The organism is Bradyrhizobium sp. HKCCYLRH3061 (assembly GCF_051168015.1).
Taxonomy (GTDB): domain Bacteria; phylum Pseudomonadota; class Alphaproteobacteria; order Rhizobiales; family Xanthobacteraceae; genus Bradyrhizobium.
Window position 1 is genome coordinate 1 of the sequence record NZ_JBNPUE010000013.1, and the last position, 55903, is coordinate 55903.

52 protein-coding genes (1 of these 52 cut by a window edge) are annotated in these 55903 nt (G+C 65.7%); 29 read left to right on the forward strand and 23 right to left on the reverse strand.

All coding sequences use genetic code 11. The annotated features are described in order from the left end of the window. Positions 1–153: 153 nt before the first annotated feature. From ACQR2C_RS20740 to pqqA, 7 genes are all read right to left on the reverse strand, one after another. On the reverse strand, positions 154–822 hold the full coding sequence (locus ACQR2C_RS20740) for a hypothetical protein (protein WP_434881997.1): 669 nt from the start codon (positions 820–822) through the stop codon (positions 154–156). Between the two features lie 151 nt (positions 823–973). Beyond that, the gene (gene pip / locus ACQR2C_RS20745; protein WP_315805803.1) at positions 974–1963 is read right to left on the reverse strand and encodes a prolyl aminopeptidase; all 990 of its coding nucleotides are present in this window, start codon (positions 1961–1963) and stop codon (positions 974–976) included. Next, on the reverse strand, positions 1956–3149 hold the full coding sequence (gene pqqE / locus ACQR2C_RS20750) for a pyrroloquinoline quinone biosynthesis protein PqqE (protein ID WP_434881998.1): 1194 nt from the start codon (positions 3147–3149) through the stop codon (positions 1956–1958). Before pqqE ends, pip begins: the two co-directional genes overlap by 8 nt. Next, positions 3146–3454: a pyrroloquinoline quinone biosynthesis peptide chaperone PqqD gene (pqqD, locus tag ACQR2C_RS20755; protein WP_434881999.1), complete on the reverse strand. Its 309-nt coding sequence runs from the start codon at positions 3452–3454 to the stop codon at positions 3146–3148. Before pqqD ends, pqqE begins: the two co-directional genes overlap by 4 nt. A gap of 208 nt (positions 3455–3662) precedes the next feature. After that, on the reverse strand, positions 3663–4418 hold the full coding sequence (pqqC, locus tag ACQR2C_RS20760; protein WP_434882077.1) for a pyrroloquinoline-quinone synthase PqqC: 756 nt from the start codon (positions 4416–4418) through the stop codon (positions 3663–3665). 20 nt (positions 4419–4438) lie between these two features. After that, a complete protein-coding gene (gene pqqB / locus ACQR2C_RS20765; protein WP_316217652.1) occupies positions 4439–5368 on the reverse strand; it encodes a pyrroloquinoline quinone biosynthesis protein PqqB in 930 nt (309 codons plus the stop codon). 215 nt (positions 5369–5583) lie between these two features. Further along, the gene (gene pqqA / locus ACQR2C_RS20770; RefSeq protein WP_012029362.1) at positions 5584–5664 is read right to left on the reverse strand and encodes a pyrroloquinoline quinone precursor peptide PqqA; all 81 of its coding nucleotides are present in this window, start codon (positions 5662–5664) and stop codon (positions 5584–5586) included. A gap of 305 nt (positions 5665–5969) precedes the next feature. Between pqqA and ACQR2C_RS20775 the strand changes: the two genes are divergently transcribed. Then, a complete protein-coding gene (locus tag ACQR2C_RS20775) occupies positions 5970–6227 on the forward strand; it encodes a DUF6894 family protein (RefSeq protein ID WP_172111173.1) in 258 nt (85 codons plus the stop codon). A 54-nt stretch (positions 6228–6281) separates the two neighbouring features. Here the strand turns inward: ACQR2C_RS20775 and ACQR2C_RS20780 are convergent, their stop codons facing one another. Then, the gene (locus tag ACQR2C_RS20780) at positions 6282–6716 is read right to left on the reverse strand and encodes a group III truncated hemoglobin (protein ID WP_316217651.1); all 435 of its coding nucleotides are present in this window, start codon (positions 6714–6716) and stop codon (positions 6282–6284) included. A 218-nt stretch (positions 6717–6934) separates the two neighbouring features. After that, the gene (locus ACQR2C_RS20785) at positions 6935–8038 is read right to left on the reverse strand and encodes a lactonase family protein (protein ID WP_434882000.1); all 1104 of its coding nucleotides are present in this window, start codon (positions 8036–8038) and stop codon (positions 6935–6937) included. A 263-nt stretch (positions 8039–8301) separates the two neighbouring features. Between ACQR2C_RS20785 and ACQR2C_RS20790 the strand changes: the two genes are divergently transcribed. The 6 genes from ACQR2C_RS20790 to ACQR2C_RS20815 all read left to right on the forward strand — a co-directional run bounded on the left by ACQR2C_RS20790 (position 8302) and on the right by ACQR2C_RS20815 (position 13515). Continuing rightward, complete coding sequence (locus ACQR2C_RS20790) at positions 8302–9696, forward strand: amidase family protein (protein ID WP_434845511.1); 1395 nt, start codon at positions 8302–8304, stop codon at positions 9694–9696. Beyond that, on the forward strand, positions 9696–10172 hold the full coding sequence (locus ACQR2C_RS20795) for a glutathione peroxidase (protein ID WP_316217648.1): 477 nt from the start codon (positions 9696–9698) through the stop codon (positions 10170–10172). Before ACQR2C_RS20790 ends, ACQR2C_RS20795 begins: the two co-directional genes overlap by 1 nt. Beyond that, positions 10169–10417, forward strand: coding sequence for a DUF3297 family protein (locus ACQR2C_RS20800; RefSeq protein ID WP_009029378.1), 249 nt, complete (start codon positions 10169–10171; stop codon positions 10415–10417). Before ACQR2C_RS20795 ends, ACQR2C_RS20800 begins: the two co-directional genes overlap by 4 nt. Positions 10418–10819: 402 nt before the next feature. After that, positions 10820–11872, forward strand: a complete 1053-nt coding sequence (locus tag ACQR2C_RS20805; protein WP_434882001.1) for a hypothetical protein — start codon at positions 10820–10822, stop codon at positions 11870–11872. A gap of 20 nt (positions 11873–11892) precedes the next feature. Beyond that, a complete protein-coding gene (locus ACQR2C_RS20810) occupies positions 11893–12660 on the forward strand; it encodes a hypothetical protein (protein ID WP_434882002.1) in 768 nt (255 codons plus the stop codon). Between the two features lie 444 nt (positions 12661–13104). Then, positions 13105–13515 carry an SRPBCC family protein gene (locus ACQR2C_RS20815; RefSeq protein WP_434882078.1) on the forward strand — a complete coding sequence of 137 codons (411 nt, stop codon included), beginning with the start codon at positions 13105–13107 and terminating at the stop codon, positions 13513–13515. A gap of 900 nt (positions 13516–14415) precedes the next feature. On the opposite strand, the gene ACQR2C_RS20820 is transcribed toward ACQR2C_RS20815, so the two are convergent. After that, entirely contained in the window at positions 14416–15765 is a 1350-nt protein-coding gene (locus ACQR2C_RS20820) for a malonyl-CoA decarboxylase (RefSeq protein ID WP_434845507.1), read from the reverse strand. A 126-nt stretch (positions 15766–15891) separates the two neighbouring features. Further along, entirely contained in the window at positions 15892–16698 is an 807-nt protein-coding gene (locus ACQR2C_RS20825) for an AraC family transcriptional regulator (protein WP_434882003.1), read from the reverse strand. 62 nt (positions 16699–16760) lie between these two features. Between ACQR2C_RS20825 and ACQR2C_RS20830 the strand changes: the two genes are divergently transcribed. From ACQR2C_RS20830 to ACQR2C_RS20845, 4 genes are all read left to right on the forward strand, one after another. Next, positions 16761–17954: an MFS transporter gene (locus ACQR2C_RS20830; RefSeq protein ID WP_434882004.1), complete on the forward strand. Its 1194-nt coding sequence runs from the start codon at positions 16761–16763 to the stop codon at positions 17952–17954. Positions 17955–18115: 161 nt separating this feature from the next. Beyond that, positions 18116–19021, forward strand: a complete 906-nt coding sequence (locus tag ACQR2C_RS20835; protein ID WP_434882005.1) for a hypothetical protein — start codon at positions 18116–18118, stop codon at positions 19019–19021. 164 nt (positions 19022–19185) lie between these two features. After that, positions 19186–19419: a hypothetical protein gene (locus ACQR2C_RS20840; protein ID WP_315805809.1), complete on the forward strand. Its 234-nt coding sequence runs from the start codon at positions 19186–19188 to the stop codon at positions 19417–19419. 165 nt (positions 19420–19584) lie between these two features. Further along, on the forward strand, positions 19585–20382 hold the full coding sequence (locus ACQR2C_RS20845; RefSeq protein ID WP_316177785.1) for a transporter substrate-binding domain-containing protein: 798 nt from the start codon (positions 19585–19587) through the stop codon (positions 20380–20382). Positions 20383–20456: 74 nt separating this feature from the next. Here ACQR2C_RS20845 and ACQR2C_RS20850 read toward each other — a convergent pair whose 3' ends face one another. From ACQR2C_RS20850 to ACQR2C_RS20860, 3 genes are all read right to left on the reverse strand, one after another. Then, positions 20457–21251 (reverse strand): substrate-binding domain-containing protein, encoded by a 795-nt coding sequence (locus ACQR2C_RS20850; protein WP_434882006.1) that lies wholly within the window; start codon positions 21249–21251, stop codon positions 20457–20459. A 157-nt stretch (positions 21252–21408) separates the two neighbouring features. After that, positions 21409–22896, reverse strand: coding sequence for a flavin-containing monooxygenase (locus ACQR2C_RS20855; protein ID WP_434882007.1), 1488 nt, complete (start codon positions 22894–22896; stop codon positions 21409–21411). 288 nt (positions 22897–23184) lie between these two features. After that, positions 23185–23634, reverse strand: a complete 450-nt coding sequence (locus ACQR2C_RS20860) for a cupin domain-containing protein (RefSeq protein ID WP_315805785.1) — start codon at positions 23632–23634, stop codon at positions 23185–23187. Between the two features lie 131 nt (positions 23635–23765). Here ACQR2C_RS20860 and ACQR2C_RS20865 point away from each other — a divergent pair, with 131 nt between their 5' ends. Next, entirely contained in the window at positions 23766–24809 is a 1044-nt protein-coding gene (locus ACQR2C_RS20865) for an AraC family transcriptional regulator (RefSeq protein WP_315805784.1), read from the forward strand. Here ACQR2C_RS20865 and ACQR2C_RS20870 read toward each other — a convergent pair. After that, entirely contained in the window at positions 24799–26019 is a 1221-nt protein-coding gene (locus ACQR2C_RS20870; RefSeq protein ID WP_316177794.1) for a polyhydroxyalkanoate depolymerase, read from the reverse strand. The genes ACQR2C_RS20865 and ACQR2C_RS20870 overlap by 11 nt on opposite strands. Positions 26020–26209: 190 nt before the next feature. Between ACQR2C_RS20870 and ACQR2C_RS20875 the strand changes: the two genes are divergently transcribed. The 3 genes from ACQR2C_RS20875 to ACQR2C_RS20885 all read left to right on the forward strand — a co-directional run bounded on the left by ACQR2C_RS20875 (position 26210) and on the right by ACQR2C_RS20885 (position 28425). Beyond that, the gene (locus ACQR2C_RS20875; RefSeq protein ID WP_315805782.1) at positions 26210–26863 is read left to right on the forward strand and encodes a glutathione S-transferase family protein; all 654 of its coding nucleotides are present in this window, start codon (positions 26210–26212) and stop codon (positions 26861–26863) included. Positions 26864–27213: 350 nt separating this feature from the next. Continuing rightward, positions 27214–27648, forward strand: a complete 435-nt coding sequence (locus ACQR2C_RS20880) for a cupin domain-containing protein (RefSeq protein WP_315718052.1) — start codon at positions 27214–27216, stop codon at positions 27646–27648. Between the two features lie 300 nt (positions 27649–27948). Next, positions 27949–28425, forward strand: a complete 477-nt coding sequence (locus ACQR2C_RS20885) for an HXXEE domain-containing protein (protein WP_315805781.1) — start codon at positions 27949–27951, stop codon at positions 28423–28425. Between the two features lie 23 nt (positions 28426–28448). Here the strand turns inward: ACQR2C_RS20885 and ACQR2C_RS20890 are convergent, their stop codons facing one another. Further along, a complete protein-coding gene (locus tag ACQR2C_RS20890) occupies positions 28449–28721 on the reverse strand; it encodes a hypothetical protein (protein ID WP_315805780.1) in 273 nt (90 codons plus the stop codon). 185 nt (positions 28722–28906) lie between these two features. On the opposite strand from ACQR2C_RS20890, the gene ACQR2C_RS20895 reads away from it, so the two are divergent. The 5 genes from ACQR2C_RS20895 to ACQR2C_RS20915 all read left to right on the forward strand — a co-directional run bounded on the left by ACQR2C_RS20895 (position 28907) and on the right by ACQR2C_RS20915 (position 33705). Further along, positions 28907–29233 (forward strand): hypothetical protein, encoded by a 327-nt coding sequence (locus ACQR2C_RS20895; protein WP_434882079.1) that lies wholly within the window; start codon positions 28907–28909, stop codon positions 29231–29233. Positions 29234–29282: 49 nt separating this feature from the next. Then, the gene (locus ACQR2C_RS20900) at positions 29283–30152 is read left to right on the forward strand and encodes a GyrI-like domain-containing protein (protein WP_434882008.1); all 870 of its coding nucleotides are present in this window, start codon (positions 29283–29285) and stop codon (positions 30150–30152) included. Between the two features lie 148 nt (positions 30153–30300). Next, positions 30301–31227, forward strand: coding sequence for an SMP-30/gluconolactonase/LRE family protein (locus ACQR2C_RS20905; protein ID WP_434882009.1), 927 nt, complete (start codon positions 30301–30303; stop codon positions 31225–31227). 186 nt (positions 31228–31413) lie between these two features. Then, the gene (locus tag ACQR2C_RS20910) at positions 31414–32007 is read left to right on the forward strand and encodes a GNAT family N-acetyltransferase (RefSeq protein WP_434882010.1); all 594 of its coding nucleotides are present in this window, start codon (positions 31414–31416) and stop codon (positions 32005–32007) included. A 63-nt stretch (positions 32008–32070) separates the two neighbouring features. Continuing rightward, positions 32071–33705, forward strand: coding sequence for a GMC family oxidoreductase (locus tag ACQR2C_RS20915; RefSeq protein WP_316239261.1), 1635 nt, complete (start codon positions 32071–32073; stop codon positions 33703–33705). 318 nt (positions 33706–34023) lie between these two features. Here the strand turns inward: ACQR2C_RS20915 and ACQR2C_RS20920 are convergent, their stop codons facing one another. After that, on the reverse strand, positions 34024–35169 hold the full coding sequence (locus tag ACQR2C_RS20920) for an ABC transporter substrate-binding protein (protein ID WP_434882011.1): 1146 nt from the start codon (positions 35167–35169) through the stop codon (positions 34024–34026). 179 nt (positions 35170–35348) lie between these two features. Here ACQR2C_RS20920 and ACQR2C_RS20925 point away from each other — a divergent pair, with 179 nt between their 5' ends. Together ACQR2C_RS20925 and ACQR2C_RS20930 are read left to right on the forward strand one after the other, a co-directional pair. After that, positions 35349–36140 carry a helix-turn-helix transcriptional regulator gene (locus ACQR2C_RS20925; protein ID WP_434882012.1) on the forward strand — a complete coding sequence of 264 codons (792 nt, stop codon included), beginning with the start codon at positions 35349–35351 and terminating at the stop codon, positions 36138–36140. A 90-nt stretch (positions 36141–36230) separates the two neighbouring features. Further along, entirely contained in the window at positions 36231–37409 is a 1179-nt protein-coding gene (locus ACQR2C_RS20930) for a cytochrome P450 (RefSeq protein ID WP_434882013.1), read from the forward strand. 45 nt (positions 37410–37454) lie between these two features. Here ACQR2C_RS20930 and ACQR2C_RS20935 read toward each other — a convergent pair whose 3' ends face one another. Next, on the reverse strand, positions 37455–39134 hold the full coding sequence (locus ACQR2C_RS20935) for a PAS domain-containing protein (protein ID WP_434882014.1): 1680 nt from the start codon (positions 39132–39134) through the stop codon (positions 37455–37457). Between the two features lie 303 nt (positions 39135–39437). Between ACQR2C_RS20935 and ACQR2C_RS20940 the strand changes: the two genes are divergently transcribed. Beyond that, a complete protein-coding gene (locus ACQR2C_RS20940) occupies positions 39438–40574 on the forward strand; it encodes a PAS domain S-box protein (RefSeq protein WP_434882015.1) in 1137 nt (378 codons plus the stop codon). An 816-nt stretch (positions 40575–41390) separates the two neighbouring features. Here the strand turns inward: ACQR2C_RS20940 and ACQR2C_RS20945 are convergent. Next, positions 41391–42983, reverse strand: coding sequence for an ATP-binding protein (locus tag ACQR2C_RS20945; protein WP_315804505.1), 1593 nt, complete (start codon positions 42981–42983; stop codon positions 41391–41393). A gap of 271 nt (positions 42984–43254) precedes the next feature. Between ACQR2C_RS20945 and ACQR2C_RS20950 the strand changes: the two genes are divergently transcribed. Beyond that, complete coding sequence (locus ACQR2C_RS20950; RefSeq protein WP_316177812.1) at positions 43255–45384, forward strand: phosphocholine-specific phospholipase C; 2130 nt, start codon at positions 43255–43257, stop codon at positions 45382–45384. A 44-nt stretch (positions 45385–45428) separates the two neighbouring features. Here ACQR2C_RS20950 and ACQR2C_RS20955 read toward each other — a convergent pair whose 3' ends face one another. Continuing rightward, positions 45429–46943: a helicase HerA domain-containing protein gene (locus ACQR2C_RS20955; RefSeq protein ID WP_434882016.1), complete on the reverse strand. Its 1515-nt coding sequence runs from the start codon at positions 46941–46943 to the stop codon at positions 45429–45431. Positions 46944–47171: 228 nt separating this feature from the next. Between ACQR2C_RS20955 and ACQR2C_RS20960 the strand changes: the two genes are divergently transcribed. Together ACQR2C_RS20960 and ACQR2C_RS20965 are read left to right on the forward strand one after the other, a co-directional pair. Then, a complete protein-coding gene (locus ACQR2C_RS20960) occupies positions 47172–50858 on the forward strand; it encodes a PAS domain-containing protein (RefSeq protein WP_434882017.1) in 3687 nt (1228 codons plus the stop codon). Further along, positions 50851–51234, forward strand: a complete 384-nt coding sequence (locus ACQR2C_RS20965) for a response regulator (protein ID WP_434882018.1) — start codon at positions 50851–50853, stop codon at positions 51232–51234. The genes ACQR2C_RS20960 and ACQR2C_RS20965 overlap by 8 nt, the downstream gene beginning before the upstream one ends. Positions 51235–51262: 28 nt before the next feature. Here ACQR2C_RS20965 and ACQR2C_RS20970 read toward each other — a convergent pair whose 3' ends face one another. Then, positions 51263–52105 carry an AAA family ATPase gene (locus tag ACQR2C_RS20970; RefSeq protein ID WP_315717852.1) on the reverse strand — a complete coding sequence of 281 codons (843 nt, stop codon included), beginning with the start codon at positions 52103–52105 and terminating at the stop codon, positions 51263–51265. Between the two features lie 97 nt (positions 52106–52202). Next, positions 52203–52448, reverse strand: a complete 246-nt coding sequence (locus tag ACQR2C_RS20975) for a GlsB/YeaQ/YmgE family stress response membrane protein (protein ID WP_315717851.1) — start codon at positions 52446–52448, stop codon at positions 52203–52205. Between the two features lie 115 nt (positions 52449–52563). On the opposite strand from ACQR2C_RS20975, the gene ACQR2C_RS20980 reads away from it, so the two are divergent. The 3 genes from ACQR2C_RS20980 to sseA all read left to right on the forward strand — a co-directional run bounded on the left by ACQR2C_RS20980 (position 52564) and on the right by sseA (position 55305). Then, complete coding sequence (locus ACQR2C_RS20980; RefSeq protein WP_434882080.1) at positions 52564–53739, forward strand: vWA domain-containing protein; 1176 nt, start codon at positions 52564–52566, stop codon at positions 53737–53739. Between the two features lie 183 nt (positions 53740–53922). Then, on the forward strand, positions 53923–54336 hold the full coding sequence (locus ACQR2C_RS20985) for a rhodanese-like domain-containing protein (protein ID WP_315804511.1): 414 nt from the start codon (positions 53923–53925) through the stop codon (positions 54334–54336). Between the two features lie 111 nt (positions 54337–54447). Beyond that, positions 54448–55305: a 3-mercaptopyruvate sulfurtransferase gene (gene sseA, locus ACQR2C_RS20990; protein WP_315804512.1), complete on the forward strand. Its 858-nt coding sequence runs from the start codon at positions 54448–54450 to the stop codon at positions 55303–55305. 13 nt (positions 55306–55318) lie between these two features. On the opposite strand, the gene ACQR2C_RS20995 is transcribed toward sseA, so the two are convergent. Next, on the reverse strand, positions 55319–55903 hold the 3' portion of the coding sequence (locus ACQR2C_RS20995; RefSeq protein ID WP_315804513.1) for a hypothetical protein. The gene runs 489 nt beyond the window's last position; the window shows 585 of its 1074 coding nt (coding positions 490–1074); its start codon lies beyond the right edge, outside the window — the gene reads right to left on this strand; its stop codon occupies positions 55319–55321.

Genomic DNA, 55903 nt, shown 5'->3' on the forward strand with positions numbered 1-55903 from the left:
CCAAAAACCCACAACAGTTGAGCCTCGCAATATGCGGAAGCTGAACCGGACAGCCGTGGGCTTGACCCGGGCATCCACCTTTCCAAGATTTCCGAAGAGGATGGATGGCCGGGTCAAGCCCCGGCCATGACGGCGAGGAATCAGACTGGCCAACTAACGCGGCGCAATATCAGCGCGGCTGAGGTCCCACATCAGGCGATAGATCCCGGCGGAAATCTGCGTCGCCAGCGGGCCGTCGACAGCCGCGAAACGCGTCGTCATCAAGGTCGCGATGGCGTGGCTGTCGGTGCCGTCGATCAGGATGAACCAGTCGGCGTCGCGCGAGCTCGCTGGAACGCCAGCGGCAGGGCCGGACAGATCGGCATCGCCTTCGAGCAGGTGCATCGAGATCACGCCCTTGAGGTCGTACGGGTCAAGCTCGATCTGCAATGCCTCGCGCAACGCCTTGTCCTGCTCCGGCTTCGGGCGCAGCCGGATGATGCCGAGCACGGCGCCGCGGCCGGCCCCTTTCGAGATCGTGATGCGTGCGACGCTGCGGATCATATTCTTGAACCGCGCCATCACCGCCTTCGACCATTCTGTCGGCGACTCCAGCCGGGCGCGATAGGCCGGACTGTCGAGCACGCCGATCGTCTCGGCGGAGTACAGGCACAGATATTTCGGGCTGCCCTGCTCGGCGACATAGCGTCGCGCCTCGATGAAGCCGGGAATGGCGACGCGCTCTTCGAGATGCTCGCTGTCGTACCAATGGTTGAAATCCGCTTCATGCTCGGCATCGATGTTCATCGACGTCAACAGCATGCCTTTCCCGGCGATGGGCATCTCGAGCCTCCTGGTGCGTGTGGCTGATCCTCATGCTGAGGAGGCCGCCAAAGGCGGCCGTGTCGAAGCATGAGGCCCGAAGCGTCGCGGGCCTCATGCTTCGACACGGCGCTGGCGCGCCTCCTCAGCATGAGGGGAATGAGTGATGTGTTTAAGGCGCTGTCGTGCGCGTCGCCAGATCGCAGATGGCTTTCATGACCGCATCGCGGATGCCGGGGTCATAAAGATTGTGACCTGCGGCTTCGACGACACGGATTTCGGCGTCGCGCCAGATGTCCGCGAGCCTTGCCGAGGTGGAGGGCGGACAGAGCAGGTCGTAGCGGCCCTGCACGATGATTCCGGGAATTCCGCTGAGCCTGCTCGCATCACGCAGCAACTGGTCTTTCGCCATGAAGCTGTCCTGAGAGAAGTAATGCGCCTCCATGAACGGCGTCGCCGGCAGCGCGCTGCCGGAGCGGATGGCGAGCCGATCCAGATGGGCGCGCGCCGGTTTGATCTCGGACAGCGCCCGCTCGGTGTCGTGCCAGGCGCGCGCGGCCGGACCGTGGATCGCCGGATCGGGATCGAGGATGCGGCGGAAATAGGCCTCGCAGGGGTTGGCGCGCTCGTTCTCCGGCAGCATCTCCAGGAAGTCGCGATGCAGGGCAGGGTGAAAGCGCGCCAGCGTCTCGCCGAACGCCGTCTCCACCTCCGCGCGCGTGCCGAGAAAGGTCGCGCGCAGCACCAGGCCGCTCACGCGCGCGGGATGCGCCTGGGCGTAGGCCAGCGCCAAGGTCGCGCCCCAGGAGCCGCCGGCGACGATCCATTTCTCAAAGCCGAATTTCGTGCGGATCGCCTCCATGTCGGCGATCAAATCGTGCAGAGTGTTGTTATCGCGGCTGCGCGCGGGACGCGAGCGGCCGGCGCCGCGCTGGTCGAACAGCACGGCGTGGAAGCGCTCGGGATCGAACAGCCGGCGGTGATCCGGCTGGCAGCCGGAGCCGGGTCCACCGTGCAGGTAGACGGCGGGTAGGCCGCCGACTCGCCCGGCGCTCTCGACATAGATCTGATGGCCGCCAGAGACGTCGAGCCATTCCGACGTCAGCGGCGCGAACGGATCGCTGCGGCGCGCGGAGGCGCGGCCGGCTTCGGCGTCAGGCATCATTGCTCTCAGGCGTGCCGCCGGCGAAGTTGCGATACAGGAAGCGGTCCTGGCCGGAGGCGGCATCGCGCTCGGCCTGCTTGAAGATGCTCTCGTGCAGCGGCGACAGCGTGCAGGCCGGATCGGTGTTGGCGGCGTCGCCGGTCAGCGCAAAGGCCTGGCAGCGGCAGCCGCCGAAATCGATCTCGCGGAACTCGCAGGATTTGCACGGCTCCTTCATCCAGCCGGTGCCGCGATAGCGGTTGAAGGCCTCCGAGTTCTGCCAGATCCAGGCGATCGAATGGTTCGAGCGCACCGACATGAAGTCGAGCCCGGTGATGCTCTCGGCGGCGTGGCACGGCAGGATCTTGCCCGACGGCGAGATGTTGAAGAACTGCCGGCCCCAGCCGCCCATGCACTTCTTCGGCCGCAGCGCGTAGTAGTCCGGGACGACGTAGTCGATGGTCAGCGTGCCCTTCAGCCGCTCGCGCGCCTCTTCGACCAGGCGGTCGGTCTCTTCGAGCTGCTGATAGGTCGGCATCAGGCTGGCGCGGTTCTTCAGCGCCCAGCCGTAATATTGCACGTTGGCGACCTCGAGCCGATCGGCATCGAGATCGACCGCCATCTGGATGATGTCGGGCAGCTGATGCAGGTTCTGCCGGTGCATCACGGCGTTCACCGTCAGCGGCAGGTCGAGCTCGCGGGTCCAGCGCGCCACCTCGAGCTTCTTGGCGTGGCCGCCCTTGTAGCCGCCGACGCGGTCGGCGACATCAGGCTCATTGCCCTGGAAGCTGATCTGGACATGGGACAGCCCGGCATCGGCCAGCTCCTTCAGCCGCTCGCGCGTCAGCAGCACGGCCGAGGTGATCAGGTTGGTGTAGAGTCCGACGTCGTTGGCATGCTGCACCAGTTCGACTAGGTCCTTGCGCGCCGTCGGCTCGCCGCCGGAGAAGTGGATCTGCAGCACGCCGATCTCGGCGAGCTCGGACAGCACCTTCTTCCACTCTGCCGTGGTCAATTCCTGGCCGGCGCGGTCGAGCTCCAGCGGGTTGGAGCAATAGGGGCATTGCAGCGGACAGCGATGCGTGAGCTCGGCCAGCACGGCGAGCGGAATGCCGAAGGTTTCGGCCACGGAGCCGCGCCGCTCCAGCACGGCGAGGCCGTCATTGCTGTCGCTGGGCGGTGAGGTGTCGGTCAGCTCGGTCATGATGTCGTCTCCCGAACCTCGGTCAGGAATCCCTTGTCGGCGAGATCCTGCAGCATGGCGACGACGTCGATCGCGATCACGTCACGCGGCGCGGCGTATTTCGCCGCCATCTCGTCGATGATCCCGGCGACGCTGCGCGTACCGTCGCATAGCTTGAGCACCTCGACCGCGATCTCGTCCGGCGCCAGCACCCGTTCGGGGGCGAGGATCACCCAGACCTGGCGCGTCTCGTCGAACTTCAACTTCGTATGCCGCGGCAGCACCACGCGGCTGGTCTCGGTGACTTGGATGTGACGCGGGGCCATGGTGGGGTTCTCTAACGCGTGAAGTCGTTAAGTGGCGCAGCGGCTGCGCAGCGCACGGTGCGACTCCCCTCCCCCTTGCGGGGAGGGGTGGGGGGTGGGGGTCTCCGGAAAGATTGCCCGTGTGGACCCCCCACCCCAACCCTCCCCCGCAAGGGGGGAGGGGGCGCACCTGTCGCAGGGCGAGAGCTTTGCCTCGTAGCAGGCACCACTATCCCTCCTTCGGCACAAACGCACCCGGCGGAATGTGCCCCTCGACATACGCGTGATACAGCGCGTCGAGCTGCACCCACAGCACGTTGGTCTTGAAGATCAGCGCGTTGCAGACCGCGGCGCGCTGCTCCGGCGTGGTGGCGTGCTCCTTGACGTAATGCAGCGCGAAATTGGCATCGCGCGGCGCCTGGGTGAGACGCCGCTTGAAGTAGCTCATGGTGTCGTTGTTGACGAAATCGTAGTGCTCGAGCATGCCCGAGATGCGCTCTTCATGGATGCTCGGCGCGAACAATTCGGTCAGCGACGAGGCGATCGCCTCCAGCGGCGAGCGATCGCGGCAGAAATGCACATAGGCTTCGACCGCAAAGCGCGTGGCCGGCAGGATGCCTTCGGTGGATTCCACGTAGGCGGTGTCGAGGCCGAGGCCTTCGGTCAGCTTGATCCAGCGCTCGATGCCGCCCTCGCTGCCGACATCGCCATCATGATCCTCGATGCGGTGGCGCCATTCCAGCCGCGTGGCGCGGTCGCGGAAGCGCGTCATCACCATCGCATCCTTCAGCGGGATCGTCGACTGGTAGTAGTAGCGGTTCAGCGCCCAGGCCTGCACCTGGCCCTTGTTGAGCTTGCCGCCGTGCAGCAGCTTATGAAACGGGTGGTGGTTGTGATAGCGCGTCGCGCCGATATGGCGCAGCGCCGCTTCCAATTCGCCTGCACTGTTCAGCGTTACGCCGCTGCCGATCGACAGCGCCGTCATTCCGCTCAGATTGACCTCACTCACAGTACGATCTCCATCCCTTCAGCGGGGATTTCCCATCCCTCGCGCTCCAACGTTTGCCGCTCGGGTGAGGCGTGCAGCCACGCCGGATTGGAGTTGTTGATGTGCAGGAAGACCTTCCTGCCGATCGCGAGGTCCGCCAGCTGCTTGATCGCACCGCTTTCTCCGGACATCGCGATATGCCCCATGCTCTGCCCGGTCTTGTTGCCGAGTCCGGCCTGGATCATCTCGTCGTCGCGCCACACCGTGCCGTCGAACAGCACCAAGGGCGCGCCCCTCAATCTCGTTCTCAGATCATCGTCCACGCCGGCACAGGCGGCGATGACGTAGCAATATTGCCCGCCTTCGAGATCGGCGATCTTCAGGCCCAGCGTGTCGCCGGTCGAGGAGCTGCCGCCGGGATGCTGCTTGTCGCGCAGATACCACGCGCTCGTTCCCGAGACGGCGAAGGCCGTGATCTCCAGGCCCGAGGGCCTGCCGTCCTGCAGCAGCGGCCGGAACGGCACGTCGATCACGATCGGCACGCGCTTGACGGTCTCGTCCTTCAGCACATCGAAGATGTTGTTCGAGCGGAGGATCGCAAGCACCTTGGGGTGCGCATGGATCGAAAATGGCGAGCTCTCGCGCATCGACAGCAGGCCGGTCACCGCATCGATCTCGCCATTGGTCAGGATCACGCCGGCGATCGGACTGTGGCGCAGGGCGCCTGGCTTCGGATGCAGCTGCGGCGTGCGGGTGACCTGCTGACGCAGATCGGGCGAGGCGTTGATCAGGAACCAATTGGCGCCATCGGCGCTGACCGCAACCGAGGCCTGACTGTTGCTGATCTCGGGATGTGAGGTGCGCGCGGCACGACACACGGCGCAGCCGCAATTCCACTGCGGCACTCCACCGCCCGCGGCGGCGCCCAGGACGACGAGGCGAAGCATGAGCCGTCTCCTGGAATTCAGCTGTGGTGGCGCACGCGATTACCAGCGGCAGGATCACCGACGGACAGGCTGACCGACGGTCAGGATCGCCCGCAGGGAAGGTGACGAGGGTGGGACATCCGACCAGCGCACGGGCTGGCACATACGCGGTCGCTGATCCCCACCCTCAAGCGTCGACGTCCTGATCGCCGAGACCTGGACGTCACACCCGCGAATTATTTGCGGGCCGCGCAGGCGTACATGTTGATTTCCATGCCGACCGGCACTTCAACGATCTTCGGTGCTTTCCAGGCCATTGTCCTCTCCTTCAAGACGGGACGGTTATCGTCCTCAGCAATAAACTACCGTGCTACGAAAAGTTCGCCAGTGGAATCTTTTTGTTTGAGCCTCTCAGGCCTGTTTATTGCAGTGCGAAGTTGCAGATGCGAGTTGCTGCCGTTTTCGTCGGATTGAGCCGTGAAAACAACGAATTCGTGATCGATGGCTTCGCAACGCCGTACAATTCAGCCCCTAGCTTGAGGGGCTGAGCTGGCCGGATAAAGCAGTCGTGAGATGTTCGAGACTTCAAAACCCCAGCGCGCGACCCCATTGGAAGCTGATGATGCCTAGATATTTCTTCAACACACGGATCGGCGAGGAACTGGTCTCCGACACCGACGGCGAGGTGCTGCGCAATCCCGACCGCGCCTGGGAAGTCGCGCGCGACATGATCAAGGAACTGCTGCGCACCGAAGGTGGCAACGCGGCGCTGATGACGGCCGTCATCGAGGTCACCGACGAGGACGGCGAGATCGTGCTCGAGTTCCCGTTCTCCGAAGCGATCTTCAACATGCCGGCGCAGTCGATGACGCGCCATTGAGCGCAGGACGGCCGCATCGCCGCTTCCCGAACGCCCGCGTGCGTGCGGCCGAGGTCAGACCGAATGGCGCGGGCGCGCGATGTCGCCGCGCGTGCTGGCGATGCCCATCTCGAAACTGTCGGCGATGCGGCGGGCGCGGACGATGAAGAGCTCCGCGAGCTCGGGCGCGAACAGGTCCTTCGCCGTCGTCTCGAACAGCCGCAGCCAGCGGTCGAAATGGCCGCCTTGCAACTCCAGCAGCAGATGCGGCCGCATCGGCGCGCCGCTGTAGCGGCCCGTCTTCAGGAACATCGACGACCAGAAATCGCTGATCCTGCCGATATGTTCGTCCCAATCCTCCACCGTACGGTTGAAGATCGGGCCGATCAGCTCGTCCTCCCGTGCGCGGCCGTAGAAGGTCTCGACCAGCAGGCGGATCGAGGCGTCGTCGAGTTCCGGATGTTGAACGGCGAGGGGATGGCGGTCGGGCTGGGCGGCAGGCATGGTCATGGCGTTGGATATAGGCACTCGCAGCGCCGATGGAAACGCCGGAGCCATCCGGGCCTCATGGTTCGAGACGCCCGCCCCCGGCGGCCTCCTCACCATGAGGGGAGGCATCACAACGCGCGGAAGAATTCCTGCGGCACCCTCAGCCCCTCATCCTGAGGAGCCCGCCGGAGGCGGGCGTCTCGAAGGATGGCCGCAACAGCGGTGTTGCAGCCCGCCGGTCACGGCAGGCTGACGAACTCCACCCAGTTCGGCTTCTTGCCGACCGCGTACGACTTCGTCTTCTCCAGCACGCCGCTGGCCGGGTCGATCCGATACACCGTCATCCCGTTCGACACTTCGCCGACGGCGGCGAGGTAGCGCCCGGCGGGATCGATGGCGAAGCCGCGTGGCTGGGTCTCGGTCGGCACGCTGCCGATCGGGCTCAGGCGCCCGTTGGCCGCATCGACCTTGAAGCCGGCAATCGTGTTCGAGCCGCGCTCCGAGGCGTAGAGGAACTTGCCATCCGGCGTCACGTGCAGATCGGCCGCCCAGGGCTTGCCCGTGAAGCCCGGGGGCAGGGCGGTGGTGCGCTGCTGCTCGCTCCAGCTGCCATGGTCGGCGTCATAGACATAGACCGCGAGATCGGCGTTGAGCTCGTGCAGAAGGTAGATGAACTTGCCGTTCGGGTGGAAGATGAAGTGCCGCGGCCCCGATTTCTCCGGCGTCTTCACCGTCAGCGCCTCCTTGGGCGTCAGCGTGCCCGTCGCGGCGTCGAAGGCGAAGCCGAGCACCTGGTCGGAACCGAGATTGGTCGCGAACACGAAGCGGTTGTCGGGCGAGGGCAGGAAGGCGTGCGCGTTCAGCCCGGTCGGGATCACCTGGCCCGGCGCGGCGACCACGCCGTTGGGCTGGACCGGATTCACCGCCACCTTGTTGCCGCCATAGGAGGCGCTGAACAGCACCTTGCCGGTGCGGTCGAAGGCGATGTTGGCCATGCTGTCGGCGAGCGGGCCGTTGCCGATGTGGCTGAGCCGGCCGGTCTTGGCGTCGATCGCGAAGCTCTCCGCGAGGTAGGGCTGCGACCGCACGCCGGCGATCAGCACCCGCTTGTCCGGGCTGACCGTAAGCGGGGTCGACGAGCCCGGCTTCTCCACGCCGACGAACGCCGCCGTCTGCACCGGGGCCATCTCGCCGGAGGCGGCGTCGAACTTGAACACGCTGATGTCGTTGCTGTCGGCGTTGCCGACATAGACGTAGGTCTCGGCCTGGCCGGCGCGCGGCGCCAGCGTTGCTGCAGCGGCGAGAACGAAGGTTGCGGCCATGATGGTGCCCGGTCTGATCATCTGTTTCCCCCTTTGTGATGTTGTTGCTTCAGCTCTTAAAGTCGAATGTGAAGCTTGACCAAGCCTGATTCCGGATCGATCGATGCAGGTTGGGTATCGATCGTTCGGGCGTCTCGAAGGACGGCCGCGGGCACGGCTGCTCTGCAACATGAGCGTGAGACGCAGGCCAGCGGGACCGCGCTTGTGCATGGCCACCTCGCCTGGCGCGGCTTTCTCCGTGCTCTCCGTCGCGCTAAGAACGCGAGACCACCACGGAGCTCCCCATGACCGATCTCTGGCGCCTGCCGGCTGCCGATCTTGCCGCCCTCATCAAGTCGAAACAGGTCTCCGCCCGCGAGGCCGCGACATCCGCGCTGGCGCGGCTCGATGCGGTGAACCCCGCGATCAACGCCGTGATCGATCACCGTCCAGACGAGGTTCTGAAACAGGCCGACGCCATCGACGCCCGGCTGGCGAACGGCGAGGACCCCGGGCCGCTCGCCGGCGTGCCAGTGACGATCAAGGTCAATGTCGACCAGACAGGCTTCGCCACCACCAACGGCCTCAATCTGCAGAAGGACGCGATCGCCTCGGCCCACAATCCGGTCGTCAACAACTTCGTCAAGGCCGGCGCCGTGCTGCTCGGCCGCACCAACACGCCTGCGGTGTCGTATCGCTGGTTCACCAGCAACCTCATCCATGGCCACACCAGGAATCCCCGCGACCCCGGCATCACCCCGGGCGGCTCCTCCGGCGGCGCCGGCGCGGCGACCGCCGCCGGCATCGGCCATATCGGCCACGGCACCGATATCGCCGGCTCGGTGCGCTATCCCGCCTACGCCTGCGGCATCCACGGCCTGCGCCCGACGGTCGGCCGCATCCCCGCCTTCAACACCTGCCTGCCGGAGCGGCCGATCGGCCCGCAGATCAGCGCCGTCTCCGGCCCGCTCGCCCGCACGGTCAACGACGTCAGGATCGCGCTGGCGGCGATGTCGGCGCGCGACGTCCGCGACGTCTGGTGGATGCCGGTGCCGCTCGAGGGCCCTCCCTTGCCGAAGCGCGTCACGCTCTGCGTCAACCCCGACGGCCTCAACCCGGTGCCGGAAGTCGTCGCCGCGCTGCGCGATGCCGCCAGGCGGCTCGAAGCCGCCGGCTGGGCCGTCGAGGAGATCGCGGACACGCCGCCGCTGCAGGAGGCCGCGCTGCTGCAGACCCGGCTCTGGCTCGGCGACGGCTACGAGGCGCAGCTCGCCGCAGCCGAGAAGGAAGGCGATCCCGGCGCGCTGGCCTGCCTGCGCGGCGTCAGTGACAAGGTTCATCCGTTCGACCTCTCGGCGACGCTGGCCCGCCGCGCCGCGCTGACCCGGCAATGGCTCCTGTTCATGGAGCAGCATCCGCTGCTGCTGATGCCGGTCTCCGGCATGCTGCCGTTCGCCGACCAGCTCGACCGCAAGGACGAGGAGTCGTTCAGGCAGGTCTGGCATGCCCAGCTCACGCAGATCGCCATTCCCTTCTTCGGCCTGCCGGGCCTCGTGGTCTCCACTGGCATGGTCGGCCGCGTCCCCGTCGGCGTACAGCTCGTCGGCCAGCGTTTTCGCGAGGACATGTGCCTTGCCGCGGGCGAGGCCATCGAGGCCGGCGGCACGCCGCCGTCACCGATCGATCCGGTGCTGGGCTGATGGCCAGCATCTACGATTTCACCGCGACCTCGCTGAAGGGCGAGGAGGTGCCGCTGCAGCGCTTCGAGGGCCAAGTGCTCCTGATCGTCAACACCGCCAGCGCCTGCGGCTTCACGCCGCAATATCGCGGCCTGGAGGCGCTGCACCGCGCCTATGCGGACAGGGGCTTTGCCGTGCTCGGTTTTCCCTGTAACCAGTTCGGCGCCCAGGAGCCCGGCACGGCCGAGGAGATCGGCGCGTTCTGCGCCGGCAAGTACGACGTCACCTTCCCGCTGTTTGCGAAGATCGACGTCAACGGCGCCGACGCGCATCCGCTGTACAGGTTCCTGAAGGGCGAGAAGACCGGCCTGTTGGGCTCGGCGATCAAATGGAATTTCACCAAATTCCTGGTCGATCGCACCGGCCACGTGGCATCGCGCCACGCGCCGACCACCACGCCCGAGGCGCTGAAGAAAGAGATCGAGGCACTGCTGTGAGCGACAACGAGACCTTCACCTTCCCCGACCGTCTCTCGGTCGATCCGAAGAGCCCCTATTACAACGCGGAGATCCTGTCGCGCGACGTCGGCATCCGCTTCAAGGGCGCCGAGAAGACCAATGTCGAGGAATACTGCATCAGCGAAGGCTGGATCCGCGTCGCCGCGGGGAACGCCAAGGACCGCCACGGCAACCCTCTGACCATCAAGGTGCATGGGCCGGTCGAGCCGTATTTCAAGGATTGAGGATAGGGTCGAGCGCCGCCTCTTGCGCCCGTCCTCAAGTCTGAGGCATCGGCCCCTCAACGATCGTCCGCCCTCAGGATGGGGCACCCTGCCAACCCCATCGTCATGCCCGGGCTCGTCCCGGGCATCCACGCCGGCCTTCTGGGCTCGGACGTGGATGGCCGGGACAAGCCCGGCCATGACGAGTGGAGAGAGCGTGAGCCAACGAGGGCACGGCGCCCGGCGCCAAACAGCAACCCTTCACTCAAAAACATGAGCGACGCTCAGAACTTTCTTGAACGTCGCTCAAGTTCCGTTAGACTACCCCCTGTTCGCACCGGCATCCGCGTATCGCGACGCGCAACGCAATAGCGTTCGCGCGAACGCCACGGGCATGTCCGGCGCGCCCATGAGGTGACGACCATGTCCTATTCCGACCACGATCTCCGTGCTGCCGAAACTGCCGGCGCGATCGGTCCCGACGAGCTGCAGCGCCTGCTCGCCTTCCTGCACCAGCGCGTCGCAACGGCAGCGCCCCGCGCCAAATTCGATGCCGCGCATCTGCTCTGGTACGCCGGCGCCCTGATCGTGATCGGCGCGATGGGCCTGTTCTCGACGGTGGCGTTCTCGCAGCTGGGCGGCCGCGCGCTGACCGCCTGCGCGCTCGCTTACGCCGCGGCTTTCGGTCTCGCCGGCAACCACCTCTGGCGCCGCGGCCTGCGCGTCCCCGGCGGCCTGCTGATCGCCATCGCCGTGTCGATGGCGCCGCTCGCCGTCTACGGCGTGCAGGAGGAGCTCGGCTGGTGGGGCAGGTTCGGCAAGCCCGGCACGGTTCAGGACTTCTACGTCTGGATCAAGGGCAGCTGGCTGTTCATGGAGCTCGCCACCCTCGCGGCCGGCGCGATCGCGCTACGCTTCTATCGCGTGCCCTTCATCGTCGCGATCATCTCGGTCGCGCTGTGGTTCATGTCGATGGACCTCACGCCCTGGATCTTCAACGTCAGCCACATCGACTGGGAGATGCGCCGCATCGTCTCGATCTGGTTCGGCCTCGGCATTCTCAGCGTCGCCTGGATCGTCGACTACAACAGTCACAGCCGCGACTTCGGCTTCTGGCTGCACCTGTTCGGCCTGATGGCCTTCTGGGGCGGCATCAGCGCCACCGAAGGCGCGACCGAACTCGGCAAGGCGGTCTACTGTCTGCTCAACGTCGGCCTGCTCGCCATCGCCGTCATCATCGTCCGCCGCGCCTACGCCGTGTTCGGCGCCATCGGCATCACGATGTATCTCGGCCATCTTGCCGACGTCGTGTTCAAGAACTCGCTGCTATTCCCGTTCGCGCTGTCGCTGATCGGGGTCGCGGTCGTGGCGGTGGGGCTGGCGTATCACCGGAAGCAGCAGGTGATTGCGGAATGGCTGACGGCCCATCTGCCGGCGGCGGTGATGAGGTTGCGGCCGCGCAGCGAATTGGCTTGAGGCGTGCGGGGTGACTCACCATGCCTGATGTCCAAGCCTTCAAGGAGTTTCTGACGCGCAAGGCCCATTGGCTCGTCGTCCTGTCCTGGCTCATGATTCTGCCGACCGCATACTACGCTTTTGCGCTCTCGATGGTGTCGGGCTCTTGGGTCGCGCACAATTCTCTGCACCAAGACATCCCGATGGCGACGACCAGGATCTATGTCGCCTTGGCTGCGCCAGCCTTCGGTCTGATCGCAGCGATCGTCGCATCGATTGCGAATGCCGCTGGGAGGCGCCTCGCCGCATCGGTTACCGTGATCGTCTATTGGTTCACGATCTTCCTCGGCGGGCCGATCTGCGTGGCGCTCACGCCTTCTGGACCGCAATCATACGACCGGGTCGTGAGCGGACAGCATTTCCAGGTCCCCTGGCACTATCGCCCGGTGGTCGACTTCGTCGTCCCAAACGGCTTCGGATTCACTGCTTATGTGTGTCTGCATGACCCTCGACTCGGCGTCTATGATGAGGGATGCAGGGGTGCGGCAATCCAGGTGACGGTCGCTCCAGACGCTGACTCCGAAAGCCAGAATGGACTCAATCGCTGCCGGCGTTACGTATGCCGCCGCCGGCTCGTGACGCAGGGAGTCGTGATCGATTACGACACGACCGTACCCGACGATGACCCCGACAAGGAGCCGCCGAGCGCCCAGGCTTACATATCCGACTGGAATGATGTGGACCGCAGGTTATTGGCAGTTGTGTTGAGCTGGAAAGTCGAGACGTCAACGGCGAGGCCGGATCAATAGTGATCCAATATGGAGGGGTGGGGCTGGGTCCATTAATTCAAAATTCGAAATTCGGCGACAGTCGAAATTCGGTGACAGTGCACGAAACGTCAATCTTGATTAGGTCGCCGCGGGTAGTTTTGTGCACTGTCACCTAAACCCCACCGCCCAGCACCGCGAGAATGCTCCAGCCGCTGTGAATGCCTCCGGGCACGAAGTTGAGGGCAGGGAAGCCGATCGCCAGCACCAAGTAACCGAGAATGGCCGCTCCAAGTGCGCCGCCCACCACGGCTGCGACGGCAATGCATGACGCTCGTATCGCTGTTCCCACCGACGATCCTTGCAGCGGTCCCGGAGCAAAACTTATCTCACCAACTGTCGGGACTGGCCAGCCTGCATCGTCCTTCGAGCACACCTGCTGCGCACTTGCAGCGAGCCGTCAAAATCGAGCCAGGAGCAACATCCATGCGGATCACCGTCGAAACCACCGTCGCAGCCCCCATCGATCAGGTCTGGCGCGCCTATACGACGCCGGCCGACATCGTCAAATGGAACGCCGCGTCGGACGACTGGCATACGACCAAGGCGACGGTCGACCTGCGGGAAGGCGGCGCGTTCTCGTCGCGGATGGAGGCCAAGGACGGCAGCATGGGCTTCGACTTCGCCGGCACCTACACCAAGATCGTCGAGCACGAGCTGATCGTCTATGCCTTCGGCGACCGGACCGCCGAGGTGCATTTCGAACCCGGTCCTAAAGGCGTTGTGGTTCGTGTCGTCTTCGATGCCGAAACGACCCATTCAGTCGAGCAGCAGCAGGGCGGCTGGCAGGCGATTCTCGACAGCTTTGCGCGCCACGTGGAAGCGAAGGCGTCGTGAGGGGCGCGGGCTGGGAAGGGGCCGAATGCGCGTCGTGAGCGGAATCCGAGTCTTTCCGCTTGACATTTTCCGAAAATCAGCAATGATGTGCGCATCCTGCCTCATCGCAGAGGGGCGTACGCGTCGTCACGAACGTCGGGGCAGGGATGCGGTGGCTGTGAGGATGTCGGCAGACGACCGGCGTCCTTGCGGACGGAGAAGTCGTGTGGTCCTGGCCTCTCGACGCTGAGGTCAAGTCTGCGTTGTTGCTTGACGGCACGCGCGGGCGATGGGGGCAAAAGAGCCCGATCCCCAGGGAGAGCACGAAGGACACCGTGAAAACCATCGCGCAGGGAAGGCCGGAATGCACCGGTCGTACCTGTGGTTCCTGCCCCGTGCATTTTTCTCGCACGGGGGCCATGGGTGTGGCCAGCACCCGGTCTTCCCTGCGCCCTCTGTTTTGATCGGAGGGACATGCTTCGCAGCAACTTGGGCGCCATGCGCCGCGAGGATGTTGGCGCACGTCCCCAAGCTGTTTGAGATGTGAAAGCGGTTTTCCCACAGCGTCGTCCCGGCGAACGCCGGGACCCATACGCCGCGGCGGATGTTGGGCGCGAGCAGGTCATGACGAGCCTGCCTCAAACGGCTGCCGGTGGTTATGGGTCCCGGCGTTCGCCGGGACGACAGCGGTGTTTGAGGCGTGAGCACGCCATCTCACCACGCGTCATTGCGAGCGCAGCGACGTGTCCGCCGAAGCCCGGCGGGCGTAGGCGGAAGCAATCCAGGGCGACGCGCGAGACTCTGGATTGCTTCGGCGCAAGGGCGCCTCGCAATGACGGAGTTTGGAGTGGGCGGCGTGCCTCGAGCCAATGGGCTTCAAGACGCCAACAGCGGACGCGATCGAACGCGTCCGTGCAATCCCTACGACGACAACCTCATATCCAGCAGCCGCCGGCCTTCGCCGCGCAGCAGCTTCTTCACCGCGCTGGAGGCGACGACCTCGCCGTCATTGGCATAGGCTTCGTGGTTCTTCTCGATGTCCTCGAGGCGGTACAGGTAGTTCACCATCACGGTCGCCGACTCGCGCTGGCCCTTGGAGGAGAGGTCGCCGAGCCAGTTGATGCGCTCGAGTCTGGCGCCATTGCCGAGATGGAAGCGGGCGACGGGATCGATCACCTTGCCCTTCGACGTGCGCGCTTTGAGGAAGTAGTGCGCGGCGAGCGGCTCGATCACCGGGCGCAGCTCGGCGGTCATTTCGGCATCCTCGACCCAGCGCGGCTCGTTCAGCAGCTTGAGCACGTTGCGATCCTCTTCGGTCGCATCGGGGGTCGACTTCAGCCAGTTCATGAAGCCGGGCACCGGCGACAGCGTGACGAAGGTGTCGAGCTTCGGCAGCTCGCGGCGGAGCTCCTCGACCACCTGCTTGATCAGGAAGTTGCCGAACGAGATGCCGCCGAGGCCACGCTGGGTGTTGGAGATCGAATAGAACACGGCGGTGCGGGCGCGGTCGGCGGGCACCGGCGGACGGTCGACCGCGAGCAGCGGCGCGATGGCGCCGGGGATGGTCTCGGTCAGCGCGATCTCGACGAAGATCAAGGGCGCGTCGGGCATCGCCGGATGGAAGAAGGCGTAGCAGCGGCGATCGACCGGATCGATGCGGCGGCGCAGGTCGTCCCAGTCGTGGATCTCGTGCACCGCCTCGTAGCGGATGATCTGCTCCAGAATGTTCGCCGGCGTCGACCAGTCGATCTTACGCAGCACGAGAAACCCCCTGTTGAACCATGAGCTCAAGAGATGCACGACGTCGCGATCGAGCGCGGCGAGTTCCGGATTGCCCTTGATGAGATCCAGGAGATCGGTGCGCATCGCCACCAGTTCGGGCGTGCCGCCCGGCGCGCGGTTGAGCCGGCGGATCAGCTCCTGCCGCCGCGGCTCCGAGGCGAAATGCAGCGCGCTCGCGCCTTCGTCCGACGGCGCCGCGCGCCAGTCGTCGATCGCCTTGGCGAGCCTGGCCTTGTCGGGCCCGAAATCATGCACCAGCGCGGTGAAGAACGCCTTGCGGCCCTCGGGGTCGAGATCGTGATAGCCGTCGAGCACGTCGCGGGCCATCGCCGTGCCCGAGGCCTCGCCGGCGCCGGACACCAGCGCCTCGCACAGCTCGGCCAAGCTTTTCGCATCATGCTTGTCGGTAGGGGTGCCGCCGCCGCGCAGCAGCGTCCGGCCTCGCTCGGAAATTGTGGTGATCAGGTCGGTGAAAAAGGCATTGGCCATCTGATGTCAGTCGAATCCCGGAGCGTGATGAGGGCGATGTTACATGGATTTATGGCAAAGCTGGCGACATTCAAACATAACAAATCGTCAACGCCGCCGTCGCGGCGTGCATATGCGGCCGGCGTGTCATGCACCTGTCTGCTCCGCGAATTCGGTCGGAGTGCGGCCGGTGACCTGTCTGAAGGCATGCGAAAACGCCGGCACGCTGGCATAGCCGAGATCGGCGGCGAGCTGCTTGACGGAGAGCTGACGGTCGGTGGACAGCCGCTCGATCGCGGCGGCGATCCGGACGCGCTGGCACCACGCCTTGAAGCTCAGCCGCGTCTCCGCCGCGAACAGCCGCGACAGAGTGCGGGCCGAGCTGCCGACCTTGCCCGCCAGGGTCGCCAGATCCTCCTCACTCGCGGGAGAGGCGAGGACGAGCTGGGCGGCGCGGCGTGCGCGCGGATCCTGCGGCAGAGGGATGAAGGTCGAGGAATCCTCCGCCCGGCGCAATTCGAGCAGCGCGAGCCGCACCAGCAACGCGGTGCGCGCACGGTCGCCGTCGGCGGCGAACAGCGCCAGGATCGCCTGGTGCAGCAGCGGCGAGACCTGCACCACGAACTCGCGGTCGAGCCGCACGCCCCGCGTCTCCCGCGTCAGCCAGTCCTGCTCGAAATACAGCGTGCGCATCTGGCTGTCGGCCAGCATGTCGATGGCATGGCCGTGACGCGCCGGAACCCAGACGGCGCGGTCCGGCGGCACCAGCCAGCGTCCACGCGGCGTCGTCACCTGCATCGTGCCGCGCGAGGCGTAGATCAACTGGGACTCGCGGTGCATGTGCGGATCGAGCCGGGCGCCCTTGTGATAGAGGCGCGCGATCAGGTGGACGCCGGGCTCGGTGGTCACCCGGTCGGCGCCGAGCGGCTTCAATGGCGTGTCCACGATGGTCATTGGCGGCTTCTCGTTGGTCGCGTCGACTATAACCGATCTGTCAGGAATCGAGGACAGCTCCCATGAACAGCCCCCGCCGCGTCATCGGCTTCGTCAACGCGGCCCATTTCATCGACCACTATGCGATGCTGATCTTCGCAGCTGCGGTCATCATCATGGGCCCCGCGCTCGGCATGGCCTATGCGGACCTGCTGCCCTATGCGACGCCGGGATTCATCGCCTTCGGCGCCGGCTCGCTCCTGACCGGCTGGCTCGGCGACCGCTGGAGCCGGCGGCACATGATGCTGATCTTCTACATCGGCATCGGGCTGTCGATGATCTCGGTCGGCCTGGTGCAGACGCCGTGGCAGCTCGGCGCGGCGCTGCTCGCGATCGGCCTGTTCGCCTCGATCTATCATCCGGTGGGAACCGCGATGCTGGTGTCCTATGCCGACCGGCTCGGCCGCGACATGGGGCTGAACGGCGTGTTCGGCAATCTCGGCGTCGCCTCGTCGGCGCTGGTGACCGGCGTGGTCGGGCAATATCTCGGCTGGCGCTTCGCCTTCATCGTGCCCGGCGTGATCACGGTCGGCATCGGCGTGGTGTTCGCGCTGGCGGTCGCGCATGAGGACCGCCGCGGATCGAAGCAGGCGGCGGCGCAGGCCCGGGTCGCGCGTGATCAGATGTGGCGCGTGGTGCTGGCGCTGCTGCTGGTGGTGATCGCGATCTCGACGACGTTCAACGCGATCACCGTGGCGCTGCCAAAGCTGTTTGCGGAGCGGCTGGCGGGGCTGACGCAGAGCCCGGCGCTGCTCGGTGTGATCGCCGCCGGCGTCTACGTGTTCGGCGCCATGACGCAGTACACGATCGGGCGGCTGCTCGACCGCCACGCGCTGAAGACGATCGCGCTGCCGCTGTCGCTGGTGCTGGCGCCGCTGCTGTATCTCGCCGCCGATGCGCGCGACTGGGCGCTGATCGTGGCCTCGATCGGCATCGTCATGGGCGCGTTCGGGCAGGTTACGGTGAACGACGCCATGGTCGGCAAGTACACCGCTGAGGAGTGGCGCTCGCGCGCCTATGCGGTGCGCTATTTCATCGGCTTCACCGCGGCCGGCGCCTCGGTCGGCCTGGTTGCCTGGCTATATGAGCGCGGCGGCTTCGTCACCATGCTGCAGGCTTTCGCCGCGCTCTGCCTGGTCGCGGTCCTCGCCGCGCTGATCCTGCCGCCGGAGCTTCCGGCGGCGCAGCCGGCGCTGCGGGAGGCGCCGGCGGAGTGAATATGCGATCCACCCAAATTTTCCCAATTGCCAGGCCTGCGCCGCCGGCGCAGCCTTGGCCGATATGCGCGTGCTGATACTGACGAGACCCGATTGGCCACCCTGCGGGCGACTGCGGTGGCGACAAGAGATTGAAGCACGATACCATTGAGGATCCGCCGATGATCAATTGCTTCAAGAGACTGCTGGTGCTCGGGATGGCCGCAGCGGCCGGCCTCGTAGCAACGCAGGCGCTGGCGCAGAGCGATGCGCAGCGCAACGCGATCAAGTCGGCATGCCGGTCGGACTACATGTCGAAATGCGCCAGCGTGCCGCCCGGCGGCGCGGCGGCCTTCCAATGCCTGCAGAAGAACATCGCGGGCCTGTCCTCAGCTTGCCAGACGGCGGTCAAGGCGCTCGAGCCCGCGGCAGAGGCAAGGCCTCCGGCAGACGCCAAGCCTGTCGTGGAGGCCAAGCCGGCTTCGGCGCCACCGGCCGCGAGCGGGCCGGTCGCCGCCGAGGCGAGCAAGCCTTCCGTCGAACCTTTAAAGGCTGCGGCGCAGCCGGCCGCGTCCGTCCCGGCCGCGCCTGCCCAGTTGGCCACGGCTGCGGCCAAGCCGGCTGCGGCGGCGCCTGCGGGCAAGCCGAGCGAGGCCCAGGTGGCCGCGATCCGAAGTGCCTGCGGCGCTGATTACCGCAAGGTCTGCAGCAGCGTGCCGCCGGGCGGCGCGGCGGCGCTGCAGTGCCTGGAGCAGAACAAGGTGAGAGTGTCCGGCCCCTGCGCTCAGGCGATGGCGTCTTCGAGCGGCGGCGTCACGCCGAGCGGGGCATCGACGGCGACCGCGGCTGTTGCCCGGCCCGCGGCGACAACCGCCGCTGCACCGGCGGCGCCCGCGCTGGTGTTGCGACCGCTGCGGCCGCTCGAGGAGTTGCGCATCGTGAGGGCCGCGTGCGGCGCGGACGCGCGGGCGTTGTGCAGCGGCATCGAGCCGGGCGGCGGCCGGATCGCGCAGTGCCTCGCGGCCAATGCCGGTGCGCTGACACCTGGCTGCAAGGGCATGCTCGCGCAGTTTGCGGCCAATCGCTGATGCAGGGCGGCTGTCGCCGTTCACGGTTACCACTGCAGCGCATGCGGGGATGCACAGGAGAGCGAATCCACCCAAATTGTCCCAATTGTCGGGTGGGGACGTCCCAGGCAAGGTCGCAACAGGGTGGATATTTGACCAATCAGATCATGATCAGGAGTTTGAAGATGAGCGCCATTCTTTCACGTGCCATTATTTCCACGCTGTGCGGATTGTTCATCCTGGCGGTCATGCCGTTCGTGTCGATGTCGGATGCCAACGCCGTGGTCTGCGCACGCGGCGTCGTGCGAGCCGGCTGCGCCGGTGCGGCGGGCGCCGTGGTGGTTCGCAAGCCGCCGGTGGCGGCTGCGGCGTGCCGCACGGTGATCGTCAATGGCGTCGCGGTTCGGCGCTGCGTTTAAGCGACGCTTAATTGGTTTTCGGTATCGAGTTATTTGAAACCGTAATTGCGACGCGCAAGTTTTGCGCGTCGCATGCTGCTTTGCGCAAGCGAGGTAAGCTGTATTTAACGGTGCTCCCGGCAAGGTGCGGCTCGTATCCAACTTGCAATTCGATGGGAGAGGGCCATGGCGTTTTGGCGCTGGCTGCGTGACGCAGCCCTGGCAGCTGCGGTAGTCACGTTTGCCGGCAACGCCGCCGGCGCAGCCGGCTTGAAGGAAGAAATCGCGCCGACCGGCAAGCTTCGCGTCGCCATCGCCGTCGGCGCCGCCGGCGGGGCGTTCTGGTGCGTCAAGTCGGACAGCGGCTATTCAGGCGTTCCGGTCGAACTGGGCAAGGCCATGGCCGCGCAGGTCGGTGTGCCCGTCGAATTCGTCGAGCATCCGAATTCCAATGCGATCACCGAAGATGCTGCGCGGGGCATCTGGGATGTGGCCTTCATGCCGAAGGACGCGGAGCGCGAAACCAAGGTCTCGTTCGGTCCGGTCTACGATTCGGTCGAGACCACCTTCATCGTCCGCGCCGGTCTCGACGTCGCCAACATCGCGGCGCTGGACCAGGCCGGCACCGAGGTTGCGGCCATCAACGATACGACCGTGATGCGCGGCGCCAAGGCCTTCCTGAAGAAGGCGACCGTCACCGGCTTCAAGTCCTACGAGGAAGTCTATGCGCTGCTCAGCGCGGGCGAGATCGACGCGCTCGCGCTGGCGCGCGATCAACTGAATCTCATCGCCAAGCAGATTCCCGGCACCAAGGTGCTCGCCGAGACCTTCAAGAAGACGGACACGGCGGTCGCGGTGCCGCTGAAGCATCCGCAGTCCTTGGCCTTCGTCACCAAGTTCATGACGGAGTCCAAGGCGAACGGTCTGCTCAAGAAGGCCTACGGCGCCAACAATCTGAGCGAGTCGACTTTGCTCACCCAGTAAGCGCACCGACGCTGCCTGCCGGACTCTCCCGCGCCACGGGGGGGAGCCGTCGTCTCAGCCGGGCTCCTGCGGCGTCAGTTCGGCGCCCGCCTCACGATCGGATCAAGGCCGCTTTCCGCGATCACGTGACGCGCATCCGGTGATTGCAGGAACTTGATGAGCGCCTTGCCGGCCTCCGGCTCCTTGGCGGCCGTGGCGATGCCGGCGGAGAACACGGTGATCTTCTGCAGTCCGGCCGGCAGCGGCCCGACGATGTCGATGCCCTTCACCGGCTTGAGCTCGCTGATCTGCTGAAAGCCGATCTCCGCTTCGCCCTGGGCGACGATCTCGCCGACGGGAGTGGCCGGAATCATCCGCGCCTTGCCTTTCATCTCGTCCTTGATGCCAAGCTTGTCGAACATCTCGGTGGAGACATAGACGCCGCTGGCGCTGTCCGAATAGGCGATGGTCTTGGCGGCGATCAGCATGCGTTTCACGGCTTCCGCGTTCGAAATATCGGGATGCGGCGTCCCCGACTTGACGGCGACGCCGATCGGCGAGTTGGCGAGGTCCGCACGGCTATCCGGCGTCACCTTGCCCTTGGTGGTGAGATCGCTGAGCGCGTAGCCCACCATGATGAGCACATCGGCAGGCTCGCCGCGCTCGAGGCGAACGGGAATCGCATTCGTGGTTGTTCCCATCGATGGGCCGTACGCAATCGTGACCTTGTGACCCGAGCGCCGCTCGAACTCCGGCACCAGGGATTTGAATGCAGCGGTCATGCCGCCGGAGATCATGACGTGAACTTCTGCGGCTTGGGCCGCGGTGGTCAGGAGGAACGCGGCCGAAGCGGCGAGACCGATGGTGCGGAGATGGGTCGAGAGGATCATGGCAGGCTCCGAGGCGAACGGCTGGAGGCCGGGGCGCTTTGGATAGCCCGACTGTGCCGGGAAGGCCAGCGCCCCGCGGGGCCGGCCATCCCTCCGCAATGCGTCTCGCTCGCGGCGTCACTGTGTCTGCAGCGCGGCGAGACTGTTCGCCGCCACCTCAGCCGGCCTGATAGGCCGGCGCGGATGCGAGAAAGTCGTTATACGCGTCCGCGTCGGGCGGCGTGAACATCTCCGCCAATGGATTGCGCCGTCGGCGCCGAGCGCCGATGTCGGCAAGCAGTTCGTCGAAATGCTTGAAGTGATAGGGCGCGACGCAAAGTCCGCCATACACGCCGGCGGCGGGGCGCTCGATCCGCTTGAAATGCAGCATCATCTCGATGTTGTCGCGCATCTCGCGCTCGCTCGGTTGATGCGCCAGCTGTTTGTCGGCGTAGCGCACCAGCCAGTTGGCGGCCATGTCCGCACAGAGCACGGTGCAGAAGCTCGAATTGAAGCCGACGAATCCCATCTCGGGAAGATCGGGATTGGCGATCAGCCGATAGAGCCGGTACTGCCCGTCCGGATCGACCAGTCTGGCGCGGTCGGCATCCGACAGGAATGGGACTCCGAGCTTGTAGCCGATGGCGAGGATCGCGACGTCGGCCGGAATCCGTTCACCGCCGCTGGTCACGATGGTGTTCGGCTCGTAGTGGTCGAAGGTGCCGTAGACCGCCTTGATCTGGCCGTCTGCGACCATCGGGAAGAAGTCGGGCGTGGCGATCGGGACGGAGCAGTTCACGCCGTCCTCGATCCTGCCCTTCGGCACCATGTTGCATTTGGCGAGCTTCAACTGCGTCTTGAGCACGCTCTCCAGGCCGCGCCAATTGGCCCAGACGAGCGGCTTGGCCAGCAGATGGGCAACGCGCGCGAGCGGACCGATGCCCCAGCTTGCGAACATCTGCTCCTGGGCACGGATATAGAGGATGCGCTTGAAGTTGATCAGACCGCCGACGAAGTAGGGAATGCGCCACACCGCTTCGCGAAGCACGATCGTGACCGAGCGCGCGCCGGCGCGTACGGCGTTGACTGCGATGTCGGTTGCCGATTTCGAGCCGCCGAGGACCACCACGTCGCGCCCCTTCGTGAGCGCGGCATTGTTGTATTTCGAGGAATGCAGGATCAAGCCGCCGGCGGCCGCGAACTGATCTTCGCCGCCAAGCGACAACGTCTGCGGCTCGTTGAACTGACCGGTGCAGACGGCGACGAAATCGAAATCCTCCCGGCTCGTTCGGTCTCCGGTTTTGAGGTCGAGGCTCCATCCAGGCTTGCCGTCACTGCGGCGCTGCATCGCAAGCACGGTCGTGTTCAACCGCATCAGGCGGACGAGGTCGTGGGATTTCGCGTAGTCGGCAAGATACGCATAGACCTGCGGTCCCTTCGGCCATTCGGGGTAGTGATCCGGCATCGCCTTGTCGGTGTAGCGATAGAGCTCCTTGGGGCTCTGCGTCTGCACGTCGGGATAGGACCGCGCGGGCTCCCAGACGCCACCGAGATCGGCGCTCCGCTCGACGATGGTGACGTCGTGCCCGCGGGCGGTGAATGCTTTGGCTGCAGCCAGGCCGGAGACGCCGGCGCCGATCACACAGACATTCTTTCGGCTGATCATGGGACCTCCTTGTTGTCGAGCGCGCAGCCGCGTTCGGGCGGCATTCGCCCGCCGCGCTGCAGAAGCCCGCGAGAGTTCGATGGTGACGAAGGTCGCTCGGCGCGACCGAGACGTGCGATGCCGACGGATGGGTCGGCATCGAAATCAGGGCGAGAAGGATCTCGCCGGTCGCATCTCGTCCGAGCGCAGCGGCTGCTCATGCTGCAGGCGCACGGAGCCGACAGCGATGATCGCGCGCCGTTCGTACCGCAACAATCGGGGGGCGCTCGCTGGGGCCCGCGCTGTCGCCTAGTCGTTGGCCTCCGGCGGCAGGAAGTCGACCTCGTGCTCCGCCGAGATTCGCACCACTTCGGCCGGGTCGGCGAGATTGTGCAGCATGTTGAACAGCGCCTCCAGCTTCTGCATCGGCGAGACCCAGAACAGCGCGCGCGCCGGCTTGTCGGATTTGTTGAAGTAGCCATGCGGAATGCCGCGCGGCATGCGCACGAGGTCGCCGGCATTCGCCTTGACCCAGACGCCGTCGAGCTTGAGGTCGAGTACGCCTTCCTGCACCAGGATGAACTCGTCCTGGGTGGGATGAACGTGAACCGGCACGAACTGCCCGGGCTCGCTGTTGGTCTCGAAGGCGAACGTGGAGTCGGTGACGGCTTTGGGATAATAGAGCTGACCCAGGATATTCCAGGTCTTGCCGGCATAGCCGGTACCTGCGCGCGTGATGCCTTTTTCGAGTGTGATCATGGCGGATCTCCTTGCTGCACGCATGGGAGGATCGAGCCGGGGCCTGCCCAAGTCTATCCGGAAAACGAATCCCTCGACGTCAGTTGCTAATTATTATAGGTTTCAAACGATCTCGACGGGCGATGTAGGCCATGACTGCAGATGCAGCCGCTGATCGTAGTTGGAAGTCACCGGCGGTGCCGCGGCTGACCGCCTATGGTCGTGTTGCAACGCACGATGTCGATGAGGCCGCTGAACAAATAGGCCGCATCTTCTGTCCGCATGGGCTGCAACCGGAGGCGGATACTGCGCGCGATTTCCTCGCTCTGCATAATTGCGCGGCATTCGATGGCTTTTCCATCAACTACGTCGCCTATGGCGGTGCGGTAACCATTGATCCGGGCTGTCTCGACCGCTTCTTCCTGCTGCAGCTCCCGCTGGCGGGGACCGCGCGGGTCTTCGCCGGGACCGGCGAGGTCGCGACGGCGCCGGATCATGCGGCGTCGCTGCTGTCGCCGACATTGCCCACGCGCATGGTCTGGGAGGGGTGCGCTCAGTTGATCCTGTTGCTCGACCGCCGTCTCGTGGAACAGCGCGCAGCAGCGCTGTCCGGGCGCGCGGTGCAACCGATCGAATTCGATCCCGCAATCGCGTTGTCGGGATGTCATGGCTCGCGGCTCCGGGCTCACATGCTCGGGCTCGCCGACCTCGCCGAGCGTCTCGGCGGTGGGCGCGGACTGCCAGCGGTCGCGGCCGCCAATTGGCGCGAGACGCTGCTGGATATTCTGTTCGCGCAGCCGGGAAATGGTCTGGCGGAGGCGATCAGGCTGCATTCCGGCCGGGTCGAGACGCTGCCGCAGGCCGTCCGCCGGGCGCGTGATCTCCTGGCAGCGCACGCAGCCGAACCGCTCGATCTGGCGCAGCTTGCGGCATCCTCAGGCGTGGGGATCCGGGCGCTGCAGGGCGGCTTCCGCCGCCATTTCGGCATGTCGATCTCCGACATGCTGCTCGACATCCGGCTGGCGCGGCTCAATGCGCAATTGATGACGGCTGCGCCGGAGGCGCGGATCATCGACATCGCCTTCGACCTCGGCTTCACCCATCTCGGGCGGATGGCGGGGGCCTATCGCGACAAGTTCGGGGAGGCGCCGTCGGCGACGCTGCAACGCGCACAGCGCGGCCGCTTCACGAATTGACGTGCACGAAATCCCGCAGCAGCGGATAGATCTCGTTGTTCCACTTCTTGCCGCTGAACACGCCGTAATGGCCGACGCCGGCCTGCATGTGATGGACGCGGCGATAGGCGCGCACGTTGGTGCAGATGTCCTGCGCCGAGAGCGTCTGGCCGATCGAGCAGATGTCGTCGCGCTCGCCCTCGACCGTCATCAGGCCGATGCGCCGGACTGCCTTCGGGTCGACGGGACGGCCGCGGTGCATCAGTCTGCCCTGCGGCAGCAGATGGTCCTGGAAGACGTCGCGCACCGTCTCGATGTAGAACTCCGCCGGCAGATCCATCACCGCGAAGTACTCGTCGTAGAAGGTCTTGATCGTCTCGGCCTTCTCGACCTCGCCTTTGGCGAGATGGTTGGCGAGATCCATGTGCTGCTTGACGTGGCGCTCGAGATTCATCGAGACGAATGCCGTGAGCTGCACGAAGCCAGGATAGACCTTGCGGAAGGCGCCCCTGCATTGAAAGGGCACGTAGTGGATCAGGTTGTCCTCGAACCAGTCGATCGGCTTGCTCTTGGCGAACTCGTTGACCTTGGTCGGCTGGATCCGCGTATCGATCGGTCCGGCCATCAAGGTCAAGGTGGCTGGCCGCGACGGATGGTTGTCCTCGCACATCACGGCGGTGGCCGCGAGCGCGGAGACCGACGGCTGGCAGATCGCCACCATGTGAGGGCGCGGCCCGAGCTGGCCGAGGAAGGTGATGAGATGATCGGTGTAATCTTCGAGGCCGAAGCGGCCATGATCGCGCGGGATGTCGCGCGGATTGTGCCAGTCTGTGATATAGACGTCGTGATCCTGCAATAGCGTCTTCACGGTACCGCGCAGCAGGGTGGCGAAATGGCCGGACATCGGCGCGACAAGCAGCACCTTGGGCTGATCCGGTGCGGCATCCTTCTTGAAGTGCAGCAGCGAGCCGAACGGCGTCTTGAACGTGACCTCTTCGGTGACGGCGAGCTCGCGGTTGCCGACCATCACGCTGTCGATGCCATAGGCCGGGCGGGCGTAGGTCAAGGCCGAGCGGGAGATCAGCTCGAGCGCGGCGGACAGACGCCGCATGGCGCGGCTGGATAGCCCTGATGGGATCAGGTTGAGATAGCGCATGGCGGCTGCCGCGCTCTGGCGCCACGGCTCGGTCAGGTCCATGTGGTTCTGATAGGCTTGGTACAGCAGCGCCATCGCGTCCGATCCATTACATGCATTGGTGTATGCAATATCGAAGCCAGAGCGGCCGAGTCTTGCCTGAAAAACTGGCATGTCGCTTGCTCGATGAAATCTCTCACATATCCGGCTCCGCCCATCGCGCCGCTTGCACGAGCGGCACGATGGGCGGACGACAATCGACAATGCGGCAACAGGGTAGGGCGACATGGCCAAAGCGACGTTGACCATCAGTAGCAAGAATTACTCGTCGTGGTCGCTGCGCGGCTGGCTGCTGGCCAGGTTTGCCGGACTGGATTTTGACGAGGTGATCGTCGGTCCGGACGACGCGTCGGCTCGCGCCGAGATCCTGCTGCTGTCGTCCTCGATCCTGGTGCCGTGCCTGCGCCACGATGGTGCGACGATCTGGGATACGCTGGCGATCGGCGAGTATCTCAACGAGACCTTTCCGGAGGCAGGCCTGCTGCCAGCCGACCGCATCCAGCGCGCGCATTGCCGCTCGATTTCGGGCGAGATCCATTCCGGCTTCACGACTCTGCGGGCGTCGCTGCCGGTCAATCTCAAGGGCCACTTTCCGGGCTTCAAGGTCTGGACGCGGGCGCAGGCCGACATCGATCGCATCTGGGCGATCTGGCGCGACTGCCTGGAGAGATCCGGCGGTCCATTTCTGTTCGGCCAGCGCGGCATGGCGGATGCGATGTATGCGCCGGTGGTGACGCGCTTCGTGACTTATGACGTGAAGCTGGAGCCGCAGCTCAGGGCCTATGCCGACCTGATCATGGCGATGCCGGAGATGCAGCAATGGATCGAGGCCGCCAAGGCCGAGCCCGAGGAGATCGAGGAGCTGGAGGTCGAGTACTAGGTGTCCTGCCGTCAGCGGACCATGCCCGCGGCCCTTGGCAGCCGCCGGCCCCGGCGAGAACGGCTCATGTCGCGGGCAGGTGCTGCTCAATTTGAAGCCGGATTTGCGTCCTCTCGGCGCGTGGCGTGAGCTGTCAGCACGTCACCATTGCCGTGTGGCGTCGGCCAAAACCCGGTTGTTGGCAATCAGTTCGGCGCGCGATGCCGTCACCGCCTGCCGATCTTTGCGTTGCGAACAGGGCGTGGCGTGGTTTTCGCATGGCACAATCCGCTTTCTGACGTGGTGGCCGCTGTGGCCGATCGATGGGCCGCAACGGTCGCCGATGTCGCAATCAACCGGTGGAGGCCGTCATGAACCAGCATGCAGTGGTGACCAAGTTTTCGCACGTGAAGCCCGAGGATACCGACTACAAGGGCGGTGGGTTGCGCGACTTCTTTCTGTATCGCGATCTCGGCATCGCCGACGCCACCGGCGGGCAGGTGATCTGCCACCTCGTCAAGGCCAATCCGGATTGTCCGCCGGTGGATGGCACAGGCTGGCATCGCCATGATTGCGATTTCCAGATCGTCATCATGATGAAGGGCTGGGCCCGCTTCATGTACGAGGACAAGCCGACCCTGGTGAAGGCCGGCGACGTCGTGCACCAGCGGCCCGGCATCGTGCACTACCTCTACGATTATTCCCCTGACATGGAATATATGGAGATCGTCAGCCCGGCCGACTTCAAGACGGTCGAGATGCCGCCGGCGACCGACAACGTGCCGCCGGTCACGCCCTGGACCTGAGCGCCTTCTCCGTTAGTCTTTGGCATCCGGTTGCGGCAAGCGGCCGGAGGCGTCTCCTCACGATGTGGTGGGTCGTCTCCGATGTGTCCGACATCTAGCGTGAACAGATCGCGCACCAGATGCGGCGTCCGATTCGGACGCGATTCGTTCCGGCAGCGTTCCAAGGATTAAGACTGCAAGGCAGCGCCGTCGCGTTTTGACACACGGCACGCGCGCTGCCTGTCTCGCGCCTTGGTACTCCACATTGCCCCTTGCGACCGGTCTGGTGCCGGTCCATCACCCGCAAGGGGAGCATCGATCATGACCTTGACCACATTGGCTTGGCTCGCGCTCGCGGCCTACGGCGCGCATATTCTCGAGGAATACACGTTCGATTGGCGCAATTGGGCGCGTACGGTGATGAAGCTGCCGGTCGAGTGGAGCGACTTCTACGTGACGAACGCGCTGGTTGTCGTGCTCGGCGCGGTGCAGGCGGAGCTTGCCGAGACATGGCCGCCGGCCGCGCTCACCTACGCGGCGCTGATGATCATCAACGCCATCTTCTTTCACATTCTGCCGTTCCTGCGCAGCGGAGGCAGATTCTCGCCGGGGCTGGCGACGGCGCTGATTCTGTTCTTTCCGATTGCCATTGCAATGTGGCGGCGGGCGTGGGGCGACGGTGTGCTCGACGTTGGAACGGTTGTTCTCGCGGTCGTCGCCGGCGCGCTGCTGATGGCCTATCCGGTCGTGATGCTCAATCTGCGTTCGAAACCATATTTTCGGCAAGACCGGCCCTGAGCAGGACTCAGGGCCCGGCATGATCAATAAGACGAAGCGCGATCGGCAACGAAGCTCGGCTGCGGACGGCGTCCATTGCGCTCGTCAAATCGCGAGCGTGGGAAGCGCCAGCCGATGACGGTGGCTTCGAGCGCGCCGCCGGATTCCTTGTTGTGCCATTTGCCATCAATGTAGAAACAGGGGAACGGTAGTTGGTAGGTGCCGCTGTGATCCTCGCACAGCACCTCGACCGTCTGTCCGGGCGGCGGCTCACCGCTGCCGTCGAATTGCGCCAGCCGTTTTTCGCGCGTAGCCATTCTGTCCATCTCCCTAAAAACGGGTCCCGGCCGGAACTTCAATGCGCGATTGAGGTCTCAGTATGGTATCAATCAGGAAACTCCTTCAGTTCCACGCAAAATCATGTGTTGGGCAAGCCAATGAGAAAATTGTGATGCGAAGAATCGTTGCTGCGGGAATCATTTTTGCCGCGAGTGTGCTCGCGATGTGTGTGAGTTCTGCCGCATATGCGCAGGATATTCCGGGCATCGAGATATGCACTGCAGAAAAGGCGATGGATCGTCGGACATCATGTCTGCAGAGCAACATCGATTTCCTGCAGAAGACGATGACCAAGCAAGCGCTCGATCAGCAGCAGAAGCTCGATGCGGCGAATCGGCAGATCCAGGCGCTGAAGGCTGCGCTGATCTCGCAGCAGGGCCTGATCGACGAACTGAGGGCGTCGCAGGCGAAGCTTGCGGACGAACTGAGGAAGAAGGCCGATGCGCCGGGCGCCAAGGACGCGGCGCCGGCGAAGCCGGCCGGCAAATAGCACGGTCCGCAGCGCAATAACGATCAAGCGCACGAGGACGTCCGCGCGCATGATCGGCCGCTTCGACAAGGAGAGGCGCGTGTCCAACAACCCGGCCGAGAGGGCGCTCTGGTTCATCGAGAGCCATCTGTCGACGCCGTTGACGTTGGATGATGTCGCTGCCATTGCCGGCGTGTCGCGCTTCCACATCGTGCGCGCGTTCGTGGCGGCGACCGGCGTCTCGGTGATGCGCTATGTCAGGCTGCGCCGTCTCAGCGAGGCGGCACGGGCTCTGGCCTCGGGAGCGCCGGACATTCTCAGTCTCGCGCTCGAGGCCGACTACGGCTCCCACGAAGCGTTCACGCGCGCGTTCCGCGACCAGTTCGGCGTCACGCCGGAATCGGTGCGCGCCAGCTCACGCCTCGATGGCCTGTCGCTTCAGGAGCCGATCATGATGGACCAGACCCCGCTCGCCGATCTCGCCGCACCACGTTTCGTCACGGCCAAGCCGCTGCTCGTTGCCGGTGTGGCCGAGCGCTTCAGCCATGACAACGGGGCCGGCATTCCGGCGCTCTGGCAGCGCTTCCACCTGGTCGAGCAGGATATCCCGGCGCGCGTCGGCGACGTCGCTTACGGCGTCTGCTGCAACGGTGACGACGCCGGAAACTTCGACTATATCGCAGGCGTCGCGGTAGCCGACTTCTCCAACCTGCCGCGCAGTTTCGCCAAGGTTCGGATTCCCGCGGCCACCTTTGCCGTGTTCGCCCATCCGGGCCACGTCTCGACCATCCGTCGCACCGTCAGCACGATCTGGAATCACTGGCTGCCGCAATCGGGCTGCACGGTTGCCGATGCGCCGAATTTCGAGCGCTACGATCAGCGCTTCGATCCGAGGACTGGTGATGGCGGCTTCGAGATCTGGGTTCCGGTGATTCGCTGAGGCGGTCCCGAATTGTGTCGAGACGCTGCAGGCCAGCCCTGCGGCGCCGGACCCTGCCGATTGCTTGGCAAGCAGCGGCACGTTTGCGATAACCTCACGCCTAACAACAATGCGCCGCAGCGCGGCGACGAAAGCGGGAGGTCGTCCGATGTCCGACATGCGCGTGCTCGCCACAGATCTGGAATTTCCGGAAGGGCCCGTGGTGATGCCCGACGGCTCGGTGGTGCTGGTCGAGATCCGCGGCAAGCGCCTGACGCGGGTGTTTCCCGACGGCCGCAAGGAGATCGTGGCGCAGATTCCGGGGGGGCCGAATGGCGCGGCGCTGGGGCCCGACGGCAAGATCTACATCTGCAACAACGGCGGTTTCTCCTGGATTCCGACCGGCAGGATGATCATGCCGGGCCCGCAGCCCGAGGACTATCTCGGCGGCTCGATCCAGCGCGTCGATCTGCAGAGCGGCAGGATCGAGACCGTCGTCAGCCGCTGCGGCGAGCACGCGCTGCGCGGGCCGAACGATCTGGTGTTCGACCGTCACGGCGGCCTGTGGTTCTCGGACCTCGGCAAGCGCCGCGCCCGCGACATGGATGTCGGCGCGTTCTATTACCTCAAGCCCGACATGAGCGAGATCGTCGAGGCCGTCCACGGCATTCTGCCCGCCAACGGCATCGGGCTATCGCCGGATGAGAAGACCGTCTACATCGCGGAAACGCCGACCGCGCGTCTCTGGGCCTACGACGTTCCGGAGCCCGGCACCGTCAAGCCGCGCGAGGTGATCTATCGTGGTGAGCGCGGCCGGCCGATCTGCGGCCTCGGGGGCTACCAGATGTTCGACTCGCTCGCGGTCGAAGCGAACGGCAATGTCTGCGTCGCGACGCTGATCTCCGGATGCATCAGCGTGATCGCGCCGGACGGCACGCTGGTCGAGCAGGTCCCGACCGGCGACCGCGTCACGACGAACATCGCCTTCGGCGGCCCCGAACTGAAGACCGCCTACATCACGCTGTCGGGCCGGGGCGAGCTGGTGGCGATGGACTGGCCCCGGCAGGGCCTGCCGCTGAATTTTCTGAACAAGTGAACGCGGCTGGGCATCGTCATCACGGCGCGCCGGTGATAACCAGCTGGCTGGAACGTCGTCGGAATTGCTCCTCATGGTGAGGAGCGCCGCAGGCGCGTCTCGAACCATGAGGCCTCCATCGTGGCCTCATCTTTCGAGACGCAGCGCTTGCGCGCTGCTCCTCGGGATGAGGGGAAGGAGTCTTTGATGCCCCTTCTTGAACCAGTCACCCTTCGCGGCCCGCATGCGAGCCTTCTGCTGCTGTCGGCGGACCATCACGATGCGCTGGTCGAGGCCGTCAGTGACGGCGAATTGTGGAAGCTGTGGTACACCGCAGTTCCGAAACCCGAGACCATGGCCAGGGAGATCGAGCGCCGGCTCGGCCTGCTCGCGGCCGGCAGCATGCTGCCGTTCACGGTGCTCGATGCCGACGGCCGCGTCGCCGGCATGACCACCTACATGAACGTCGATGCCGCCAACCGCCGCGTCGAGATCGGCTCGACCTGGTATGCGAAGCGGGTGCAGCGCAGTGCGCTCAACACCCAGTGCAAGCGGCTGCTGCTGGCGCATGCCTTCGAGGCGCTGGACTGCATCGCGGTCGAGTTCCGCACCCACTTTTTCAATCACCAGAGCCGCCGCGCCATCGAGCGGCTCGGCGCCAAACAAGACGGCATCTTGCGCAGCCACCAGATCGCGCCGAACGGCACGCTGCGGGATACCGTCGTCTACAGCATCACCGCGGCCGAATGGCCGACCGTGAAGGCGCATCTCGACTACCAATTGAATGACAAGCCGCGCTGACCGCGCTATGGCCGCTTGCCGCCTCGCGCGGCTGATGACGATGAGACCGGGACGAACGACCAGATGGATACCTTCGACTATGTGATCGTGGGCGCCGGCTCCGCCGGCTGCGTGCTGGCGAGCCGCCTCAGCGAGGACCCTGAGGTCACGGTGTGCGTGCTGGAGGCGGGGCCGCGCGACTGGCATCCCTACATCCATCTGCCGGCCGGCTTCATCAAGACCTTCTACATGAAGAGCATCAACTGGGGTTATCAGCAGGAGCCGGGGCCCTACACGGCCGGGCGCAGCATCTACGCGCCGCGCGGCAAGACGCTCGGCGGCTCCTCGTCGATCAACGGCCATGTCTACAATCGCGGCCAGCGCCAGGACTTCGACACCTGGGCGCAGATGGGCAATCGCGGCTGGAGCTATTCCGACGTGCTGCCGAATTTCAAGCGCATGGAGAAGCGCATCGGCGCCGGCGAGGACCAGTATCGCGGCCGCGACGGCAACCTCATCGTGACCACCATGGAGTGGAAGGACACGCTGTGCGAGGCCTTCATGGATGGCGCTGTCTCGCTCGGCATCCCGCGCAACCCGGACTACAACGGCGCGATCCAGGAAGGCGTCTCCTACGTCCAGCGCACCATCCAGAACGGCCGCCGCGTGTCGTCGGCGACCGCATTCCTGCGTCCGGCCAGCAAGCGGCCGAACGTCGAGGTTCGCACCCACGCCCATGCCACCGGCGTTGTGCTGGAAGGCAAACGCGCGGTCGGCGTGCGCTATCATCGCGGCGGGCGCGGCGGCGTGCCGGTCGAGGTGCGCGCGCGTAAAGAGGTGATCCTGTCCGGTGGTGCCTATAATTCGCCGCAGCTCTTGCAGCTCTCCGGCATCGGCGCGCCCGAGCTGCTGCAGGAGCACGGCATCGAGGTGCGTCATGCACTCCGAAGCGTCGGCGAGGGCCTGCAGGACCATTACGCGCCCCGCACGGTGGCGCGTGTCAAGAACATCAAGACCGTCAACGAGCTCGCGCGCGGCCTCAATCTGTGGGGCGAGGCGCTGAAATGGGCGGTGACGCGGCGCGGCATCCTGTCGCTGTCGCCGACCATGGTCTACTGCTTCTGGCATTCCGGCGAGACCGCCGAAAGCTCCGACCTGCAGCTCACCTTCACGCCGGCGAGCTACAAGGAGGGCGTGCAGGGCCAGCTTGAGGACGAGCCCGGCATGACGGTGGCGTCCTGGCAGCAGCGCCCGGAGAGCCGCGGCTATGTGCGGCTGCGCTCGGCCGATCCGTTCGCGCCGCCGCTGATCCAGACCAACTATCTCACCGCCGAGCTCGACCGCCGCGTGGTCGTCGCCGGCATGAAGCTGGCGCGTCGCCTGCTGGCCTCGGCCCCGCTCGCGCCGTACTATGCTTACGAGGATTTTCCGGGACCGAAGGTGAACAGCGACGACGAGTTCCTGGCCGCGGCGACGCAGCGCGCCACCACCACCTTCCATCCCGGCTGCTCCTGCCGGATGGGACCGGCGGACTCGACCTGGGCCACGGTCGACGACCAGCTCCGCGTCCATGGTCTCGAGGGCCTGCGCGTCGCCGACGCCTCGATCATGCCGCGCATGATCTCCGCCAACCTCAACGCTGCGACCTTGATGATCGGCGACAAGGCGGCGGATTTGATCTTGGGCAAGGGCGACGCGGGAGAGCGGCTGTCGGCGTAAGCGGCGGGCTCACTCAGCGCGGAAGCAGCTCTATCCGTCGCTCTCTTGTCAGCTGAATTCGAGCGCTCGCGGAATGGTCGGTGCGCTCCCTCTCCCCGTTCTTACGGGGAGAGGGTCGGGGTGAGGAGCAGACGCACGGGTGGTGCTATTGCTCTGCGACCCGGAGCCGTCGTGCTCGTCCGATGGACCGGTGATCCTGGCCGCTGATGTGCCATGCCCCTCACCCGGATTGCTGTGCAATCCGACCTCTCCCCGCAAAGGGCGGGGAGAGGTTGCACCGCCCGTGCTGAAATAGTCGGGCCGACAACGCGACGTTACCTACTTCACCAGCCTGAACCTCCCGCCCTCGACCTTGATCAGGAACGCCGAGCGTTCGTCGTAGCCGTTGTGGTCGGTCGGGCTCATGTTGGAGAGGCCGTTGTTGAGATAGACATCCTTGCCGCGCTCGAGTTCGTCGCGCAGCGCGGCGCGGAATTCCGGCGTGCCGGGCTTGGCAGCCTTCAGCGCGCCGGGAATGGCGCCCTTGAGCAGGGTCGCGGTGTCCCACACATGCGCGGCAAAAATGTTGGGCTTGTCGCCATTGGCGGCCTGATAGGCGGAGACGAACGCGTCGTTGGCGCGGCGGAAGGGATCCTCGGGCGCCAGATCGTCGGCGATCGAGAACGCTTCGCCGGCGAAGATCGCACCCTCGACATTCTCCTTGCCGAGCTTGATGAACTCCTGCGTCGCGACGCCATGGGTCTGGAAGATCTTGCCGGCATAGCCGCGCTCGCGCAGTGCCTGCTGCGGCAGCACGGCCGGCGTGCCGGCCGAGGCGATGAACACCGCGTCCGGATTGGTGGCGATCACCTTGAGCGCCTGGCCGGTGACGCTGGTGTCGCCGCGCGCATAGACCTCGTGGGTGGTCACCGTGAGCCCGAGCTTCGGCGCGAGCTTCGTCACCTCCTGATAGTAGCCCTCGCCATAGCCGTCGGACACGCCGATGAAGCCGAGCGTCTTCACCCCGCTCTTGGCGATGTATTTGAGCATGGCCGCCGCCATGATGTCGTCATTGGGCACGACCTTGAACGCCCATTTGCGCTTGTCATCCATCGGCTGCACGATCGCGGTCGAGGCCGCCAGCGACAGCAACGGCGTCCTGCTTTCGAGCGCGACGTCGAGCATCGGCATGGTCACCGGCGTCAGCGACGAGCCGATGATGACGTCGACGCCGTCCTGGATCACCAGCCGGCGCGCGTTCTGCAATCCCTTCACGCTGTCGGATTCGTCGTCGAGCGCGATGTAGACGATCTTCTCGCCGCCGATCTCCTTCGGCAGCGCCGCCACCGCCTTGATCTGCGGCTGGCCGAGCGCGGAGCCCGGCCCGGTTGCGGACACCACGATACCGACCTTGATGTCGGCGCGCGCGGGCGAGCCGAAAGCCATCGTTGCAGCAATTCCGATCGCCGTGAGCGCGGCTCTCATCGCGTATCCTCCCCGTTGAGCATGCTCGGCGCGTTGACTGGCCGAGACCTTGGCCGATGAGCGTAGCCGGACCGGCAGCCCCGTGTCTGTCCCCGTGGTTGGTGACGCAGGGCGCGGCGCTTCCAGCCGAGGCGGGTTGCTGCTAGGTTTCGGAGAACAGAAAGATCCGGGAGGAACGCATGGAGGCTCAGGAGCCTGGCATCGAGGCGGCCGGAGCCGTCGGCGCGATGGTGCTCGCGATCGGACAGCCCGCGTTTCCGCAAGTCCTGATCGAGGCGTTGCGCATCGTTGCCGATGTCGGTCACTGCATGGTGTTCACCTTCGAGAACCAGCGCTCGGCGCGCTGCCTGCTCAGCACGGGCAACATCGCGATCGGGCCCGACCTCGGCGCGGCCTATTCGGAGCATTTCCACACCGCCGATCCGAACCGGGAGGCGATCTTTCGCGCGCGCGGAGACGCGCGCCACATCCTGCTGCCGAACTTCGCACGCCGCATGTACCCGAAGGGCTACCGCAAGCTTTTCTTCGAGGATTCCGAGATCGTCGACAAGGCCGCCACCGCGATCTGGGTCGGCGATCACTGCACCTATGTGAATTTCTATCGCACCGCTGTCCAAGGCGGCTTTGCGCCCCACGAGCGCCAGCGCATCGCCGCGGTCGCCCCGATCGTGGGGGCCATCGTCGCGCGTCATTGCCAGGATCGCGCCGCCGCGATGGATCCGGCCGACAGATTTGCCTCGTTGTTCGCCGCCGGCGGACCGCTGTCGGTGCTGACCGCGCGGGAGAAGGACGTCTGCCGGCGCATCCTCGAGGGCTTCACCTCGGAGGCGATCGCCGGAGATCTCGGCATCGCCCTCAACTCCGTCTTCACCTATCGCAAGCGCGCCTATGAGAAGCTCGGCATCGCCTCGCAGAACGAGCTGTTCGCAATCGCGCTGCGCCTGATGGCGACACCGCGGCCGCTGAACTGAGCGAGAGGCGCGCGCATGCTGTCACCCATCGCCGGGACAGACGTCGCCCGCGCGCGCGGCTAGCTTGCGCCGTCCGACTGGAGATCGACAGTGAGCACAGCACCGCGCTTCGACATCGATACCGCCACCTTCTGGGCCGATCCCTATCCGGCGCTGGCGCGCATGCGCCAGGAGGCGCCGATCGCCTTCGTGCCGCAGCTCGGCAGCACGCTGTTGTGCCGCCGCGACGACATCTTCGTGTCCGAAAAGCAGATCGACGTCTTCAGCTCGCATCAGCCGCAGGGCCTGATGAACCGGCTGATGGGTCACAACATGATGCGCAAGGATGGCGCGGCGCACATGGCGGAGCGTCAGGCGATCGCGCCGGCGGTGTCGCCGCGCGCCGTGCGCGTGCACTGGCTGGCGCAGTTCCAGGCGCACGCCGACCGGCTGATCGATGCGCTCGATCCGGCCACGGATGTCGATCTCGTCGGCGATTTCGCTCTGCCGTTCTCGGCCGAGTGCCTGAAGCTGATCACCGGCCTCACCAACATGCGCTTCCAGGACATGAATGCGTGGTCGCAGGCGATGATCGACGGCATCGCCAACTACACCGGCGATCCCGCGGTCGAGGCGCGTTGCAACGCCGCGACCGCCGGCATCGATGCCGCGATCGACGACATGCTGCCGGTGCTGGAGAAGACCCCGAACCAGAGCCTGCTTGGCGTGATGCTCGCCGCGCAAATGCCGATGGAGAGCATCCGCGCCAACATCAAGCTCGCCATCTCGGGCGGCCAGAACGAACCGCGCGACGCGATCGCCGGCACGGTGTGGGCGCTGCTGACGCATCCCGAGCAGCTCGCGCTGGCCATCACTGGCGAGGTGCGCTGGCTCCAGGTGTTCGAGGAATATGCCCGCTGGATCTCGCCGATCGGCATGTCGCCGCGGCGGATCGCCAGGCCATGGAGCATCCGCGACGTCGCCTTCGAGCCGGAGGAGCGCGTGTTCCTGATGTTCGGCTCGGCCAACCGCGACGAGGCGCATTTCACCGATCCCGATCGCTTCGACATCCGCCGCGACGTCTCCAAGAGCATCGCCTTCGGCGCAGGCCCGCATTTCTGCGCGGGCGCCTGGGCCTCGCGCGCGATGATCGCCGACGTCGCGCTGCCGACGCTGTTCGCGCGGCTCAAGGACCTGCGCCTGCGTGACACCGAGCCGGTGCGCATCGGCGGCTGGGCGTTTCGCGGTCTGCTCAATCTGCCGGTGACCTGGGACGCGACGCAGGATTGATCCTGGCCGCGGCGCTCGCGGGGAAGCGCCGCGCTCGGGCGGTCTCTACGCCCTGCCTGCTGCGATCGCCTGCGCCTCTGCGGCTGCGCGCTGCATGCTGGACGACATCTCGCCGGTGACCGTGCTCTGCTCCTCGACGGCGGCGGCGGTCGAGGTGACGTATTCGCTGACGTTCTGGATCTCGACCTTGATCGCGTTCAGCGCATTCACGACCTCGCTGGAGATCCCGTTCAGTCCGGAGATCTCCGCGCCGATCTTGTCGGTGGCGGCCTTGGCCTGCGTGGCGAGATTCTTGACCTCCGACGCGACCACGGCAAAGCCGCGGCCGGCATCGCCGGCGCGCGCCGATTCGATCGTGGCATTGAGCGCCAGCAGGTTGATCTGCCCTGTGATGTTGCCGATCAGTTCGACGATGCCGCTCATCGCCTGTGTCGCCTCGCTCAACCGCTTGGCCTGCGAATCGGCTGAGGCGACCCGGTCAGCCGCCCCCATGGCGGTCTCGCGCGACTTGGTCATGGCCTCGGAAATCTCGCGCACCGAGGCGTTCAACTCCTCGGCACCCGCCGCGACGGACTCCATCATGCCGCGAACGCGCTCATTGCCCATCCGCACCAGCACCTGCTTGGTGACGTCGGTGGCGTATTTCACGACCTTGAAGGGCTTGCCATTGAGGTCGAGGATTGGATTGTAGGAGGCCTGAATCCAGACCTCGCGGCCGCCCTTGCCGATCCGCTTGTATTCCGATGCCTGATATTCTCCGCGGTTCAGGGCGGCCCAGAAGTTGCGATAGGCCGGGCTGTCGCGCTCCGACGGATCGACGAACATCGAATGGTGACGGCCCTTGATCTCGGACAGCGTATAGCCGAGCGCCTGCAGGAAATTGTCGTTGGCGTTGATGATGGTGCCGTCCAGTTCGAACTCGATCACGGCCTGCGATTTGCTGATGGCGGCGATCTGTCCGGCGAGATCGGCATTCCGAAGCTTCTGGGCGGTCACGTCGGTGGCGAACTTGACGACCTTGAAGGGCTTTCCGTTCTGATCGAACACCGGATTATAGGACGCCTGAATCCAGACCTCCTTGCCGCCCTTTCCGATCCGCTTGTATTCTGCGGCCTGGTATTCGCCGCGGTTCAGGGCGGCCCAGAACTCGCGATAGCCGGCACTGTCGCGCTCCTGCGGCGAAACGAAGATGCTGTGATGCTTGCCTTGGATCTCCGGCAGACTGTAGCCAAGCGCATGCAGAAAGTTGTCGTTGGCGGTGACGATCGTGCCGTCCAGGTTGAATTCGATCACGGCCTGTGATCGACCGATGGCCGCGACCTGGGCGCTGTAGTCGAGGTTCTGCAGCCGCACGCTCGCGTCGGACCACTCGACGACCGTTCCGGCGCGGGTTCCATCCGGGTGTTTCAAGGGCTGCGCGACCAGATCGAACGTCCACTTCCCGATCTTGATGGTGGCCCGGTGCTCGGACGTAAGGGCCTGCAGCATGCGGCGCTGGTGCGTCGGGTCCTTGTGGAACACGTCGATGTTGGTGCCGATGAGTCCGTCGACGCGGAAGTTCGGCAACTGCGCCTTGAGATCGGCCTCCGCCTCACGCATGAGCGCCCGTACCGCCTCGTTCATGTAGACGATGTTGAGTTTGTCGTCGGCGACCATCACCTTCGCGGTGATCGCGTTTGCGGCCAGGGCGGTCAGGGATGCGGCGTTGTTCTTGCGGCCAAACATGACGGTCTCCTGTGCAAACGATCACGCCAGCGATGTGCACATGCTCGTGATCACGCGATAGTTGCTGTGATCCGGAGACGGCGCTGACTGCGATCATTCCTGAACTCGATGATCCCCGTAAATTCCCGGGGGCTTTATTCAATCTAACAGCTCGTCAGTAAGATTCGGTTAGGCAGCAATCTGCAGCGATGTTCTGATTGTGCAGGAATGGCCGTGAATCTGCGGGGCGTGTTCAGGTGTCGCAGGGCCGGGATTGCCTTAGATCAAGATCGACATGATCCTCGGCGCTAGGCTCCATCCGGATTGGATGGTATCGGCTTCGACATGCCAGGGAAGGACATTGCCGAAATCATAGCGGTGCCGAGGGGGTTTCTGGACAGCCTCGGCATCGGCATCTCGATCGTCGACAGTGCGACGGGACATGTCCGGTTTGCGAACGCCGAATGCTGCCGGATCGTTGGATACACGCTGGAGCAGCTCAAGTCCGGTGGGCTGACCTTTGTCGATCTGACCCATCCAGAGGACTGGGAGCGCAATCGACTGCAGCACGACAAGCTGCTTGCAGGCGAGATCGCGACTTATCAGCTCGACAAGCGCTACTTCCGGCGGGACGGAAGCGTCGTGTGGGGACGTGTGACCGTCAATCCGATCAGGGACGCCAGGGGCCGCCTGAAGTGGTTCTGCGCCGTGGTCGAAGACATCACGACAACCAGGATCCTGGAAGAACAGCTTTCAGCCGCGGAGAAGCTCGCTGGGTTGTCGACGTTCAACCTGATCGTCGATGCAGACGATTCCAAGGGAGATTTTCCGCCGGCGCCGCCATCGTCGCTGCGCGACATGTTGTGCCACGTGCATCCCGAGGATCGGAACGGGCTCGCGCAGGTCATCCGTCGTGCGATCATGAAGCGAACCGGCTATACGCGCGACTACCGGGTGCTTGGCAAAGCCGGTACGGTGCGCTGGGTCCGTGGCATGGCGACCTCCGTCTACAGCCCGTCCGACGGACGAACCCATCTCGTCGGCGCGACGATCGACGTCACCGCGGATCATCTCGATCGCGATCGCCAAGTGCCGGAGCCCATTCGCAGGATACTGGAACACATTGAGACGAACTGGGATCAGAAGATATCGATCCAGCAGCTCGCGGTTCGCTACGGCGTCAGCCCCCGCACGGTCTATCAGTACTTCGCGAAGAGCGGCGTCTCCTTGGCCGAGAAGATCAAGCTGACGCGAATCCAACATGCGCACCGCTTGCTGTACGATGCGAAAGCAGGTGACACGGTGACGTCGATCGCCTTGCGATGTGGCTTCAGCAATCCCGGGCATTTCGCCAGGGAGTATCGAAAGATCTACGGTGAGACGCCGTCGGAAAGTCTGAGGCAGGCGTCATTGCCGCTTGCGGCGCGGGGGGAAGCCGCCGCTGCTCCGTCCGTCCGCTGATTGTCAGCCGATCTTCACGGCTTCACATCCGGATGGAGCGCCGGCCAGATGTGCCCGACGGGCAATCTCCGCATGCTTCGTATGCGCGAAATGCCCGTCGAGTTAGTTTGCCGCAGCCGCGCCGGCTTGCGTCGTCGGGCAAATCAGGACGATGGTCTTGCCCATCCCGCCTCGAGCAGAGGGACGTACGCGTCGTCACGAACGTGGAGGCGGGCTGCGATGGACGTGACGGCTGTGCCAGACGAGTGCAGTCGTGACGGACGGCGAAGTCGTGTGGTCCTGGCCTCTCGACGCTGAGGTCTGCGCAACGCGCCAAAGGCGCGTTGTTGCAAAATGGGGGCAAGAACGCCGATCCCCAGGGAGAGCACGAAGGACACCGTAAAACCATCGCGCGGGGAAGGCCGGGTCTGTCCGGCTGTACCTGTGGTACCTGCCGCCTGCATTCTTTTGAGCAGGCGGGCCACGGGCCTCAGCCGAGGTCCGGCCTTCCTCGCGCCCTCTCGATTTTCAGGAGGGACATGATTGCCGCATCACCTGCGCCTCATGGGCGGCGGGAAGGCGGCGTCGCGTCTTTATGGGTTGTCTCGGGCACAGTGTGATGGAAGGCGCCAACCGCGATCTCAGCCGTCGTCCCGGCCTTGCACAGGGACCCATAACCCCAGGAAGATGTGTGAGGCACGCTGGTGGATCGATCTCGCTTCACCACCATGGCCGGTGGCTATGGGTCCCGGCGCAGGGCCGGGACGACACCGGTTGTGACGCGCGAGCTCTGGCAAGCGAGACATCGACCGACCGGCGCCACCATCGCGGTTCGCCTCACGCTTCCAGCGCCGTCCTGATCATGCGCGCGAGATCGGCGCTCATATACGGCTTCGCCAGCAGCAGCACGTCGGCATCGAGCCGGCCATGATGCACGATCGCGTTCTCCGTGTAGCCCGATGTGTAGAGCACCTTCAGTCCGGGACGGCGCTTCTCGGCCTCGATCGCGAGCTGGCGGCCGTTCATGCCGCCTGGAATGATGACGTCGGTGAACAGCAGGTCGATGCGTTCCGGATTGTCGATCAGCGCCAGGCCCTCGGCGGCGTTGCTGGCGGCGAGCGTGCGATAGCCGAGCCGCCGCACCTGCGCGACCACGTAGTCCCGCACCAGCGCATCGTCCTCGACGATCAGAATGGTCTCGCCGCCGCGCGCCACCGCCGGACGTGCCGTGTCGGCGGCAGGCAGCTCCGGCGCGCCCGCGGCCCGCGGCAGATAGAGCTTCACGGTGGTGCCGTGGCCTTCCTCGCTGTAGATCTTGACGTGGCCGTTCGACTGCTTGACGAAGCCATAGACCATGCTGAGCCCGAGGCCCGAGCCCTTGCCGACGTCCTTGGTGGTGAAGAACGGCTCGAACACCTTGTCGAGCAGCGGGCCGGGAATGCCCTGGCCGGTGTCGCTGACCGCGATCATGACGTAGCTGCCGGGCTTGGCGTCGCGGTTCAACTGCGCATAGTGCTCGTCGAGCGTGACGTTCTTGGTCTCCAGGGTCAGCTTGCCGCCGTCCGGCATCGCGTCGCGGGCGTTGAGCGCGAGGTTGAGGATCGCGGTCGAGAGCTGGCTCGGATCGATCAGCGCCGGCGCGCTGTCATGGGCCAGCATCGATTCGATCTCGATCTGCTCGCCGAGGGTCGGCCGCAGCAGGCGGCCGGCCTCGACGATGAGTGCATTGATGTCGGTGGCGCGCGGCTGCAGCGGCTGGCGGCGCGAGAAGGCGAGCAGATGCCGGGTCAGATCGGCGCCGCGCTCGGCGGCGGCGCTGATCATGCCGGCGATGCCGGCGAGCTGGGGCTTGTCCTTGACGGCGTCGGCAAGGATCTCGATCGTCCCGGTGATGACGGTCAGGATATTGTTGAAGTCGTGCGCGACGCCGCCGGTGAGCTGGCCGATCGCCTCCATCTTCTGCGCCTGACGGACCTGGGCCTCGTTGGCCTCGATTTCCTGGAATCGCCGCACCATCGCTTCCGCGGCGCGGCGCTGCCGGATCTCCTCCTCGAGCTGCGCATAGGCTTTCTGCAAGGTGATGCGCGTCGGCAGGACCAGAAGCTGAGGCAGCATCTTGATCATGATGACGATGATTCCGATCGAGGTGACGCCGAGAAAGACGTTGATGATGTCCGTGATGGTCGAGGTCGGCACCCAGAGATCGACGATCGCGAGCAGGCGGGTGACCCCGACGACGGCCACGAAGGTCGCAAGCGCCCCGACGATGCCGCGGAACATGACGTCGCGCCAGCGCCGCCGCAGGAACGTGCCGACGACGAAGGCGATAGTGAAGAAGGCGCTGGCGATCAGTCCGTTGGACACGACCTGCAGCCATGTCCATGCCACCGCGCCCTGCAGACCCGCCGCTTGCACCGTCAACGTCGGCATATGCAAACCATCCTCAACAACGCAACCCGCCAAATCCGGGCTCGCCCGGTCTGTCGTCGTCGCAACCCGAACGGATCATTCAGCTTTTCGTCTCGGGTGCAAGGGCAATGGCGGCTTCGACGTGCATCGCGGCAGGGCGCCCTCGCCGCGAATGCCGCTCCGCCGCGCGGCGTCAAAAGCCTGCCACACATCCTTTACCGCCCGGTCACGCGGTTGTTAACGCGCCGACCTAAGCCGCTCGACACCGTCATCACCATGGGGAATGAACGAGATGTCGAACACGATCGCGCACAACCGGCGCGAGTTCCTGCGGCTGCTCGGAGCGTCGGCTGCGACCGCCGCCCTCGGCCAGAGCATCGAGCGCGCGCATGCCATTCCGGCGTTCAATCGCCACGGCAGCATCGAGGACGTCAAGCACATCGTGGTGCTGATGCAGGAGAACCGCGCCTTCGACCATTATTTCGGTGCGATGCGCGGCGTGCGCGGCTTCAACGATCCCCGCGCGGTGAAGCTGCCGAACGGCAACCCGGTGTGGCAGCAGCCGAACGGCGCGGGGGCGGTGATGCCGTTCCGCGTCGACAATGCCGGCCAGGTCTATGTCGAGGACGTCGCCCATGGCTGGAACGACGGTCAGAAGGCCTGGAACAACGGCAACTACGACAAGTGGATCGCCAACAAGGGCACCACGACCATGACCTGCATGAACCGGCAGGATCTGCCCTGGCACTATGCGCTGGCCGACGCCTTCACGGTGTGCGATCAGTATTTCTGCTCGGTGATGGGACCGACCGATCCGAATCGCTACTACCTGTGGACCGGCTGGGACGGCAACGATGGCAAGGGCGGCGGACCGGTCATCACCAATGCGGAAGCCGGCTACGACTGGACCACGTTCCCGGAGCGGCTGGAGAAGGCGGGCATCTCCTGGAAGGTCTATCAGGACATCGGCACCGGGCTGAATGCAGCCGGCTCCTGGGGCTGGACCCAGAATCCGTGGATCGGCAATTACGGCGACAACTCGCTGCTGTATTTCCACCAGTACCAGAATTCGCAAGCAGGCAGTCCGCTGTACGAGAAGGCGCTGCGCGGCAGCAACATCGCCAATGGCGGCACGTTCGAGAACCTGTTCGACGGGCTGCGCAACGACGTCCGCAACGGCACCCTGCCGCAGGTCTCGTGGATCGCAGCTCCCGAGGCGTTCAGCGAGCATCCGAACTGGCTGCCGGGGCCGGGCGCCTGGTACATCTCCAAGGTGCTCGACATCCTGACGTCGAATCCGGAGCTGTGGAGCAAGACCGCGCTGATCATCAACTACGACGAAGGCGGCGGCTTCTTCGACCATGTCGTCGGTCCGTATCCGGCGATGTCGCAGGCCTGGGGACAGTCGACCGTCGATGTGAGCACGGACCTCTTCGCCGGCGATGGCAGCCACATGGCCGGTCCCTACGGCCTCGGCGTCCGCGTGCCGATGCTGGTGGTGTCGCCGTGGTCGCGCGGCGGCTTCGTGTGCTCGGAAGTGTTCGACCACACTTCTGTGATCCGCTTCATCGAGCGCCGCTTCCACCACAAGGCGCCCGATCTGTTCGAGAGCAACATCCCGGCATGGCGGCGCGCGGTGTGCGGCGATCTCACCTCGGCGTTCAACTTCACATCGCCCAACGAAGGCATGGCGCCGCTGCCGAGCACGGCCGGCTACAAGCCGCCGGTCGCCGACATCACCTCGGGCGCGCGCTTCGACGACTATCATCCGGTGCCGCCCGCCAAGCAGGTCCTGCCGCAGCAGGAGCCGGGCATCCGTCCGGCGCGCGCGCTGCCCTACGATCTGCGTGTCGACGGCGATGCCGATGCCGCGCACAAGACGTTCGGAATCCGCTTCGTCAATCCGGGGCAGGCCGGCGTCTGCTTCCACGTTCGTTCCGGCAACACCGCGGCCGGCCCGTGGAGCTACACCGTCGAAGCCGGGAAATCGCTGCACGGCGTGTGGGACCTCGCGGCCAGCGCCGGCCAGTACGATCTGTCGGTGTACGGGCCGAACGGCTTCTTCCGCCACTTCAAGGGCGGCGTCGCCACCACCGCGGCGCTCGTCGATGTCGATACCGTCCATCTCTGCGATTGGGACGACGGCGACGATGCTCGCAGCCTTGCGATCGCGCTCACCAACAAGGGCGCGAGCTGCGTGGTGACTCTGGCCGACAACTACACCGGACGCAGCGAGCGGCACCGGCTGCAGCGCGGCCAGCGGCTGGAGACGCGGGTTCGCCTGCAGCAGACCCATGGCTGGTACGACCTGACGGTCACGACGGACGGCGACGCCAACTTCAACTGGCAGCTTGCAGGCCACGTCGAGAACGGTCGGCCCAGCATCAGCGATCCGGCGATGGGCAGGATCGCCGCGACCTGATCGCAGACGACGGCGGGAGGCGCCCGGAGCAAACCGGGCACCTCTCACGACGACGAAGCGACGAGGCCTTCGTTGGTCGCATCGTCGGCATTGGGATCGCCTGGCGCGGTGGCCCAGGCGAGCTCGACCAGGGTGACGATGCGGCGGCCGGCGCCGTCGAGCTGGCAGACGATGAGGCCCTGGTCCTCGATATAGGTCAGCAGGCGCTGCGCCCGGCGCAGCGAGTGCGAGCCGTAGGCGCGGGCGATCGCGGCATCGCTCGGGCAGGGGCGGCCGTCCTTGGCGGCGCGGGCGATCATCATGAACACGCCCTGCATGTCCTCGGGCAGCAGCGAGGCGCGCAGCGACACGTCCTGCCAGCCGGCGTCGTCGGCTGTGTCGTCGCCACCGAGGCCGGCGCGGGCGCGGGTCAGCATGCGGCGGAACTCGTTGAGGTCGGGCACGGCCGTGCCGAGTCCCTCGATGCGGCAACGGACGACGAATTCCTGGTAGAGCACGCCGACGGCGCGGAAGCCGGCGTCGGGCTCCGCCAGCACCGCGCGCAGCACGCGCTCGACGCGGGCTTTGCGCTCGGCGAGCTCCTCCTCGCTGACGGCGGGCGCCGGCGGCTCGGGGCGCAGCTCGAGCGCAGCAGACTTCGCCGCCATCAGCTGGTCGAGCAGCTCGGGCTGCGGCTTGCGCTGCGGCCGCGCGTTGGTCTCGGGCGGCGGTGCGGCGAGAATCACCGCGCGGGCGTCTTCGAGCGACGCTTCCGGCAGCGGCATCAGCCGCGGCGTCGCGTTGCGCGGCTTGGTGTCGGTCGGGCCGATGCGCAGGCCCAACGGCCGGCGCGACAGCGCGGGGCCCAGCGCCATGAACTGGCCGCGCTCGAGGTCGCGGAACGCCTCGGCCTGGCGCCGCTCCATGCCGAGCAGGTCGGCAGCGCGGGCCATGTCGATGTCGAGGAAGGTGCGGCCCATGAGGAAGTTCGAGGCCTCGGCCGCGACGTTCTTGGCGAGCTTCGCCAGCCGCTGCGTCGCGATCACGCCCGCCAGCCCGCGCTTGCGGCCGCGGCACATCAGGTTGGTCATCGCGCCCAGCGACGCCTTGCGGGCCTCGTCGGAGACTTCGCCCGCGACGGCCGGTGCGAACAATTGGGCTTCGTCGACCACGACCAGCATCGGGTACCAATGGTCGCGGGAGATCTCGAACAGGCCGTTGAGAAAGGCGGCCGCGCGCCGCATCTGATTCTCGGCATCGAGGCCTTCGAGGTTGAGCACCGTCGAGACGCGATGCATCCGGGCCCGTTCGCCGGCGACCTGCAGGGCGCGCTCGGTGTGGTCCTCGGCCTCGATCACGAGATGGCCGAATCGCTCGGCCAAGGTGACGAAGTCACCCTCGGGGTCGATGATCGTCTGCTGCACCCAGGGCGCGCTCTGCTCCAGCAGGCGGCGCAGGAGATGCGACTTGCCGGAGCCGGAATTGCCCTGCACCAGGAGCCGGGTCGCCAGCAGTTCCTCGAGGTCCAGGGCGGCAGGCGATCCCGCCGCCGTCTGCCCCATCTCGATCGCAACCGTCATGTGCCCCGACTCAACCCCGCTTCACGCAGAGGCTGGCGCTTAACAAGCGCAGCCGCGCACGTCGAGCGTTTGCGTTGGACTGTCCCAAGTTGCGAGATCGGCTGTGGATGGACGGATGGATCCCGCCGCGCCGCCGAGTTCCTCGTTGATGCGCTCGTTGCCCGTTCTGGCCAGTGCTTGGCGCCCGCGCGCATTTCACGATATTGTGCGATGAAAAAGGGGCCAGGAGTGAACGAGCATTCGGATGCCGGTCGCGCGACGTTTCAGGCGTTCGCGCGCGGGGCCGACTTCCTGCAGGGAGGCGGGGAGATGGGAGCGCTCATGCGCATCCATGATTGGTCACGGACGCCGTTGGGGCCGCCCGAGAGCTGGCCTCAGTCGTTGCGCACGTCGATCAGCACCTGCCTGGACTGCGCGTTCCCGATCCTGATCTGGTGGGGCCCGGAGCTCGTCATGCTCTACAATGACGAATATCGCCCGATCCTCGGCTCGCAGAAGCATCCGGCCGCGCTCGGGGCGCCGGGGCACGCGGTATGGTCCGAGATCTGGGAGGTCATCGGCCCGATGTTGCGGCACGTCGTTGGGCTTGGCGAAGCGACCCGTTCGCGCGACATGCCGCTGTTCATCGACCGCCATGGCTACCTCGAAGAGACCTATTTTTCGTTCTCCTATTCGCCGATTCGCGACGAGACCGGCGGTGTCGGCGGTGTCTTCACCCCCGTCATCGAGACGACGGCCCGGGTCGTGGGCGAACGCCGCATGCGGACCTTGCGCGATCTCGCCGCGCGCGGCCGTGCCGACAGTCTGGCGGATGCTTGTCGCGAAGCCACCGACGTCCTCGCCGAGAATCCGCATGATGTCCCGTTTGCGCTGATCTACCAACTCGGCGAGGACCAGCGATCGGCACGGTTGCTGAGCGCCGCGGGGGTACACCCGGACAGTGCAATCGCGCCGGCGCAGATTGCCCTTGACAGCGATGGGGACGGGCTGTGGCCGGTCCGGGCGGCGGCGCGCGCGGTGGCGCCGATTCGCGTCGTGCTGGATCGTGCGAAATTTGCCGGCGTCCCGACCGGCGCATGGCCCGAGCCGCCGCAGCTGGCACTGGCGCTGCCGGTTGCGACGGGGCGGGAGCAGGCGACGGCGATCCTGATCTGTGGCGTCAATCCGCGCCGCGCCCTCGACGCCGAGCATCAGGGCTTCTTCGATCTGATGGCCGCTCAGCTCGGCAGCGCCTTCGCCGAGACGCTCGCCTATGAGCAGGAGCGGCGCCGCGCTGAGACGCTCGCCGAGATCGATCGCGCCAAGACCGCGTTCTTCGCCAATGTGAGCCACGAGTTCCGTACGCCGCTGACGCTGATGCTCGGTCCGCTCGAAGATGTGCTGCGGTCGCAGAGCTTGCCGCCGGCAGATCGCGACCGGTTGGAGATCGCCCAGCGCAATGCCTTGCGGCTGCTCAAGCTGGTCAACACGCTGCTGGATTTCTCGCGGATCGAGGCCGGCAGGATGCAGGCGGTCTACGCGCCGGTTGACCTCGCGAGCCTGACCGCGGAGATCGCCAGCACCTTCCGCTCGGCGATCGAAGCCGCCGGCCTCAGGCTGATCGTGGATTGCCCGACGCTGCCGGAGCCGGCCTATGTCGATTGCGAAATGTGGGAGAAGATCGTCCTCAACCTGCTCTCTAACGCGTTCAAATTCACCTTCACGGGCGACATCGAGGTCCGGCTCGTCACCTGCGATCGTCATTTCGAGCTGAGCGTGAAGGACACCGGGACCGGCATCCCGCAGCACGAGCTGCCGCGGCTCTTCGAGCGTTTCCATCGCGTCGCCGGCGCGTTCGGCCGCACCCATGAAGGCTCGGGCATCGGGCTCGCACTGGTGCATGAGCTCGCCAAGCTGCACGGCGGATCCGTCGCGGCGACCAGCGAAGCCGGGCAGGGGAGCACGTTCACGGTCAGAATCCCCAGGGGACGAAGTCATCTCCCGTCCGATGCGGCGCCGGCGCAGGAACCCATGCTTCGCGGTGCGCGGCCGTTCATCGCGGAGGCATTGCGCTGGCTGCCGGATCCGCCGTCGCTCGACGCGCATGCCGTTCCGGACATCGACATCACCACCACGTCAGCCGACAGGGCCAGGCCGCGCCCCCGCATCCTCCTGGCCGACGACAATGCCGACATGCGCGACTATGTCCGCCGCCTGCTCGCCGCGCGCTACGATGTCGAGACCGTCGCCGATGGTGAAGCCGCGCTCGCGGCCATCGCCCGCGACAAGCCCGACCTCGTTCTGTCCGATGTGATGATGCCGCGCATCGACGGCATGCAGTTGCTGGCACGGCTGCGCGCCGATGAACGGGTCGGTACCATCCCGGTGATCCTGCTGTCGGCCCGGGCCGGAGAAGAGAGCCGCGTCGAAGGCATGGAGGCCGGTGCGGATGATTATCTGATCAAGCCGTTCAGTGCGCGTGAACTGCTGGCGCGTGTCGAGGCGCATCTCAAGATGGCCCGTCTGCGTGCCGAAGCGACGGAGCGACTGCGCGCCAGCGAGGAGCGCTATCGCGCTTTCGTAACCGCGAGCTCCGACGTCGTCTATCGCATGAGCCCGGACTGGCGGGAGATGCGCCAGTTGCAGGGCAAGGACTTCATCGCCGATACGATGAAACCGAGCCAGGGCTGGCTCGCGAAATACATTCATCCGGACGATCAGGCGCAGGTGACTGCGGCGATCAGCAGGGCCGTCGCGACGAAGGGCATGTTCGAGCTGGAGCACCGCGTGATCAGGATCGATGGCAGCCTCGGCTGGATCGATTCGCGCGCCATCCCCATTCTCGGGCGTGACGGCGAGATCATCGAGTGGTTCGGGACGGCGCGCGACATCTCCGAGCAGAACAAGGCCGAACGGGAATTGCGCAAGAGCGAGGAGCGCCTGCGCAGCGCGGTCGAGGTCGGGCGGCTCGGCCTGTGGGACTGGAACGTCGCGACCGGCGAGGTCTATTGGTCGGACGAGCACTTTCGCATGGAAGGCTATGCTGTTGGCGAGCTGACCCCCAGCTACGAGGCCTGGGCGGCGCGCATCCATCCCGACGATCGTCCCGCAGCCGAAGCCGCGCTTCACCGCGCGATGGAGGCGCACCAGGAATATGTCAGCGAGTTTCGCGTGGTGCATCCGGGCGGCGCAATTCGCTGCCTGTACGGCCGTGGGCGCTTCTTCTATGACGACGCGGGACGACCGATCCGCATGACCGGCGCCATGGTCGACGTGACCGAGCGGCGTGAATGGGAGGAGCGGCAGAAGGTGCTGGTGGCCGAACTGCAGCATCGCACCCGCAACCTGCTGGGCGTGGTCCGCTCGATGGCCGACAAGACGGCGCGTGCCAGCGCCGATCTCGGCGATTTTCGCGCCCGCTTCCGTGATCGGCTGGATACGCTGTCCCGAGCCCAGGGCCTGCTGTCCCGCCTCAAGGAGAATGATCGCGTCACCTTCGACGATCTGATCCGTAGCGAGCTGTCGGCTGTCGCCGGCGGTTCGGAGCGCATCGGGCTGTCGGGACCGTCCGGCGTCAGGCTGCGGTCGTCGACCGTTCAGACCCTTGCCATGGCCCTGCACGAGCTCGCCACCAACGCGGTCAAGTATGGCGCGCTGGCGCAGCCCTCGGGCCGGCTCTGCGTGGTCTGGTCGCTCGAGCGCGAAGGCGCGGAAGGCCAGCCCTGGCTGCATGTCGAGTGGCGCGAGAGCGGCGTCGACATGCCGCCGCCAGCCACGATGCCCGTCGGCACGGGGCAAGGGCGCGAGCTGATCGAACAGGCCTTGCCCTATCAGCTCAGCGCGAGGACCTCGTACGCTTTCGCATCCGACGGTGTCCGTTGCACGATATCGATTCCCGTTTCGCTCACCACACTGGAGCTTGAGGATCATGCCTGAACGCTCGCTTCGCGACCGTCATATCCTCATCGTCGAGGACGAGTATATGCTTGCCGACGAGCTGCGCTGCGCCTTCGGTGGTGCCGGCGGCACGATCCTGGGCCCGGTCGGAACCGTCCCTGACGCGCTCGCCTTGATCAAACGCGAGGGGCGGATCGAAGGCGCCGTTCTCGACGTGAACCTGCGCGGCGACATGGCGTTTCCGGTCGCCGATCTGCTGGTCGAACGCGGCGTGCCCTTCGTTTTCACCACCGGCTATGACGAATCGGTGATCCCGGACCGATTCTCGAAGATCCTCCGCTGCGAGAAGCCGATTGCCGTCGATGGGATCATGCGTGCGCTCGGACGCCTGATCAAGAGGACGGCGCCGGAATGACGCGCCGGTCGGATTGAGCCGGGCGCCCTCACACCTCGCGCCGGCTGAGGAAGGCGAGCCGCTCGAACAGGTGTACGTCCTGCTCGTTCTTGAGCAGCGCACCGTGCAGCGGCGGGATCAGCTTGCGCGGATCGCGCTCGCGCAGCTGCTCGGGACCGATGTCCTCGTTGAGCAGCAGCTTGAGCCAGTCGAGCAGCTCGGAGGTCGACGGCTTCTTCTTCAGGCCGGGCACGTCGCGGACCTCGAAGAAGATGCGCAGCGCTTCCTCGACCAGCCGCTTTTTGATGTTCGGGAAGTGCACGTCGACGATCCGGCCCATCGTATCCGGATCGGGGAACTTGATGTAGTGGAAGAAGCAGCGGCGCAGGAACGCATCCGGCAGCTCCTTCTCGTTGTTGGACGTGATGATGACGATCGGGCGCAGCTTCGCCTTGATGGTCTCGTTGGTCTCGTAGACGTGGAATTCCATCCGGTCGAGCTCGAGCAGCAGGTCGTTCGGAAACTCGATGTCGGCCTTGTCGATCTCGTCGATCAGGAGCACCGGCCGCTGCTCGGCCGTGAAGGCCTCCCACAGCTTGCCGCGCTTGATGTAGTTCTTGATGTCGGACACCCTGGAGTCGCCGAGCTGGCTGTCGCGCAGTCGCGAGACGGCGTCGTATTCGTAAAGGCCCTGCTGCGCCTTGGTGGTCGACTTGATGTGCCAGGTGAGCAGCGGCGCGTTGACGGCCTTGGCGACTTCCTCGGCCAGCACGGTCTTGCCGGTCCCCGGCTCGCCCTTCACCAGCAGCGGGCGCTCGAGCACGATCGCCGCATTGACGGCCACTTTGAGGTCGTCGGTGGCGACGTAGTCCTGGGTGCCGGTAAATTTCATCGCGTCTCGCTCATCGTTCGAACTTGTGTTGAGTGGCTACGCAGCGGCAACGCCGCTGCGGCTTTGAGATGATGGCTGCCATCGGAAGCAGAAATAATCAAGCGCGCCTGATCAATGAGAGGATCACGAGCACGATGACGGCGCCGATCGTGGCGTCCAGGATCGCCCCCAGCGTGCCGCTGGCAAGCGCAATGTGCAGCGCCGGCAGCACGTAGCTTGCGACCAGCGCGCCGATGATGCCGATGACCATGTTGCCGATCAGGCCGAAACCTGCGCCGCGCACGATCAGCCCCGCCAGCCAGCCCGCGACGGCGCCGATGATCAGTGCTGCAATGATACCCATGAAAGCCCCCATTCCGCCTGTTGTTCCAGGGATTGTAGAGCAAAATGCCGGCGGGTCCAGCGCGGGGCGGGGAGCGGCCCTTGACGTGCCCTCCCAGCCGCGCGATCTAATGGGCATGTTCCTGCAATTCTTTACAGCACTGCGCGACGCGCAGGTCCCGGTCTCCTTGCGTGAATATCTCACGCTGATGGAGGCGGTCGACGCCGACCTCGCCGAGCATTCGGTCGAGAATTTCTACTATCTGTCGCGCACCGCGCTGGTGAAGGACGAACGCAATCTCGACAAGTTCGATCGCGTGTTCGGCTCCGTGTTCAAGGGGCTGGAGAGCCTGCTCGACGCGATGGAGAAGGCTGAAATCCCCGAGGAATGGCTGCGGAGGCTGGCCGAGAAATACCTCACCGAGGAAGAGAAGAAAGAGATCGAGGCCATGGGCTGGGACAAGCTCATGGAGACCTTGAAGAAGCGCCTGGAAGAGCAGAAGGGCCGCCACCAGGGCGGCAACAAGTGGATCGGCACGGCGGGCACGTCGCCATTCGGCGCCTATGGCTACAACCCCGAAGGCGTCCGCATCGGCCAGGAGAAGAACCGCAACAATCGCGCCGTGAAGGTGTGGGACCGGCGCGAGTTCAAGGATCTCGACGGCAATGTCGAGCTCGGCATCCGCAACATCAAGGTGGCGCTGCGCCGCTTGCGCAAGTTCGCCCGCACCGGCGCGCCGGACGAGCTCGATCTGGACACCACGATCCGCGAGACCGCCAATCACGGCTATCTCGACGTGCACATGCGGCCCGAGCGGCGCAATGCGGTGAAGGTGCTGGTGTTCTTCGACATCGGCGGCTCGATGGATTCGCACATCGCCCAGGTCGAGGAGCTGTTCTCGGCCGCCAAGAGCGAATTCAAGCACATGGAATATTTCTACTTCCACAACTGCCTCTATGAGGGCGTGTGGAAGCAGAACAAGCGCCGCTTCACCGACCGCACGCCGACCTGGGACGTGCTGCACAAGTACCCGCACGACTACAAGGTCGTGTTCGTCGGCGACGCCTCGATGTCGCCTTATGAGATCATGGTGCCCGGCGGTTCGGTCGAGCACGTCAACGAGGAGCCGGGGTCGGTGTGGCTCGACCGCGTCATCCGCACCTATCCCCACGCGGTGTGGCTCAATCCGGTGGCGCAGAAGCATTGGGACTATTCGGAGTCCACCACCATCATTCGCCGCATCTTCTCCGAGCGCATGTATCCGATCACGATCGAGGGATTGGAAGCGGCGATGAAGGAGCTGGTGAGGTAAGGCGCTCGTTCTGCGGCGCGCGATGCAAGGCCGTCGTTGCGGGCGGTCGCGATAGCGACCAAATCCGGAATATCGAGCTTGTGCGATCGGCTCTGGATTCCGGGTTCGGTCCTGACGGACGACCCCGGAATGTAGACGCGAAACGACGCCGCTCGGCGGCTGGAAAAGACGAAGGAAGAAGACATGCCCCAGACCATCACGCGCGGGATCAAGGCGCTGCTCGATGAAGCCAATGCCGAGATCGAGACGCTCTCGGCGGCTGAGGCGATCGCGGCGGCGAAGCGCGACGATGTCGTGATCGTCGATATCAGAGATCCCCGAGAGATCGAGCGCGAGGGCAGGATTCCCGGCGCGTTCTCGTGCACCCGCGGCATGTTGGAGTTCTGGATCGACCCGCAGAGCCCCTATGCCAAGCCGGTCTTTCAGCAGGACAAAACGTTCATCTTTCATTGCGCCGGCGGCCTGCGCTCGGCGCTCGCGGCCAAGACCGCACAGGACATGGGTCTGAAGCCGGTCGCCCATATCGGCGGCGGTTTCGCGGCGTGGCGCGACTGCGGCGGGCCGGTCGAGGCCTGGGCGCCGAAGAAGAAGGATTGATCGCTGCCCGTCGCACGCGGGCTTGACCCGCGTGTCCATCGCTTCGACAAGGTGGATCGCCGGATCAAGTCCGGCGATGACGATCGAATGTGAAGCCCGGAGCTTTTGCGCATGACCATCCACGACGACCCTCTCGTCTCCACCGACTGGCTCGCTGCGCATCTGGGCGATCCCAAGGTGAAGGTGCTCGACGCGACCTTCAAGATGCCGGGTGTGCTGCCGCTGCCGAAGGACGATTACCTGAAGGCGCACATCCCCGGCGCCGTGTTTTTCGACGTCGACGAGGTCTCCGACCATTCCAATCCGCTGCCGCACATGTATCCGAGCGCCGCGCAGTTCGGCCGCGACGCCGGCCGGCTCGGCGTCAGCAATGGCGATACGGTGGTGGTCTATGATTCCGGCGGCTGGGTCGCCGCGCCGCGCGCCTGGTGGATGTTCCTGTCGTTCGGCCACACGGATGTGCGCGTGCTCGACGGCGGGCTGAAGAAGTGGATGGCGGAGGGGCGCCGGGTCGAGAGCGGGCAGGTCACGCCGGCGCTTGGCACGTTCAGCGCGACGTTCGATGCCGCGCGCGTGCGCCGGATCGAGCAGATGGTTGCCAATCTCGCCGGCAATGCCGAGCAGGTGATCGATGCGCGGCAGGCGCCGCGCTTCGCGGGCGAGGTCGCCGAGCCGCGGCCCGGTCTCCGATCCGGCCATATCCCCGGCAGCCGCAATCTGCCCTATGCGGAGCTGTTCGACGCGGCGACCGGCGTGATGAAGCCGCTAGACGAGCTACGTAAGGCGTTCGGCGCCGCTGGCGTCGATCTCGCCAGGCCGATCGTGACCTCCTGCGGCTCCGGCGTGTCGGCGGCGGTGCTGACGCTGGCGCTCTATCGTCTCGGCATCCGCGACACCGCGCTCTACGACGGCTCGTGGTCGGAATGGGGCGTCGAGAACGGTCCGCCGGTTGCGACCGGGCCGGCCTGATCGCTAGCTCCGCCTACCGCGTGCGCGGCCCGGCAGCCTGCTGGACGGCCGCCTGCGGTTGACCAAATGGCTGCTGTCCGAATGGATCGGGGAACGCGGTCTGTTGCTGCAGTTGGGCCGCTGCCTGCCGCGCCGCCCTGACGCGCTGGGCGATGCGCCGCTGCTTGGCGCGGCGCGCCGCAACCTGCTTCTCCCGGGCCTGGCGCTTCTTGAGGATGCTCCGGCGCAACTGAACGCTCGCGACCTTCACCGAGGCACGATGCTCGCCGGCCGCGGGCCGCTCCTGGTGCGCCGGCTGCTCGGCCAGCGCGGCGAGCTTGGCCGCGATCGGGTCGAGCACCGCCGGAACGGGCGCGGCGGCGGCTGCGGTCGTCATCATCGGATCGGCGCTGGCGAGAATCTGAGGAGCCGGCGGCGGCGGTGAGACCACGGCGGCCGCAGCTTCGGTCGACGCCGGCGGCGGGGGCGGCGCTGCAGTCGCGGGCGAACTGTCCATGCTCGGCCTGTCGGAGACTTTTTCGACCGGAACGACGATCGAAGCGGACGTGTCCGGAATGGGGCGCTCCGGTTTGGTGCTCTCGATCCGGTCGTTCGTCAC

Coding starts and splice junctions, on each gene's coding strand:
- ACQR2C_RS20825 (WP_434882003.1), bottom strand. CDS start 16,698: ATGACCATCGTGGACACGCCATTGAAGCCGCTCGGCGCCGACCGGGTG.
- ACQR2C_RS20935 (WP_434882014.1), bottom strand. CDS start 39,134: ATGTTTGGCCGCAAGAACAACGCCGCATCCCTGACCGCCCTGGCCGCA.
- ACQR2C_RS20855 (WP_434882007.1), bottom strand. CDS start 22,896: ATGATCAGCCGAAAGAATGTCTGTGTGATCGGCGCCGGCGTCTCCGGC.
- ACQR2C_RS20860 (WP_315805785.1), bottom strand. CDS start 23,634: ATGATCACACTCGAAAAAGGCATCACGCGCGCAGGTACCGGCTATGCC.
- ACQR2C_RS20915 (WP_316239261.1), top strand. CDS start 32,071: ATGGATACCTTCGACTATGTGATCGTGGGCGCCGGCTCCGCCGGCTGC.
- ACQR2C_RS20815 (WP_434882078.1), top strand. CDS start 13,105: ATGCGGATCACCGTCGAAACCACCGTCGCAGCCCCCATCGATCAGGTC.
- ACQR2C_RS20795 (WP_316217648.1), top strand. CDS start 9,696: ATGGCCAGCATCTACGATTTCACCGCGACCTCGCTGAAGGGCGAGGAG.
- ACQR2C_RS20810 (WP_434882002.1), top strand. CDS start 11,893: ATGCCTGATGTCCAAGCCTTCAAGGAGTTTCTGACGCGCAAGGCCCAT.
- ACQR2C_RS20870 (WP_316177794.1), bottom strand. CDS start 26,019: ATGGCGCTGCTGTACCAAGCCTATCAGAACCACATGGACCTGACCGAG.
- ACQR2C_RS20925 (WP_434882012.1), top strand. CDS start 35,349: ATGGAGGCTCAGGAGCCTGGCATCGAGGCGGCCGGAGCCGTCGGCGCG.
- ACQR2C_RS20980 (WP_434882080.1), top strand. CDS start 52,564: ATGTTCCTGCAATTCTTTACAGCACTGCGCGACGCGCAGGTCCCGGTC.
- ACQR2C_RS20890 (WP_315805780.1), bottom strand. CDS start 28,721: ATGGCTACGCGCGAAAAACGGCTGGCGCAATTCGACGGCAGCGGTGAG.
- ACQR2C_RS20920 (WP_434882011.1), bottom strand. CDS start 35,169: ATGAGAGCCGCGCTCACGGCGATCGGAATTGCTGCAACGATGGCTTTC.
- sseA (WP_315804512.1), top strand. CDS start 54,448: ATGACCATCCACGACGACCCTCTCGTCTCCACCGACTGGCTCGCTGCG.
- ACQR2C_RS20985 (WP_315804511.1), top strand. CDS start 53,923: ATGCCCCAGACCATCACGCGCGGGATCAAGGCGCTGCTCGATGAAGCC.
- ACQR2C_RS20950 (WP_316177812.1), top strand. CDS start 43,255: ATGTCGAACACGATCGCGCACAACCGGCGCGAGTTCCTGCGGCTGCTC.
- ACQR2C_RS20830 (WP_434882004.1), top strand. CDS start 16,761: ATGAACAGCCCCCGCCGCGTCATCGGCTTCGTCAACGCGGCCCATTTC.
- ACQR2C_RS20790 (WP_434845511.1), top strand. CDS start 8,302: ATGACCGATCTCTGGCGCCTGCCGGCTGCCGATCTTGCCGCCCTCATC.
- ACQR2C_RS20775 (WP_172111173.1), top strand. CDS start 5,970: ATGCCTAGATATTTCTTCAACACACGGATCGGCGAGGAACTGGTCTCC.
- ACQR2C_RS20840 (WP_315805809.1), top strand. CDS start 19,186: ATGAGCGCCATTCTTTCACGTGCCATTATTTCCACGCTGTGCGGATTG.
- ACQR2C_RS20780 (WP_316217651.1), bottom strand. CDS start 6,716: ATGACCATGCCTGCCGCCCAGCCCGACCGCCATCCCCTCGCCGTTCAA.
- ACQR2C_RS20975 (WP_315717851.1), bottom strand. CDS start 52,448: ATGGGTATCATTGCAGCACTGATCATCGGCGCCGTCGCGGGCTGGCTG.
- ACQR2C_RS20900 (WP_434882008.1), top strand. CDS start 29,283: ATGATCGGCCGCTTCGACAAGGAGAGGCGCGTGTCCAACAACCCGGCC.
- ACQR2C_RS20880 (WP_315718052.1), top strand. CDS start 27,214: ATGAACCAGCATGCAGTGGTGACCAAGTTTTCGCACGTGAAGCCCGAG.
- ACQR2C_RS20835 (WP_434882005.1), top strand. CDS start 18,116: ATGATCAATTGCTTCAAGAGACTGCTGGTGCTCGGGATGGCCGCAGCG.
- ACQR2C_RS20905 (WP_434882009.1), top strand. CDS start 30,301: ATGTCCGACATGCGCGTGCTCGCCACAGATCTGGAATTTCCGGAAGGG.
- pqqE (WP_434881998.1), bottom strand. CDS start 3,149: ATGACCGAGCTGACCGACACCTCACCGCCCAGCGACAGCAATGACGGC.
- pqqD (WP_434881999.1), bottom strand. CDS start 3,454: ATGGCCCCGCGTCACATCCAAGTCACCGAGACCAGCCGCGTGGTGCTG.
- pqqA (WP_012029362.1), bottom strand. CDS start 5,664: ATGGCCTGGAAAGCACCGAAGATCGTTGAAGTGCCGGTCGGCATGGAA.
- pip (WP_315805803.1), bottom strand. CDS start 1,963: ATGCCTGACGCCGAAGCCGGCCGCGCCTCCGCGCGCCGCAGCGATCCG.
- ACQR2C_RS20885 (WP_315805781.1), top strand. CDS start 27,949: ATGACCTTGACCACATTGGCTTGGCTCGCGCTCGCGGCCTACGGCGCG.
- pqqB (WP_316217652.1), bottom strand. CDS start 5,368: ATGCTTCGCCTCGTCGTCCTGGGCGCCGCCGCGGGCGGTGGAGTGCCG.
- ACQR2C_RS20970 (WP_315717852.1), bottom strand. CDS start 52,105: ATGAAATTTACCGGCACCCAGGACTACGTCGCCACCGACGACCTCAAA.
- ACQR2C_RS20805 (WP_434882001.1), top strand. CDS start 10,820: ATGTCCTATTCCGACCACGATCTCCGTGCTGCCGAAACTGCCGGCGCG.
- pqqC (WP_434882077.1), bottom strand. CDS start 4,418: ATGACGGCGCTGTCGATCGGCAGCGGCGTAACGCTGAACAGTGCAGGC.
- ACQR2C_RS20895 (WP_434882079.1), top strand. CDS start 28,907: ATGTGTGTGAGTTCTGCCGCATATGCGCAGGATATTCCGGGCATCGAG.
- ACQR2C_RS20945 (WP_315804505.1), bottom strand. CDS start 42,983: ATGCCGACGTTGACGGTGCAAGCGGCGGGTCTGCAGGGCGCGGTGGCA.
- ACQR2C_RS20865 (WP_315805784.1), top strand. CDS start 23,766: ATGACTGCAGATGCAGCCGCTGATCGTAGTTGGAAGTCACCGGCGGTG.
- ACQR2C_RS20785 (WP_434882000.1), bottom strand. CDS start 8,038: ATGATCAGACCGGGCACCATCATGGCCGCAACCTTCGTTCTCGCCGCT.
- ACQR2C_RS20910 (WP_434882010.1), top strand. CDS start 31,414: ATGCCCCTTCTTGAACCAGTCACCCTTCGCGGCCCGCATGCGAGCCTT.
- ACQR2C_RS20955 (WP_434882016.1), bottom strand. CDS start 46,943: ATGACGGTTGCGATCGAGATGGGGCAGACGGCGGCGGGATCGCCTGCC.
- ACQR2C_RS20965 (WP_434882018.1), top strand. CDS start 50,851: ATGCCTGAACGCTCGCTTCGCGACCGTCATATCCTCATCGTCGAGGAC.
- ACQR2C_RS20740 (WP_434881997.1), bottom strand. CDS start 822: ATGCCCATCGCCGGGAAAGGCATGCTGTTGACGTCGATGAACATCGAT.
- ACQR2C_RS20850 (WP_434882006.1), bottom strand. CDS start 21,251: ATGATCCTCTCGACCCATCTCCGCACCATCGGTCTCGCCGCTTCGGCC.
- ACQR2C_RS20820 (WP_434845507.1), bottom strand. CDS start 15,765: ATGGCCAATGCCTTTTTCACCGACCTGATCACCACAATTTCCGAGCGA.
- ACQR2C_RS20845 (WP_316177785.1), top strand. CDS start 19,585: ATGGCGTTTTGGCGCTGGCTGCGTGACGCAGCCCTGGCAGCTGCGGTA.
- ACQR2C_RS20875 (WP_315805782.1), top strand. CDS start 26,210: ATGGCCAAAGCGACGTTGACCATCAGTAGCAAGAATTACTCGTCGTGG.